Below are 57,671 nucleotides of genomic sequence, written 5' to 3'. Positions count from 1 at the left end.
GAATTCGGCCGGGCCACTGCAGGGATTGCGCTTGCAGTAAAATCGAGGTTACAGTTATACGCCGCTAGTCCTGAATTCAATGGTAATGCAGATTTTGCGAACTTTAAAAATAAAGATGGAAAGGTATTGATAAACCAGACTTACGATGTTCAGAAATGGAAAAAAGCAGCTGATGCCGCTAAAGCCGTAATCGACCTGGGTCGTTACAACTTGTATAAAGCCTCCAACGGTGATCCGCTACAGTCGTATATGGGTATATTTACAGAACAATGGAATTCCGAGCAGATATTCTCCCGGAAAACGAACGATCTGCCGGCCTACGATACCAATAGCATGCCACGTCAAGCTGGTGGATGGAACGGTGTAGGCGTTACGCAGGAACAGGTCGACGCTTATTTCATGAACGATGGAAAAACGATCAATGAGTCACCGATCTACTCTGAAACGGGTTTCACGACCCAGAATAATGTCAAGGTTTATAACATGTATATAAACCGTGAACCACGTTTTTATGCTTCTGTAACCTATAATAATGCAATATTCCAGGGTGGTAATATGCCGGCCGCTGCGCCGATCTCATTTCTCTTTTTGGGAGGAAGCGGTAAAAACGGGCATGCCACCGATTTCACAAAGACCGGTTATCTGGTTAGAAAAAATGTTAATCCTGCAACCAATAATGGATCAGGGGGCAATGGAGCAAGGGCAACACGTACTTTGCCATTGTTCAGATTGGGCGAAATCTATTTAAACTATGCTGAGGCATTAAACGAATATTCCCCTGGCAATGCCGATGTTTTGAAATACGTTAACATGATCAGGGAACGTGCAGGCATTCCACAGTATGGAAGTGCAAATTTAGCAGCTCCGGTTAGTCAGGCTGATGTACGTGCGAGGATATGGCAGGAGAGAAGAATTGAACTGGCTTTCGAATCGCACCGCTGGTTTGATATAAGGCGCTGGAAAATAGCAGCCCAGGTAATGGGAGATATGCACGGTATGGACGTGAACAAAAATGATGATACTTTTTACAAAAGGGTAGTGGCAAGCCAGCACCTGTTCAGATTCCCTGCATCCTATTTCTTCCCGATCAGCCAATATGAAATGGACCGGTCCAAGCTTGTAGTTCAGAACCCGGGGTGGTAATCTTCCCCTTTTAATGAAAAATTTCTAATGATGATAATTCAGAGAAAATATAAAGCATTACTTTTCCTGTTGGGATTAGTAAGCTCAGCCGCATGGTTCGGTTGCAAGGATAATGTTGATCTTCCCGATCAGCCCTTGGAAAGTTATATCAATGTATATATGCCCCAAGGCATAAACGGGCCGGTGACTACCAACTTAAAAGTTAAGGAAAACCTAATACAGACTGTTGTTTTTGGAGCAGACTATGGTGGTTATGGATATCCGGACACAGATGTGCCAGTTTCATTTGCTGTAGATAATTCTTTGGTAGCGACCTATAATGCTGCCAATAAAACTAGTTATCAGGTCTTGCCGGCTGCTTCTTACAGTATGTCATCTACAAACTCGGTAATCCCACAGGGAAAATTGGGGACCGAACCCCTGAAGATAAGTTTTAAAACAACGGGCAGCGGCGCAATGACAGCTTTTACAACCTATCTGTTACCGGTGACACTATCCAGTCCAACTGTGAAAGTACGTGAATCGCTAAAAACAGTTTACTATGTTGTCAGAGCTTTGCCTGATCTTGCCGACTACCAGAACTTTGACCGCTCAAAATTTAGTATTGTGGATTTCTCCTCTCAGGAGGCAAATGGTGAAGGTCCGAACAATGGACGCGCGGTGTTTGTGCTGGATGGGGCAAACACAACTTTTTGGCATTCCCAGTGGCAGAACGGGACAGCTTCACCCCCACATTATCTGACAATCGACATGGGTGAGCTTAAAACATTTCACGGACTGTCGTTTTTGGCAAGGCAGAGCGGTGACGATGGCAAGCCCAATGAGGTGAACCTGAAATTAAGTACCGATAATGTTACATGGACAGATTATGGAACATTGAACCTAGCGAATAGCCAGGCTTTACAATCCGTTTTTTTTCCGTCAGCCTATAGTAAACAGGCCAGGTATTTTAAGATTACCATTAATTCATCCTACGGCTCTGGCGTAACCCATTTGGCAGAACTTTACGCTTTCTAAAAGTGTGGCCTTGCCGGCATTTGTACCTGGCCCCAGCCGGTAAGGCCCCCTTTTATTATTAATATTACCATGACCAAGATTAAATTAATTATTCAATACATGCAAACTCCAATTACAACATCACTTACCTGCGGATTACTTTTGTTTCTACAATTTAGCGCTTATAGCCAAAGCAATAGGGAGCATATTAAAACTGTGGAGAACCGGTATTCTGCTGACTTAGGTAACGGCACTTATCTGAATCCCGTACTGAAGGGCAATTACGCTGACCCCTCTGTTGTTAGGGACGGAGAAGATTACTACTTAACACATTCCTCATTTGATAACATTCCGGGATTGACCGTCTGGCACTCAAAAGATCTGGTAAACTGGGCACCGATCGCCAATGCACTAACAGAATTTGTAGGGGGCGTGTGGGCACCGGACATCATTAAATTCAAAGACAGATTTTATATTTATTTCCCCGCAGGTGGCAAAAATTGGGTAGTTACTGCTATAAATCCGGCAGGGCCATGGAGCAAGCCGGTTGATTTAAAGATTGGCGGAATAGATCCCGGACACCTGGCAACCCCGGACGGTAAGCGTTATCTATATCTTAACGACGGACGAATGGCCCCCTTATCTGACGACGGAATGAGCGTTACCGGACCTGAAAAGAGGATTTATGAGGGCTGGCAATATCCCAAAGACTGGATTACCGAATGTTTTTGCCTGGAATCACCAAAACTGACATACCGGAACGGATATTATTACATGACCGCTGCGCAAGGTGGGACAGCTGGGCCGCCTACGAGCCATATGGTGGTTTCAGCGCGTTCCAAAACACCCTTTGGCCCCTGGGAAAACAGCCCCTACAATCCTATTGTCAGAAATGCTGAGAGGAGTAATAAATGGGCATCTACTGGGCACGGTACCCTCGTTGATTCGCCTGACGGAAAATGGTGGATGATCTTCCATGGCTTCGAAGCTGCTGACAGGACCCTGGGCAGGCAGATATTGCTTTCACCGATTGAATGGACGAATGACGGTTGGTTCAAAGTACCAAAAGGCGCCGATCCCGCAAAGCCCTTAAAAAAGCCGGTGGGGAAAGCGGTTTCAGGCAATGATCGTTTATCCGACGATTTTGCGGGAACCCGGTTAAAAGGCCAGTGGAACATTCTTAAAAACCGGAATACGGCAAGTTTCAACGTGGGGAACAATTCACTGTCCATTAAAGGAACAGGAAGTTCTATAGAAAATACACAACCACTCACCCTAATGCCTGCAAATAACTCTTATGAGGTAACCGTTAATATTTCTAAGGGTACTTTGGGTGCCAAAGGAGGCCTGGTTTTGTATTACAATTCCAAATATTATGTTGGCCTTGAATTTACCGATGATGCTATTTATCGGCTTTATAATGGTGGCAGGGGCAGGATGGTTTCTGGGATAAGCCAGGATAGCGTCTTTCTGCGGTTGGTGAACGATCATCATGATTTTTTATGCTATTATAGCCTGGACGGAAAAGAATGGACAAGAATGGATTTTGTCACCGAGATATCAGGCTACCACCATAACATACTTGGTGACTGGGGGTATCTCCGCCCAGCTTTGTTTGCCACAGGTGAGGGAGAAGTCCAATTCAGGAACTTTCAATACCAGGGATTAAATTAAATCCAATCCCTGCCTGATTGCCTGTTTTGATGAACTAAAATCGTTTGATATCAATAAATTAAAATGAATATGAAATATGTCTACACTTTCTTGGTTTTGAGTTTTTGTTCCGTATTTATGCCCGTCTCGGCAAGGGCTGGTGAACCGTTGAGCGTGACGGCTTTATTTTCCGATCACATGGTCTTACAGCAAAAGAGCTCAGTCAATATATGGGGGAAATGTGGGCCAGGGGAAAGACTTACGGTGTTGGCAGACTGGGGCAAACGGGTGTCAACCATAGCGGATGCAAAAGGGAGCTGGCGTTTGAAGTTGAAGACACCCGTTGCGGGTGGTCCTTACACTATAACCATTAAAAACCCTGACACTGAACTTTTGATAAAGGATATACTCATCGGAGAGGTTTGGCTCGCGTCAGGTCAATCCAATATGGATATACCTTTGAAAGGCTGGCCGCCCGGTGATACGATCCTCAATTCCAAAAAGGAAATCGAAATGGCTGATTATCCTCACATCAGGTTCTTTAAAGTTCCTTTTAAAATAGCCTCCACACCGTTAAATACTGTTGAGGCTATTTGGACATCAATGTCTCCTGAGACAGCAGGCAATTTCAGTGCAACCGCATATTTCTATGCCCGTAGACTTCACAAAACGCTGCATGTTCCCATCGGCATTGTTCAATCCTCCATAGGCGGAACACCGGCTGAAGCTTGGACCAGCAGACCGATGCTGGAAAAATTTGGAGATTTTAATAAGACCGTCAATTCCCTGGATCGTGTTAAATTAGACAGTAATACACCGACTGCACTTTTTAACGGGATGATCAATCCGCTTGTTCCATATACTTTTAAGGGCATAATCTGGTATCAGGGAGAGTCGAACGTTGGCCGGGCCGAACAGTACAAACGGCTTTTTCCCGCTCTCATCAAGGACTGGCGAAATAGCTGGGATGAGGAGCTGCCATTTTACTATGTGCAGTTAGCCCCTTATCTTTATAAAGCTGATGACCAGAAAGAACAGTCCCAAAAGCTCAGGGATGCGCAGCGTTATGGACTCAACCTGCCTAAATCGGGGATGGTAACTACTCTTGATATCGGTTATCTGAAAACCGCCCACCCCCCTTATAAGCAAGAAGTCGGGGATCGGCTGGCGAGGTTTGCTCTAAACAATGATTATCATCTAAAACAGGTGCCGTCAGGTCCACTTTATAAAAGCGCTAAGCATATCGGTAACCGCTTAATCGTTAAGTTCACATCGGTGGGATCCGGCCTCGTGCTGTCCAGAAATAATCCAGATAATTTCGAGATTGCGGGTAAGGATAAGGTTTTCATGAAAGCTGATATAAAAATATTGGAGAGAAAAGTCATTTTAAGTAACCATAATATAACTGATCCCGTGTACGCCAGGTATGCATGGAGCGATGGCAGTACTGCCACATTGTTCAATAGGGAGGGGCTGCCTGCAGCAACCTTTACATCAGAGAAATGACCCTAACGTTTTAGTGAGAAGTGCTGCCTATTAATAAAACGCTGGATGTTCTGCAATCTATCATAACCTCAATATTCGAGATGGTGATTATCCAAAACTGAGACCACTTGAAGAACAGATGTTTATTATTGATATTGATGCTGATATTTTGCTTAGCAACCAAAGGTTAGATTACCGGAAAACGAACCAGTGCGATTGGAAATCAGAATACCTTAACAAATAACGTGAAACCTATATTCGATCCGGCATCGGAAAAAGCTAACTGGCCAAAAACCATGGGACCGGTTTGAATTATCCATAATTAATTTGTGGTTTTCAATATTTACCACAGCCTATCAGCTTCAAGGTCCCTATAAGTTAACCATGGTTAATCCCATCGCTGGCGGGCCGGGAAAAGGGGAGGACTGGATTATTCCCGGAGCAGTACGGATGCGGCAACTTTTCGTGATAGTAAGCTAGATGTTATTGCCACAATGATTTATTGGCCATCCGCGACCAAAATATGGAATAATATTGATCAGGTTTATAAAGCGAGTGATACCTACAGTTATCCCACACAGACTCCGATTTTGATGAGCACCGAAATTTAGATTGGAAGGCTAAATACTTTGCCATTATAACCAGGAATTCATGATCAATTTTCTTGAACGGGGTCCGCAGGGATCTGCGGGTTTATACTTACGTTATATGGCTGACGCAAAGGGAGCCATAATCCCTAACGAGGAATCCTATTAGAAAGTTATGGCTATGGTGAAGGCAGACAAGGACATTATCTGGTCTGGTTTGCCGGGCACAGTAGATCATATTTTGTTAACTGCAGTTAATGGGGGCGCAAGAATCAGCTATTGCATCAAGGCAACTTCGCCACTCTAGGTATCCTTCATTTTCCCGATGCGCTGGATAAAACCAAAGAGAGCAATACGATCTGCCACTTGAAATAATGTTCAAAAAAAAATGTCGGTATGTGATAGTCGTTTGCAGGGACGATGCGTTAATAACATCAGGGAAAAAATCTAACATCCTTTAAGGGTTATCCGTTATCTGTCAACATTTCAAATAAAGCAACTGCATTTGTCAAAACAAAATGGCTTTAGAGATTAGATGGATGCTCCCGGCACTTTTAGGCATACAGATAAGTGGAGCTTGGCTTATTAAAGGACTTTCTATCAACAAAACATTCCATGGTTACACTGCAACTTATTTCAGCTCATGTTGTGCTGATTCGTACCAGATTACTTGTCAATGAGCTGGGCGGAGAAAGCCAGACCAACTATTTCACAAATATAGTACTAGGAACTATGGCTCAATATATTTGTTGTAATATCGGTTTTATTGAGCTCACAAATCATGACTGATAACTGGCTACCACATTTTTGAAGGCGCCGCCCAAGGTGCATATGGAACCGTAGCAAGACCTAGCCAATTGCTATGTATGCATGGACAAATATCTTAATGTCAGGTAATTGATAATTCTTATTAAGCACTTGTCGGGATTTCTAGTGGAACCTGCGTGTAAATCCATTGTACAGGAAACTGTCATACTCCTGAGCTAAATGTGAATTTTTGTTAAATTTTGCTGTTTTAAAAACATTAGGAGGTAGTTTGTGGTTGTATTTTTTTTGGGAACATACATGATCAGAAGAGGTAGGATTAAGAGCATCAACATAAAAACAGGTATTGGATTTATCGTGGATGACAATGATCAAAATATTGATTTTACGCATGAGGGTTTTGTTGATAAACCGGAATTGGGGGAGAAAGTGAATTTTAAGATCGTCCTAACGACAGAAGGCTTACGGGCAGTTGAAATTATACAGGTCCTTAAGAAAGCCAACTAATAGAATTTTATAAAAACCGAAGATTGCTGCTTATTGACTTGTTGAATTATTTTATTCATGAGAAGAAACCTCATGGTGAGTTGCTTGATGGCATAAGACCTATAGAATTGTTTGGCTGAACCCTTTGAGAGACATCCTATGTATACATTTTAAACAAATCCCTCGCGGATTTTTAAGTATACAAATAATGAATAATTGTTTTATGAATAGTAAACTGCGCCCTGAAAATCAGAATTTGATACATAACATAAAAAACCTGCGGCTATACCGTGGCTTTAGCCAGAATTATGTTGCATCCAAAATCGAGGTCAGCCAGAATGGCTATAGTAAAATTGAAATGGGACATGCACAGCTCACCTTAGTGCGTCTTTTTCAGATTGCAGAAGTGCTGCAAGCTGGTGCGGTGGAATTGCTGGTGCTTACGCCAAATGAGCTACTCATCTCCGTTGTGGAAAGGGATCACCCTGAGCGTATCAAATTCTCCGATTTCCAGTGATTTTGATTTTCTAGCTTCTCCTGCTCATATGTTTTATGCCACACATCTAAATAGTTTATATTTGGTACCTTTGAGCCTTAATCATTTCTGCCATCATGAAATCCCCATTAAAAAGAAATAACGTAAATGTTATCGGGCATGGCCAAAAGGTAATAGTTTTTGCCCACGGTTTTGGCTGTGATCAGAACTCCTGGAAGTTTATTATCGATGCCTTTACCGATGAGTATAAACTTGTCCTGTTTGATTATGTCGGCTCTGGGCAATCTGATCTTAGCCAATATGACCAAGTGAGATATGCTACACTTAACGGATATGCACAGGATATTTTGGAAGTCTGCGCTGAGCTCGGCATTCTGGGCTCTGTTTTTATAGGTCATTCCGTTAGTGCCATGATCGGCCTCCTGGCGGCAAAGATTAATCCTGCACTTTTTGAAAAACTTATTTTTATCAGTCCTTCTCCCCATTACCTCAATGAGGAGGGGTATAGGGGCGGATTTGAACGGCGTGACCTTGAAGCACTTTTCGAGTTTATGGACCATAACTATCTTGGCTGGTCCAGCGCACTGGCCCCGGCAATCATGGGGAATGTAGATAGACCGGAACTCGGAGAATTTCTGACGAGCAGTTTCTGTTCTACCGATCCGGACATAGCCCGGCAATTTGCAAAGGTTACCTTCTTTTCCGATAACCGTAGGGATCTCAACGACGTAAATGTCGAAAGCCTTACCTTACAATGCTCAGATGATATAATTGCCCCCCTCGAGGTTGGCGATTACATCCACGCAAACCTTAAGGGCAATCAGCTTGTTGTAATGAAAGCCACAGGACATTGCCCACATATCAGCGAACCTGAAGAAACGATTGCGGCGATAAAGGCATATCTGAATAATAATTAATAGACCGAAAATTGTCGACAGCATATAATAGGGAAAATATTGGATCACTGATTGATATAGAGGCACTCTATCAGTATGCGCCATGTGGTTATGTATCGTTCTTCCCAGATGGGACGATAATTAAGGTCAATCAGACATTATTGGAATGGCTAGGGGAGCAGGAAGAGGATCTCCTATTCAAAAAAAAGTTTTCCGATCTTATTTCAAAAGGCGGCAATATGCATTTTGAAATGTTCTTCCGTCCTATGATCAATGTTTATGGAAAGGTAAAGGAACTTAGTTATGAGCTGATTGGAAAAGAAGGTAAAATCTTTCCTATTCTGCTGAGCGCAACAACTATTAGGGACAATGAAAATAGAATTGCGGCGATCAATGCGGCACTTTATGAAATTACGGACCGTAAGCAATTCGAAAAAGAACTGGTTACCGCGAAAAAACAGGCAGACTTGGAGAGAAGAAGGTTTGCTTTTCTGGCAGACCTCATTCCAGAGATTATCTGGAAAGCTGATGCCGATGGTCGCATAGATTACCTCAACGAACGCTTTTTTCAGTACTTTAACATTGAACGCCGGATTGTCCATCCCCCGCGCCTACTGCTCAGGATTCACCCTGAAGAACGAAGATTGTTTATTGACCAATGGCACAATAGCTTTAACAAGGGAACGGAGCTGAATGTTACCTTGAGGCTAGAGGGGGAGCCGGGCTCGCATAAGTGGCACCTGATCAAGGGTGCACCACACAAAGACGAATATGGCAAGCTTAACAAATGGTTTGGGTCTTGCTTTAATATCGATGAACACGTGAAGGCCCTTCAGAAAAAGGATGATTTTATAAGTATTGCCAGCCATGAGCTAAAGACGCCGGTGACCAGCTTAAAGGCTTCGCTACAGTTACTGGATAGGCTTAAGCCTGAAATACAGTCCAAGAAAGTAATCAGTCTTATTGACCAGGCTTCCAGAACCGCAGGCAAGGTTACCACACTTATCTCTGATCTTTTAGATGCAAGCCAGATGTCAAATGGACAGCTCCATTTGAACAAAACGGATTTTTACATTTTCGAAACTATAGAGGACAGCTGCAGCCTCCTCAATGAAGACCTGCACAAGATCGTATTTGAAGGTGATGTGTCGCTTAAAACATATGCCGACCAGGACCGGATATCGCAGGTGATCACAAATTTTGTCAATAACGCTGTCAAGTACGCCCCCAAATCAAAAAACATAAGAATCCTTGTTGAACAGTTGGAGAAATGCATTAAAGTTACGGTGATTGATAATGGGCTGGGCATATCCAAAGAAAAACAGCGACATTTGTTCGACCGCTACTACCGTGTGGACAATAGTGGAGCGCAGGTATCAGGTTTAGGCCTTGGGCTCTATATTTCGGCAGAGATAATCAAGAAGCATAATGGAACCATTGGTGTAGACAGTTCACCAGGCAAAGGCGCCAGTTTTTGGTTTATGCTTCCTCGTTTAGAAGAATAGTTAAGCAACATTCTTATGTTCCCTTTGAAAATCTCTATTTGTTCTTTTAACCTCAGATCTAGCAAGTAATGGTTCTGATTTCGGCGGACGCTGCGGCCAACCAAGTTTCTAAGCAGTTGTAGCCCAATTGCTCAGGGGCATTGTCCATTTCTGGCTGATTTTCTTCTGCGCCAGGTATATCAGTTTCATCATGGCCATATCTGATGTAAATGCACCCGTATTTTTGGATACCTTTCTTACCTGTCGATGAAATCTTTCAATTGTGTTTGTCACCAATTATATCATACTATTCCTTTACCGGTATTTGTGATATAAATATCGTTGACCGCTTCTGGTGCTTGTCTTCAATTATATTAAGTAATGTAACCCTTGACCTATAGTCAGAGGGTTAGTGGTTGCTTGTATAGAGTAACCTATTGATAATTAAAATATTAATCAAACATTGTTCTTTCGGTATTTACCATTTGCACATTCTTGGCATTTACATTATTAACAATTTATATAAGCTTAAATTTAATTAATCAAAAATTAGATATTTGAAGACTACTTTTGAGGACCTACCCGCCCAAGTTGGCATTATAAATGAAAAATTAGACATATTGCTTCAACTTCTATCAAAACCAAAAGAAGATGCTATCTGATTCGAAGATACAATGTTAAACATACAACAAGCTTCACACCTATTGACACTTTCGGTAAATACGATCTATAGTAAAGTAAGTAAAAAACAAATTCCTTATTACAAACAGGGTAAGCGCCCTTATTTTTCTAAGCCAATATTAATCAAATGGATTGAAACTGGGCATCAATTAACTGAAATGGAGATCCAGACTGATACAGAAATTCAATTTATTGAAAAGCAAAAAAGAAAAGCCAAGCGTTCTTTTTAAAAGACAGATTTTGCTTTTGTAATTTCTTCACTAAATAATTAACTATAACTGAATTCGAAAATGCCAAGTTTTTTGGTTCAAAGTTTCCCGGTGAAGGTCTTAGCTGAGGTAATTTCTAAAATTTTGCTCGAAATTATAAAAATCCTTTCAACTTTAAATCATCCACGATCGGTTCTATAAGCAATAGAAAGGCTTTCAAATATTGAAAGTAGTCCCGTTGATCGGTACACTTTTCTTAGGGCTCCCGTTCGGGAGCCCTATCGATTTTACATGCAGATGACATGTTGATTTTTAAATAATAAATCTTATTGCTGCCTATTTATTGAGCTAAATGCGCCTTACTTATATAATTAAATGTAGAGGTTTGAACTATTCTAACTGTTAATCAGAGTGTTGCTGGTTCGAGCCCAGCATTTATAGGTGATAATCAATCAGTTAGCCCCGCTCCTTCCGAGTGGGGCTTTTTATTTGCACAAAGTTTGCACTGTTAAATTTTCTTTGTTGCAAAGAGCTATTAAATAAAAAGTCACAGAATTAGTTAGATTTTTCCGACTTCCGTTGCTTTAAAGGAAATTGATATGGTACGTTTAAGAATTTTGGTAGTGCTAATTCTGATTTGCACGGATTTTGTTGCCGGTTGCATAGAGTCAATCCGCGAAAGTTCGACCCTTTTTGAGCATTGTGAGGACGTGATAAATTTTGAAAATTCGTTAAAGAATAAAGTTGAAAAACATTAAAGAAAAAAGAAGAAATAAGGGTGCGATAATCCGATTGTAATACTTAAATAATACATTAGAAAGCATTGAGAATGTTAGTTTAAATTTGTCTTCACCTCAATTCTTTAGGTGTTATTCCGAAGAGCTTTTTGAAGGCAACAGAAAAATGGGATAAACTTTCAAAACCCAGATCAAGATAGATGTCGGATGGCTTTTGTTTTTTTTTGGAAATGAGCAGGTGGGCTTCCTCTAATCTTTTTTTCACCAACCATCGATTCGGCGTTTCATTAAAAATGGTTTTAAAATCTCTTTTAAATGCAGACAAACTCCTTCCTGTTAAAATCGAAAATCGCTCTAAATTCACATTGAAAGTGTAATTTTTGTTCATATAAGCTTCGAGATTTATTTTCTGTTGCGGGGCAAAATCAAATAATAAATCAATAAGTTCAGGTTGTTGTTTGAGTAGAATGATTACGAGCTCTTCATATTTCAAATCTTCAAAATCGGCATCCAATTCCATAACATCTTTATAATACGGCTTAACGGATTTTATAAAACTGGTTAGGAATACACTCTTCTCAATGTTGATTAAAGCCTTATTGGTTTTAGAGCCTGATTTTTTATAAGGATGTTTTGCTTGGAACTCTTTCAGGAATGGTTCGTCGAAACAAAATAGAATGGGTTCGAAAGGATCTTTGTCTTCCAACAACTCATATTTCGCCAACCTGTTTTTTCTTGCCAAAAATGCATCGCCAGATTTGAAAATATAGTTGGTATCGCCATCAAAAATCCGTAAAGCACCCTTAGCCACATATATAAATACATGATCTGGAATAAACTGTTCCTTTAGGATATTGGTGGTGGTATTTTCTGCAATCGATCTCAATAATTTCTGTTTTAAAAGTTAAATGTGGTGTTTTTTAAAGGATGACCAAAATAAATTAGGATCAATGGCATCATTACAAATGGTATTTCAATTAGTGCAAATTTATAATTTCCTGCCTTTAAGGCCAAAGCCATCATTAACACTAGCAGTACAGCCCTTGCTGCGTTTCCTATGAAAAAAGTATTTGGAATAAGAATGAGTAATGCCGAACCTATGGATAAAATACTGAATGCGATGCGCATAGGGTTTGAAATTCCTAGCGCATTCATCATTTCTAAATACTGTTGTGTTGGCTTTTGAAATACTCTTGAACCGTGGCTTACGCCAAAATAAACTGTTGCCAAAAGCAAAATTCCGCTAATTATTCTTGAAATCATTTTTTGATTAGATTATATTTTATCATGGTGTCTACAGCTTCCAAAATGGCAGCTTCCTGTGTGGCTATGGGTTTCCAGCCCAAAGTTTCTTTAGCTTTTTGATTGCTAATATTCCGGTTCATTTTAGTGAACAAAAGACCTTCTTTTGCTTGGTGACTAAAAATTGAGGAAACGGCTAAAACCCAATTGGGTAGTTTTTTTAAGGATACTTTTTCTGAAATTTCCTTACGCTTGTTTTTTAAGAGTACTGCAATTTCTGGTAAAGAAATCTGCCCTTCTGCGGTAGCGATAAATCGATGTCCGTTGGCTTCTGGTGTTTCCATCGCACGAATGTGCAGATCGGCGACATCCCGAACATCTACAATGTTTAACGGAATATTCGGCACCACCTTAAATTTCCCTGTCAGTAAATTTTGAAGCAAAAAAAAGCTTCCCGAGACGTGTGCATCCAATGACGGACCTAGAATTGCCACAGGATTTATGGTGGTGAATTCAAGGTTTCCACCAGCTGTTTTTATAAAGTCCCACGCGGCCTTTTCTGCCAATGTTTTAGATTTTTCGTAAACGGAAACACTTTTATTGTTGGTATCCGTCCAATCCTTTTCAGTTGTTATCCTCTTATTATCCGTTTGAGTAAAGCCAACCGCACCAAAATTGGATGTCATTACCACTCTTTTAACGCCAGCTTTTTTTGCGAATCTCAAAATACGTAAGATTCCATCTCTTGCAGGAAGAATGGCTTCTTCCTCATTTTTAGGTTTATCGAAAAATACCGGTGATGCAACACTTAATACATATTTACATCCCTCCATTGCCAGCGCCCAATTTTCGTCCCTGGTGAGTTCTGCCTCTGCATATGAAAGGTTTTCAAACGATGTGATTCCGTTGTTTTTTAGGGCTTCCTTTACTTTGTCGGCACTTTTCAGATTTCGAACAGTTGTTCTAACAGAATATCCTTTTTTTAGCAACTGGTAAACAATCTGCATTCCCACAAATCCGTTTCCGCCAGTCACTAAAACCATTACCTTATTTTCCATCTTTTTCTTTTTAGGAATAAATCTGATACAAATCTCAAGAATTAACTTCTACGGTAGGTTTATTCAAAAGTCCAAATACACTTTATTGAAAAGTTCAATTCCAATGTGATAAATTAAGAATCAGAAATGATAAGGTTGGCAAAACAATTTCCCATGACTTATCAATCATATGATTTCCGATATTCCATCGGAGGTTTATCAGTTTCATTTAAATAACTTTTATGCCTGCTAACTGTTTTAACCTGAGGGTAAAGGCCTGTGGAGCAAGGACATTAACTCCAGACAGTAAATTTGTTTACCGTAAAACATGAATTATAGATTTTCACGCAATTTGGTGTTAGTTGAAAGTCCGCCTAAATTCTTGAGGCGAAAGAGCGGTTTTTGCTTTGAAAAATTTGCTAAATGACTGAGGGTATTCAAATCCTAGTAGATAAGCAACTTCACTAACTGACAAATTCGTGGTCGAGAGTTTTTCCTTTGCTTTTTCTATCATTCTATAATGAATGTGCTGTTGAGTGTTTTGTCCGGTCAGAGATCGAAGCATATCACTCAAATAACTTGCTGAAACATTCATTCTTTCTGCCAACGCTTGGACAGTTGGAATATGCTTACCTAATATTTTCTCATCACTAAAATGTTCATTTAAAATTGACTCGAGTTTTTGTATTATACCGTTGTTGGTTCCTCTACGGGTAATAAATTGTCGCTTGTAAAATCGGTTGCTATAATTCAGTAGCAGTTCTATTTGTGAAATAATAACCTCCTGGCTAAAGTCATCAATGCGGCTATTCAGTTCCTCCTCTATAATTTTGAAGACGGAAAGAATAGTGGTCTTTTCAAGTGCTGAAAGATGCAGCGCCTCATTTGCTGAATAGGAAAAAAAGCCGTACTGAGTTATTTTTTGTGCCAGCGGAAAACCCAAGAAGAAATCAGGATGAATTAGTAATGTATATAATGATTTATCAATCGTTTCTGAGCTACTCCCTATAACCTGGTTGGGCGCAGCAAACATCAATCCGCCATCATCAAAATCGTAATGGCCCTGTCCATATTTCAATTTTCCACCTAATTCTGATTTAAATGATATTTTGAAATATTTAAGTACGTGAGATTTAGGCATATATTCGGCAATTTTAAACTGGGCATCGCTGTTAAGGAGACTGATCAGCGGATGCAAGGGTTTTGGTAATCCGAGCGCACGGTGCAAATCAGATAATGATTCAAAATTCAGTGCACTGTTCTCGTGTTTCCTCATGTGTTTGCATTAGTGAATAATGGCCAGCACTTTATTTCAGCCAGCCATTATTCTAATATAACAAATTATTTCATTTCCCCTTGCGCTGAACTCGAAACATCATTCCATTCTTCCAATTCGGCAATCCGTGCAGCATATACTGCTTTCACGGCTGGTAGATTATTGCTGCCAAGGTTAAACCTTAGCGGCGGGTTGTCAGCGTCGACCATCTGGAAAAGTGCTTGAGGAGTGGCTTCAGGATCTCCTCTTTGATCATTTTTAAGGCTGTCAAATAACTGGGCCTTAAAGTCTGAGTAGATGTCCATTCCGGATGCAAATTTAAGCGACTCAGGGGTTCCGAATTCTGTGGCATAAGCTCCAGGTTCAATAATGGTCAAATTTATGCCGAAAGGTTTGATTTCCTTTGAAAGACTTTCGTGGATTGCTTCGAACGCCCATTTTGAGGAGCAGTAGTAGCCAATCACGGGCATTGCTACAAGACCAAGATTGCTTGATGTTCCCAAAATGTGCCCGTATCCCTGATTTCGCAATATTGGTAATGCGGCCTGGATTACGGCAAGCGGGCCATATACATTTGTTTCATACATTGCTTTTACATCCTCTACTGGGGTTTCTTCGATGGTGCCTACCAAAGAATATCCTGCGTTGTTCAACACAATATCAAGTCTTCCAAAGTGTTCGAAAGCTTGTTCCACTGCTTGTTTGGCTTGATTTGGATTGGTAACGTCAAGTTCAAGGATCAACACATTCTCCCCATATTTTTGCTGGAGGTCTTTTATACTTGATAAATTGCGTGCTGTCGCTGCTACAAGATCACCTCGTTTAAGGGCAGCATTTGCCCAAATTCTGCCGAAACCACGAGATGCCCCGGTTATAAACCACACTTTGTTTCTTCCCTTAGCAATGTTCTCTTTATTGATTTCTGATATTTGATTTTCCATTTGATATTTCTTTTTTTTTGTTAAACCAAATATCGCCACTAGACAAGCCCGATTTCTAACCAAATTCAGGACATTTGTATCCAAAATGAATAGTCCATGTTCTACCTGATCAGAGAATTTAATTATATTTAATTTGTAGCTCCTCCGTTGACAAGTAAATGTTGTCCATTTACAAATGAAGAAAGATTGATCGCAAAAAAAAAATCTGCCCTGTTGGAATCATCTTCTACATCCGCCAGTCGCGGCAGTTGGCCACTCTCAAACAGTTGCTTACTGAGGTTCATATGATTAAGGAATCATATTTTTAACTTTTTTTTCGATATGAAGGTTCAACAGAAAATGGAACGCTATCTGCATTTTTGTTGCCAGACTCTTTTCTTTCCAATTATAAGCAATATTGTTTGAAGTTATAAAAATTGAGTCATAGCAGATTGCCTCATAGCTAATTGGGATCATCTGTATTGACAATGACAATGGCTTTCAATTCGTCCTCACTTGGTGTTTCAAATTCATTCTCCATATAATGAAACATGGTAGGGGTGACCTGAAAAGAATAAGTTTTATCTTTATCTAAATTTCTTTGCATAACCCGATTATAACGGGTAGATAATTCAGCGGTGATGAAATGCAATTCTATTTGAATCCCATTTTCTTTCGCTAACGCGATGTATAAACTTCGATTTTCAATTTTCATAAAACCAAGATCCAAGATTACACTTCCACCAGATTGGACAATCTGTAAAGCCGTCGACCAAATTTTTTTTTCACATCTTTTTACTCTTGCCATTATCCATCCAATATTCTTGGGAGTGGGCAAATCTTGGCTAAATAAGTCTTGCATCCAGTCATCAATTGATAGATGGACCCCATTAACTTTATTTGCAAGTTTTATCGCATATGTAGACTTTCCAGCACCTTGAGTGCCAAATATTAGATGTATCATAACTTCAATTTTTGCAGGCGAAGTTGGGTCTTATTGTATCATTAAAGGAATCTTAATTCCTAAAAATTTGGCGTTTATTAATGTTGGCTAGACATTAGCTGTTCCCGTCCGCCGTTTTTGTATCATCAGATACATAATTGACGTAACCTGATATGATCTTTCAGTTAAACAACGAATAGGCAATGCTTTCACGCTTTATGCCATGCATTTTGTTCGGAGTTACCAATATTTAAAGTCTTTCACGCTGCGCCTTAACAAATCGTCTCGTGCGGATTGATTCTGTTATATATTTTTCCATTTAGCTTAATTGCTTTGAAATATAGACTTTTGAGTTTTACTCCTGGCGTTCAACATAATCGCTTTCCACTTGGAGACTCCGATAGACTATTTTAGAACTGCTTCACATTATTTATAAAATAAATTTGCATCTCTGGTATTAATCCTTAGTTTTGTACTGTAACTAAAATCAATACAGTTGAACAACATAGAATTTGCTACCGCCCTTCATATATTAACATTACTGGCTATTTTCAATGAGAATTTATCATCTGCATATATTGCTGGTAGTATAAACATAAATCCCGCGATGGTTCGAAAATCATTGGGGGTGCTTCGCCTGCATGGCTTAATAGAAACCAAGGAAGGAAATGGCGGTGGATCCTTACTGGCAAAACCAGCAGATAACGTGCTGCTTTCGGATGTTTATCGGGCGGTTAACGAGGCTCTCCTTCTTGGCAAACTGAATAAACCTAATCCTGATTGCAAAGTGGGTAAACAGATCAATCAACACCTGACCAAACTATATAATCGGGCAGACCATGCGTTGATCAAAGAATTGAGTTCGATCACACTGGCTGATTTTTGTAAGAGATTCGATTAAATTTTTTTTAACCCGTACTGTAATAGATGTTCTTACAGTAAAACATATATAATTAAATATTTCAAACATGAAAGTAGCACTAATTGGAGCGTCTGGCTTCGTAGGAAAAGCAGTTTTAAATGAATTACTGCAAAAAGGACATCAAGTAACGGCTATTGTCCGTAATGTCGAAAATTTGGCATCGAAAAATGGTTTAAACATTGTTAAGGCAGACGCTACAGATATCGGGGTACTCACTACCTTAGTCAAGGACAGCGACGCTGTGATCAGTGCTTTTAATGCTGGTTGGGGAAATCCAGGTATTTACAAAGACTTTCTCATCGGCTCAAAAGCGATACAGGAAGGTGTAAAACGTTCTGGGGTCAAACGTTTCATGGTGATCGGTGGGGCGGGCAGTTTATTTATTGACGGGAAGCAGTTGGTAGATTCACCTGAATTTCCTGCAGAATATAAGGACGGTGCGATGGCGGCACGTGACTATTTAAATTACTTAAAGAGCAAGACAGAATTGGATTGGGTCTTCTTAAGCCCTGCAATTGAAATGCACCCCGGCACCTCCGGAATCCGAAAAGGCAGTTACCGGTACAGACACTCCGGTATTTGATACTAACGGAAGAAGTATTATTTCAGTTGAAGATATTGCCTTAGCAGTTGTTGATGAAATTGAAAATTCTCACCATAGCCGTCAGCGTTTTACAGTCGCCTATTAATGCAACAAAAAATGTTCACTAAAGCGCTTTATCAACAAATGGCGTAAACAGTATCAAGTTATAAAATATGAAAAAGGACATAATAAGATTCAGGCGATTAGGCTGGGCAGGAGTAGAATTACAATACAACAATCAAACGCTTCTGATCGACTACATTCTTGACACCTCACCCCTAAAACCACTCAGGGGCCCGGATCAACCGTTTCCGCCATCTTCCCAGCCCCGCTCAGCAGTGGGCGCCTTGTTAACACATCTTCATGCAGACCATGCGGATCCTGGAGCGATGGCCGAGGCTATCCGTGATGGCTCGCCGGTGTACAGGCCAGCAAAAGCAGTAGGCGTTCAGGCGGATCTGGAGTTGACGCTGCATGCAGAAAAAGAATTTGAAAAATATAAACTCGCAACGGAGATTGTTGGCGAATGGGAAGAACGCAGTGTTGGACCGTTTCGGTTATTTTCGGCACCAGCGGTTGACGGATTTGGCGATCGGCAGATCAGTTGGATTGTAGAATTTGGTAATCGCCGGATCATTCATGCGGGAGACACGATGTTTCATGGTTATTGGTGGCGGATCGCAAACAAATACGGGCCATTTGACATAGCGTTCCTGCCAATTAACGGTCCGATTGTAGAATTTCCGTTCCTGCAGCCACCAAGTTCTCTTGCAGCAGTTATGACTCCGGAACAGGCGGCAGTCGCCGCTAACCTACTCAATGCCAAAGCGGTTGTGCCGATTCATTACCAGGCTTTGCATAAACCACCGATGTACACGGAGACACCTAATCCTACAATGCGTTTAACCGAAAAACTTACAGGCTTTAATATTCAAGCAATTGTGATTGATCCGGTCCTGTGGGTTGATTTAATATAGAGCAACCACATTTTTTTTTGCCAATCAAATGTATGTTGAGGAACAATATGGAATCCAGCATATTAATAAATGTTTTTTAATAATACAATCAGATCATCCATATATTGAGAGGCCCGCTATTCATACTGCCTTGAAATCCTGCTGGACATCAGCTTTGTGAAGTAGAAGAATAATTTAATAGCGTATCGATAATGTAAATCGGGGCGATGGCAGTAGGCTGCTTCCCTTGAATAGCGAGAAAAACTTTCGAACCGGAAAAAATTTAGAAATAGGCGGGTGCTTATCCGCCTACTTCTAATATGCTTGGGATAATAATTATTCGATTAATTTTTTTCGGTTGATAATGAATACGGGTAGCTTTCCGCACCTATTCCACGCTCTTTATTAGGTTTTTGCGACATTTTGAAGCTTATGACCCCTCCTTTTAGTAAGTCCTGATGGGTAAAAAAATTCTTGTTATAATTTTGTCCATTAAGGGATATTGAATTGATATACCTGCTCTCCTTATTGTTGTTGCTCGCTTTTAATTCCATCTGCTTGCCGTTAGCAAATTTAATCTTCACTGATTTAAACAATGGAGAGCCTATAACATACTGATTTGCCCCGGGGCAAACAGAATAAAAGCCGAGTGCGGAAAATACATACCACGCTGATGTCTGTCCATTGTCCTCGTCGCCGCAATAGCCGTCAGGTGTAGCATGATATAAACGGTCCATCGCTTCACGAACCCAATATTGGGTTTTCCATGGCGCACCAGCATAATCATATAAGTAAATCATGTGCTGTATGGGCTGATTGCCATGGGCGTATTGACCCATGCCGACAGCCTGCATTTCTCTCATTTCATGAACTAAATCTCCAGGTTTCTCCGCACTTCCGAAAGTAGGAGGAAGGACGAATACAGAATCCAGCATACTCACGAATGTTTTTTGCCCTCCCATCAGACCGATCAGTCCGTTCACATCGTGGAAGACAGACCAGGTATAGTGCCAGCTATTTCCCTCTGTAAAGGCATCCCACCAGCTGATGGGTTTAAAATTTGCAGGGAATGATCCATCCTCATTCCTTCCGCTCATCATATTGAACTTTGTATTAAATGTTTTTTTATAGTTCAGGCTACGGTTTCGGTATATTTCAATTTCGGAAGCGGGACGGTTTAACTTTTTCCCCATCTGATAGATGCACCAGTCATCATAGGCATACTCCAAGGTTCGTGACGCGTTATCCCTGATTTTTACGTTATAGGGTACATAACCTAACCTGTTATAATATTCCAAGCCAAGTCTTCCGGAGGAGGGTACGGTTGGATGCACATTATTTGCCCCATGCAGCATTCCCTCATACATTTCGAGCGCATCTGTTTTAATGAGCCCTTTCATAAAAGCATCATTCACCACAGACGCAGATGCATTACCTACCATGCTTTCGCGGTGGCCAGGACTTGCCCACTCAGGGAAAAAACCGCTTTCCCTATAAGAATTCAAAAGTCCCGCCTGTATCTTTTCGCCCATTTCCGGATAGATGAGATTTACGTAGGGGATAAGTGCCCGGAATGTATCCCAAAATCCCATGTCTGTAAACAGATAACCTGGAAGTACCTTGCCGTTGAAAGGACTGTAATGCACAATCTTGCCTTGCGCATTCACCTCGTAAAATTTACGTGGAAAGAGTAAGGTCCGGTACTGGCAGGAATAAAATGTTCTCAGGTTATCCAGATCATCATCCTGAACCTCGATTCTTCCCAGGGTTTCATTCCATATCTTTTTGGCCGCCAACTTGTTTTCCTCAAATGTTGGCTTTAGTTCTTTTAGATTGATCTCCGCTTGGTCTGCACTGATAAAAGAAGAGGCTATTCTCGCATGTACCTGTTCGCCCTTTTTTGTAGAGAAACCGATTATTGCGCCGGAGTGATTTGACTTTGATTCCAGCTGATCCGTTTTGATAACTTTATTATCTACAGCTGCGGTGTATGTAAATGGTTTATCAAAGACGATAACAAAGTAGTTTTTAAAGTTTTCAGGCACCCCGCCGCTATTTTTGGTCGTGTAACCGATGATCTTGTTTTCACCTGGAACAACCCTAACATAGGATCCCTTGTCAAAGGCATCTACTACAATAAAGGCATTTTTCTCTTCCCCAAAGGTAAACTGGAACATTGCTGCTCTATCGGTAGAAGTAATTTCGGTATAGACATTATAATCGGAAAGATACACCTTATAAAAATAAGGCTTGGCCACCTCTGTTTTATGGCTTAACCAGCTAGACCTTTTCTCCTCATCAAATTCCGGTTTCCCGGTAATGGGCAAGACGGAGAACTGTCCATAATCATTTATCCAGGGACTTGGCTGGTGTGTCTGTTTGAATCCTCTTATTCTATCGGCACTGTAGGTATAGGCCCATCCGTCGCCCATCTTGCCGGTCTGGGGCATCCAGAAATTCATCCCCCAGGGCATTGCGACAGCAGGGTAAGTGTTGCCATTGGATAACAGATGTTTGGAATCAGTGCCCATGAGGGTATTTACATAATCAACATAACTCGTTTGGGACCAGAGGCATGTTGTACTTAATAAACAGTATATACAGATCAGGAATAATTTTTTCATAATGTGCTGTAATTGATGATAATGTTGTTAGCAAATGTGCAAAGGAAGCAGTTAAGCCCTAGCTGAGCAAATCTAGCAAATAACAATAAGCTTGAAATAGCAACCTTGCCTATAGGCATTCTTTGTTCTTTATTTATGATTTTGAAGCCATTCCAGACGGCGCTGATCGGGTAGGTGCTTAACGGAGAAATTTTCAAATCTAGCCTCAAAGCCCTCTCCATCCGGTGATGCCGCCATAAGCCCAACGAGGACAGGTGCATTGTCCTGTAAGGGTGCGTTACGTGTCATAATATATGTTTTATCATCCAGGGAATAAAATATTTCAACCGCATCTAGTCTACGGACAATTTTTATCCAGATAAATGAAGGCGTTTTATCAAGTGTGGTTACGCTCCAATCACTTTTCTCATGGGTAACAACTGTACTGACATTGAATTTGCCATCCACATACTCCACGCCCGTTTTGATATAATTTTTGTGATCGGTGCGGATCATCAGTCCCATCTGGTCAAACCTGGCTTTATAAGCGCCCGTCAATTTTACCTTTGCCTCAAATTCCCCGCCATAGGTGGAATAATAGAATGGTGCATCATCAACGGTAAAGCCATAATGGGAAATTCGCCAGTAATCACTCTTGGGCGTTACCTGCATAATAAGGCTTTTGTTTTTTATTTCCCATTTTTCGGGTTCGTTGAACCATTGCATTTTTTCCAGGCTCTGTGCATGCGTATTGCCGACAATTAATATTAGGAGGATTGTTCTAAGGATCTTTCTCATTTGTGTTAATTTTTTACTGGGGTACAATGCCCTTTTTTTAGTTCGCAAATTAACAAGTATATAATTCCACGCCAATGGTTATATTTAACCACTTAAAAATAAATATGGCAGATACCCGCAATCTACTTAACCTCAAGTTATTCAACCAGAAGTTTAACGAACCTGAAAATAAGGAGCTGGAACTGGACGAAGGCAAGACAATCGCTCAGGTATATGCCCGTTTGGAAAACTGTATCAGTGTGCTAAGTGATCTGAAGAAACGAAAGAGCTATATCTACTACGGTGGTATAGCGGGTCAGCTGGGCTTACAACAAACTGATCTGGAACTTAATTCTATCTGGGAAGATGATCTGCTGCAGCACATCCATCCGGATGACATGGAAAAAAAGATGAGGCTGGAACTGCAGTTCTTTCGATTGCTCAATGCGGTATCGCCACAGGAACGTACATCTTACGAAGCAGTGACTCGGCTTCGGTTTGTTAGGCCTGATGGAAAAACCGTACTGTTGAAACACCGGTTGATGTATATCAGCAGTACCGTACAGGGAAGTATACGCCTGGCGCTCTGTTTGTACCACGGCATCATTGACCATCCGGATCTCAGAAGCCCTGATGCGCTGATCCTGAACAGCCAAACCGGAATAGTGATCGATCTCAACAGGGAAAAATTCCGGGATGTCTTATCGGGTAGAGAGAAAGAACTGCTGCAATTAATCGGCTATGGCCTAAAGAGTAAAGAAATCTCCCAAAAAATGAACATCAGCATCAATACCGTAAACAGGCACCGGCAGAATATTTTTCAGAAGTTGGATGCGAAGAATGCAATAGAGGCTTGTCGAATTGCCGAAGTTTCCGGTCTGCTAAAATGAGACGCAAAGTTCTTACTATCTTTGAATCGGTACCCAGAAAGTTATTCCCTGCAAAATGTATAAAATGCTGATAGAAAAAATAAAGGCCATTGATCATTTTTCCGAAGAGGAAATAGAATTTTTTACCGGTCTACTGACCACTCAGCTGATTGTTAAGGGAGATCATTTCTTGAGGGAAGGGCAGATTTGCCGGTATCTGGGGTATGTGCAGTCGGGCCTGCTCATGTATTACCGTATGCACAATGGAACTGAAATTCCCACTGATTTTGCCATCGAGGGCGAATGGGCAAGCTATCTTGACAGTTTTACGAACAGAACCGATTCGGACCTGGGTATTAGGGCGCTTGAAGATACCATGATAACCATGCTTTCTGCGTCTGACTTTGAGCAGATCTGCAGAGTCCATCCGAAATTTATAAAACTGAAGGATTATTACACCCAGCTTGCATTTGTCAGTTCTTCCCGGCATGCTGCGGATCTTGCGATGCTGGATGCAGGGGAACGTTATCACAAATTTGTATCCGAGAAACCCGAGCTTAATAGGCGGATCCCACAGTATTATATTGCGGCATACCTGGGAATCAAGCCCCAATCCTTGAGCAGACTCAGAAAAACGGTAACCTTTCGATCTTAACAAATGTGAACGAAACTCCGCTGGTCTCCGGTTAAATTTGCGTCAAACAAATCTATTTTATATGACACAGATTCGATTACAAGTGGCCAGAACGGCATTGACAATCATTTTAACAGTTTATGGCCTATGTGCTTCCGCACAGGACTGGAAATCAGAAAAGAAGGTAAATGTGCTGTTTGGCCTTACCCAGCCATTGTTGGCAAAGGGATTCAATATAGAGGGTAATTATATCCACGACCGTTTGATTTTTGATTATTCGCATGGAGTCTCACTCGACTTTGCCGGCACATCAGCAACAGCGGACTTGAGGAGGCAACACTTAGCGGTCCATATACCATGGACTACCGGCTTGGGAATAGGATACAGGATTAGGGAATGGCTTAACCTCCGGGTTGAACCAAAATGGCACAAATTTGAACTGTACTATGATGGCGAACCGCAAAACGCCGCTAACAAGATTACTTCCTACAATACCTTTAGCCTGGGGCTTGGTTTATACGGTGCTTACAGCCCATTTAAACACAAGGCCAATTTTCTAAGTGGTCTGCTCATTTCCCCAAGTGTTAGATTTTGGCCGACTATAACATCCACTCTTAAAGATGATGAATTTAGCTACTTCAACAAGCACACAAATACTATGGAATCTCATCAAAGCCTGGATCCTGGGATCGGATTTACACCGCTGGTGGTAAACATCAGTATCGGTTACTCTTTTTCAGTTAAAAATAAAAGCAATATGAAATGATCCTATAATGGGTTTTAAATAATTCTAAAACGATTTACTTTTCAAAATCCGGGGAAAATTTTACCTTTGGAATACCATGAAACCAGATATCAGATTAGTGCCGGCACTACTTTTAGCTATGCTGTCATTCCAGTTGTCCTTTGGGCAGAGTCCCAAACTTCCAGTTTATAGCTTTAACAGATTGCCGTTAAAACAGGATGTGTATGTACAGCTCCCCTTGGGCAGTATTAAGGCCAAGGGCTGGCTGTTAAAACAGTTGGAATTGCAAAAAGAGGGCTTTACCGGTCATGCCGAGGAACTATATCCGGGAAAGGATGAACTCGGTAAAGATGCCGACTGGCTGGGAGGTAGCGGCAACAGCTGGGAAAAGGCACCCTACTATGTGAAAGGACTAGTAGCTCTGGCCTATACGCTGGATGATCCGGAATTAAAGAAAAAAGCCCGGAAATGGATCGATTATACATTGAGCCATCAGCAGGAAAGCGGGCTGTTCGGACCCCAAAAGATGAAGGACTGGTGGCCGCGAATGCCTTTTATGTATGCCCTGCAAAGCTACTACGAAGCAACGAATGACACCAGGGTAATACCTTTTTTATCAAGATACCTGAAATATGAACTCGCCAATCTGGATACCGATCCGCTTAGGGAATGGGGAAAGTCCAGGGCAGGGGATAATATAGAGATTGCACTATGGGTTTACAATAAGACCGGAGAAGAATTCCTGCTTGACCTGGCGAATAAATTAAAGGCTCAGACTTACCCTTGGGCAGATATCTTCAACAACAACCAATTTGATTATTTCGGTAACGACTACCAGCCAAAACATACGGTCAATGTTGCACAGGCACTGAAATTTCCAGCCATCTATTCTCAGGTAGATCCATCGGATAAATATAGGACTGCTTTGAAAAATGGTATAGATAACCTGTTGCGAGATCATGGTCAACCGATCGGGATCGCTTCTGGAACTGAACGGCTTTCGGGAAAAAGTTCGGTACAGGGCGTGGAAACCTGTACCGTTGTCGAGTGGATGCAGAGTCTGGAAACGGCTTCCAGAATTATCCATGATGCAGAAATAGGAGACCGGCTCGAGATGGTTGCCTTTAATGCACTTCCGGCACAGTTTAGCAAGGACATGAAAAACCATACCTATTATACCTTGCCCAATCAGGTGCAGAGTGTTTCGGGCCCACATGGCTTTAACCAGGATTATCATAATGGAATCGTTCCCAGTCCGTATTCAGGATTTCCATGTTGCCGGTATAACATGCACATGGGTTGGCCATACTTTGTTAAGAATAGCTGGGCTGCAACCCCGGAAGGTGGGTTGGCAGCAATGACTTATGGCCCCATGGAGGTAAATGCCATCGTAGCGGGCAAAACTGCCATAAAGATCATAGAGGATACCAACTACCCTTTTGAGGAGCAAATTCGCCTCAGTTTATCCCTGGACAATCCGGCAACGTTTCCACTGGTTCTCAGAATCCCATCCTGGTGCCTCCGGCCCCAGGTCAGGGTAAACGGGAAAATCATATCTGGCGTTACAGCAGGAAAGTTAGTCACAATAGACCGTGTTTGGAGCAATGGCGATAAGGTCGTGCTGGATTTTCCGATGCACCTTAATGCGCCGCTACAGGTTAACAACGCCGTGAGTATTGAACGCGGCCCCTTGTTGTATTCGCTTAAGATAGATCAGCTTGAAAAAAATATTAAGGAATTTGCTGTTAAGGGATTTGTAGAGACAGAGATCACGCCAGCTTCTCCCTGGAATTATGGCCTGTTGTTAGGAAAGAATCCCATTGGTAAAGAAATAACGGTAACCAAGCGCGTAATGCCTGCCAATCCCTTTATACAGGAAACCACGCCGATCGAGCTGAAAGTTAAGGCTAGACAGATACCGGCCTGGACAATGGACTATTACAAAACCGCTGCGCTGGACGTGCCCTTGAGCCCTGTTGCTTCCAGCCAACCGACCGAGGAAGTTACGTTGGTCCCCTATGGATCAGGCAATCTTCGGGTAAGCATTTTTCCGATTATCGGAAAACCTCAGTTCGTGGCCAAAAACTATCAGCAGTCTTTCGACAGAAACTCGGCCAGTGGCCTTGTAGTGCACGGAGGTGCATGGTTTTATAAAGATAACGCTATTCACAGCGCTGCAAATGAAGATGGTCGCTCCGGCAACGGAACCAAGATCATTGCAACCTCGACCAAATTTTCAAACTTTACCTACTCAGCGGATGTATCTGTAAATACAGCAGGTGATGCCGGAATGCTATTTCGGGTAAGTGATCCCGCTGTAGGCTCAGAATCCTATAAAGGATATTATCTTGGAATGAATGCTAAAACCGGCCTGATCGAACTTGGCAAGTCCAGCAAGAACAAATGGATTGTAATTGCCTCAGCTAAATATGCCCTTGATCTAGGGGTGTTTTACAGGGTAAAGATCAAGGCTGATGGTGATACGATCGAAATATTCATAAACGATGCACAGACCGCATTACTGACGGCACAAGACGATGAATACAAAGAGGGAAGTATAGGCCTGAGAGCCTATAATGCTTTGACCACCGTGGATAATATAAGGGTTGCCAGCTTATAGCCCAGGATAATACACGCTTGATTCAATTTTATTGCCGGGCTCTTCAGCATGACCCTGTCCTATGTGCCGCTTTGGCTTTACAAATTTTCCTGTTATGAAGAAAACTACCTTATACATCAGGATTGATTTTTTTCAGGAGCTTTAACATATGGCCGCTATATAGCCATAGTGGAAATTAAACTTAAAATAAAACCAAGCCAAAGTGACCACCAAACCACGCTGTATAATTCCGGTTTTTTAAAAATCCTCTATGATTATTTTGTATTAAACCAAAGCTTCCGATGGATTCATTTTGCTTACGGCCATGACGTTATGAATAAGCCCCGATAGTTATTTGGGCTTTCAATATACTGTAAATCTACAAGGTTTTAATTTTTTCTTATATATGGTGCCGAACTTGCATTGGGAGTATATATCAGGTAATATACTTCTCATAAAATCTCTCTAACGAAAAAAACGTTCACTGTTTGTCTATAGCTGAAACAGCAGCAAAAAGAACATTCCTGGAACGTATATTTGTACTATCAATTGAATCTACACTTTGACAGGATTATCGAAAGAGCCATAAAGGATGTTATATTTGTTAAAAGAAATCAATGATAAGAAGTCGACACATGCAGTTTATGCGTTCGATCAAATTAGTGCGGAAATCAAAATTTAGCGAATGAGTAAGCCGATTATTGTTAAAAACAAAATCCAGGAGAATAAGATGCTGAAGGTGTCGCCTTTTAGAAAAGGGGTAAGGGCCACGGGACCGCATAAGCACAATAGCTATTTCGAAATTATCTATCTTTCCAGTGGAAGCGGTTTTCATTATATAGATTCGCAGGGTTTTGAGATCTTTCCAAACAGTATTTTTTTTGTACGCAAAGAACAGATGCATTACTGGGAACTTAGCTCAGAACCGGAGGGTTACGTCGCTATTATTAAAAAGGGCTTCATTGATCAGAGTATTGACAAAGAGATCAGTACACTATTGTTGCAGTTGAGCAGGAATTCCTTTCTACAGTTAAAAAATGCTACATCCGTTAATACGATCTTTCAATTGCTTGTTGCTGAGATCGATGTAGCGGGTAATTCATCAAATACAGTTGTCGAAGGATTATTAAAGGCATTGTTGGGGAAGATCCAATCGGAGGGAGCAGTAATGTCCACAGGCAGAAAACAGGATGGCAATGGCCTGTGCTATCAGTTCCGAGAAATTTTGAGCCAGGAAAAACAGTTAAAAAATAGTGTTGCCCATTATGCCGGCAAACTAAATACCTCCCCGCAGAACCTGAATCTGGCATGTAAGAAGGAAATGAACATCCCTGCTTCGGTGGTACTCTCAGAATTTATTATCAATGAAGCTAAACGCCTGTTGATCTACACGGATAACACGGTTGCGGAAATAACCTTTGAACTTAGTTTCAATGATACATCGCATTTTGTAAAGTATTTTAAGCGTTTCACAGGTTACACGCCCCAAAATTATCGGGCGAGTCTTGTTTAATACCATACTATTTTCAAATGTACCGTGAGAAATGGAATATTACCTGCTTCTTTGCGGTACTTAATATCCATTTGATAATAGAAGATCATTAATCATTTTAGCAGACCTTTCATGCAATTCTCCAGATCCATCGTACTTCTTTTGCTTGTTTTTTTTAGCCAGACCGTCAAGGCTCAAAACGTTACCCTTAAGGGCATTCTTATTGATCAGCAGACCAAGCAACCGCTCGAATATGCCAGTATGGCTCTCTTAAAAAAGGTAGATTCAATAGTCGTTGGGGGTGTATTGACCAGGCCTAACGGATCATTTGAGCTCAGCAAGCTTCAGGTTGGCCAATACATTCTGAAGGTAGCTTACACCGGATATAAGAACAGATTTATTGATGTAAAAATCAGTGATACAAGAATGGTTAATCTGGGCACGGTTAGCCTCACACCAACCAGCGGATCGTTAAGTCAGGTCAATATTACCAGTGGAAAGGTCAATGCCTCCAATAAGATTGATAAACAATCTTATCGCGCAGATCAATTTGAAAGCGCAAAAGGTGGAACCGCGGTTGACGTGTTAAAGAACCTACCTTCTGTCTCTGTTAACGGAGAGGGGCAGATCAGCGTTAGAGGATCGACCGGATTTCTTGTTCTGGTAAATGGCAAGCCAGTACTTGCTGATGCGCAGACTGTTTTAAGTCAGTTACCTGCAAATAGTCTGGAGAATATAGAACTGATTACCTCTCCCTCTGCAAAATATGATCCTGATGGAAAGTCCGGTATTATCAATATCATAACCAAGAAAGGTGCCAACGACGGATTTACATTGACGGCAAATGTCCAGGCTGGACTTCCAAGTTCAACTGACTATGACAATAAGGAAAAGCCCAAGCGCTTTGGGGGAGATGTTACGCTGAACTTCAAAAAGGATAAATGGGATATCTCTGTAGGTGGAAATTATCTTAGAAATGATAATGCAGGCTACCGTGAAGGAGATGTGTTCACAAAAAATTTCACCAATAATACCATTACACGGTTTCCCTCGAACGGTGAACGTAGTTTTGATAAATATAATTACGCAGGCAGATTATCCGCAATCTATTCCCTAGGTAAAAACAACTCCTTTTCTGTTGGTTTTTTTAGGGGAAAACGCCATCAGGCACGTCTGGCAGACCTGGTTTACACCAATAGCACTTCAGATCTTTCAACAGGGCTGCCGATCAGCTCAACAACCTATTACAATTCTAATCTACAGACGAAAGAAGGTACATTCACCCTTGGCAATCTGGATTATACACATACTTTCACAGATAAATCTTCGCTGACAGCATCGCTTTTATATGAGAATGCAAATCTATATGGCAATACCAGGAACAGGAATCTTGGATATCCCAATACCTCCGACACAATACAGTATGTTTTTAATCCCTATAAGAACCCGATCAATGGATATAGGTTTAAGCTGGATTACGCTATTAATGTAGGTAAAGGAAAACTGGAGAGCGGTTATCAGTTCAGATATGACACCCAGGATGGACAGTTCGATTATTTTGTTATCCCTGCAACCTCACAGCAAGATTCCAACCGGTTTAGGGGAAGCGCCAGAGCAAAGAACCAGATTCATTCGCTTTATTCACAGTATTCGGGCAAACTGGATAAACTGGAATACATTGCTGGACTACGTTATGAATACGCCACCAGAACGTTGGAGCTTTCTTATGATCATGCACCTCACGAGCTGGACCTTTCCAACCTTTTCCCCTCTTTAAACCTGCTTTACAGTGTCAACAATGGACTTAAATTAAAGGCTGGATATTCCAAGAGGATCCAGCGTACCAATAATTTCGAGCTTAACCCCATACCCGAAAGAGAACACTCAGAAACCTTGGAACAGGGCGATCCTGACCTAAAACCATCTTTTATCGATCTTGTAGAACTCGGACTGACCAGAACGTTCAAAAAGGGCTCTTTTTTTTTAACCCTTTATTACCAGAACATCAAAAACCCTATACAGCGTGTAAATAGTGTTTATGCAGATACGATTTTGAACAGGGTATTTACGAATGCAGAAAAGGCACGTTCATTTGGCCTTGAGTTAGGCGCAAACCTTCAGCCTGTTAAGTGGTGGAGCCTATATCTGGGCGGTAACGTTTATAATTATAAGGTGTCTGGGGATTTAAGCGTGCTGGGCAGTAATTCAGTAGTGGATAACGCGAATTGGGTATTCTCTGTAAATGCAAATTCCAACTTTAAACTGAATAAAGCCTGGAGTGTACAGGGAAATGTGAATTATCTATCAAAACGGCCAACTGCTCAGGGTGAGGATTCCAAGTTTCTGGTTCCCAATACTTCTATTAAGAAAACATTTATGGACGGGCGTCTCTCCGCAACCCTTCAGTGGCAGAATATTGACCTCGGTATGGAACAATCAAACAGGCAAGGGATAACGACATTTGGAAGAGACTTTTATACCACTACCAACTATATTTATGAAACCGATGTTTTCATGTTAAATTTCAGCTTTAACCTGAATAAGCTTATCGGTAAATCCAAACTTCCTACCAGCGAATTCGGAGATAAGGAGTTTTAACAGGTTTGGCGTTAACAGACAGGACATATCACTGTTTAGGTTCACACTTTAAATATCTTAAAGTAAGAATTCAAAATTTCATAATTTTATTTTTCCAAATATTTCTCATTTTTCGTAATAATATTTTTTATATATCAAAATGGGAGTTTTCCGCTGAAAATGAGGTTTTTACGCATTTTTTTCAAAATTGAGAAAGCGGAAAAAAAAGGGGAAAAAGTGGCTTTAAAGTGTGTTTCTTTGATTGTTTTTGAATGTTAAAAATTGCCTTTTAGGGTATTTAAAGGAGGTTTTTGGTGATATCTATAAAACTGTTCAAAGGATGTTTAGTTGAGATTTCTCAAAATTTACATCACTTTTTCTACCGTTCGGACTGGTAATTCTTTAAGTATTTTTTAAGCATTTCCCGTGCCATATGGATTCTGGTTTTGACTGTTCCTATCGGTATACCAAATTCGTCGGCTATTTCCTGATATTTATGACCCTCGAAATACCGGGTAAAGGGCGTGGAGTAAACCGATGGGATTGATGCCAGCGCTTTTTGTATATCACCCATAATGAACGTTCCTGTCGCTTTATTGTCAGAGGCACTGACTACCAAGTCCTGGGAACTGATCTCATCGGTCTGCGTAATGAGTGCTTTTTTTCTGGTATTCTTTCTATGGTCATTGATGAATGTATTGCGCATAATCACAAACAGCCATCCCTTTATGTTCGTTCCCTCTTGAAAGTTTTTGTAGAACCGTATCGCTTTTATCATCGTATCCTGCACAAGATCATCCGCGTCATCCTCATTTTTAGTATAGCGAATCGCATGGCTACGAAGTGATGGAGAGTGCTCTTTGATCATTGCACTGAATTGCAGTTCATTCATTTGATGAGATTAAGATGCCGATTAAATTTATATTGGGTTGAACCCTCATCTAACAGAGTGACGGAGATTTTGTTTTTGTACGCCGAAAGAATGCGATCAAATTCATAATGTTCTTCAAATGCTCGACTTGGTCAGCACCGAGGAGGATTTCACAAAACTTCCTTGTTACACAGGTCACATCAGCTGTTCAAGTTGAAATTCCAGAGGCGATTAGAAAAATTTAAGTTAATGATATCTGTATTGAACCTTATCTAACAGGGCGATCTATACTACACTTATATCTTACAACTATCTAATGGTTTCCTCAATACATGCATGTCTTTTTTTGTGTATCTTGGCTATTATAATTACCTTTTAATGATCGAATATGGGCTCTGGATTGATGCAGAATGATTTTTTGAACACCAACATTGTTTCTGCCTTGTTGAGCACACGGGGTGTACCTGCCTGCATATCAAAAGTTGAGGGAAATTTGATTACGTGGATAAACCATTGTCAGTTGACCCTCATCGCCGAAAACAATTCTCTCACAATAAACTGATTATCAATGCATTTTCAAATAAATAAAAATTGGTACAATGGGGGTCAAGCAAATTGGTTTGTCCACCTTATTTCCAATTGCAGACTCACAACTACGCTTAGCGGCGGTCGATCCTTACGTTTAACAAGTTAAGAAGCTTTAACTGTACAATCCGGGCATAGCGTGAAAATTACAGTATAGCCTTTGTTATGACATCTATGATGAACTTACATCTCTAGGCTGCTTAACCATTGCCGGGCGGTTTCAGCTTCGGTAAAAAAATGGACTATTGTATTTCCGACCTTGACGTCCACCGCTTTTTCTGCTGAGAGCCTGCTGAAGGCACTGGGAGAATATACCCAGGCAAAATACTTTAGCCCGGCCTTTTCCATCATTGGGAACCACTCTTGTCCCGCCCAGTCGGACGCTTCAGACCAGGAGCCAATTACGTTGGTATTGTCATTCATAACGTTTTTGAAGCCGCTTGCTTTTAGCATCTGGATCATTTTCGAGCCTCCTTCTTTAACTGTATCGATGGTCTGGAAGCCTGTCCAATCTACTTCCAAACATTTGTTGTCATTATCCTGCTTAATGGTGATGTGTTCATTTTGGTAGAACTGGTTTTCTTCGGTGAGCGGGGGGGCTGGCTGAGGCTCAGTTAGCGGCAGGCGGAAATAAAAAGTCGAACCTTTACCCAGCTCGCTTTCTATCCAGAAGGTTCCCATATGTCTTTTGACAATTTCCGAAGAGATGTACAGTCCAAGTCCTAGTCCCTCAAACCGCGTGGAACTGTTGTCGATCCTATAATAGCGGTCAAACAGGCGCTGGATATGTTCCTGTTGGATGCCAATCCCAAAGTCCTGAACAGAAACAATTAATGCTTCACCTGAAAGCTGGCTTTTCACGTTAACCTGTATTCCGTCAGGAGAATACTTGATGGCATTGCTCAAAAAGTTGTTGATCACCTGCTCCAGTCTGAAACGGTCTCCGGTGATGATCAGGTCTTCAGTTTGCTCCAGATTAATCCGGTGGTGGGTGATCAACTGGGCGCTTTCGACACTGTCCTTCAGCATCTGGGAGAAATTGAACGCCTTAAGGTCGTAGCTGAGTTTTCCTGCATTGATCTTGGTGACATCAAGCAGGTCATTGATCAGTTTTTCAAGCCTGTGGATATTATCGGTCGATTTTTCGATATAGGATGCAGTACGGCCGGGGTCGGTACTTCTCTGCATCAACTGCGTGAAGGCCTTTATCCCGGTAAGCGGGGTTTTAAGCTCATGACTGGCAATGGACAGAAATTCGTCTTTTTTTTGCTCCGTTCTTTTTTGCTGCTCAATATTGGTGTTGGTGCCCAGCCATAAACTGATCTCGCCATTTTCAATTAACGGGATTGCCCTGGCCAGGTGCCAGTTATATGCCCCGTTTGCAAATTTTAGCCGAAATTCGGTCAGGTATTCCTCACCGCTCGTCAATGCCTGATGCCAGGCTAGCAGACATGAAGGCAGATCATCGGGATGGATAAAGGCCTGCCACCCTTGCCCTACTATTTCAGGCCCGGGATAGCCGAAATCATCTGAAACGACCTGATTGACATAATTCAACTGTCCCTGGGGATCGGCGGTCCAGACCTGTTGGGGAATAGCGTTAAGCATGAACTGAGAACGGCGTTCCGTAGCTTCTGCCTGAAGCCTGGCTGCCACCTGATCAGAAACATCCTGGCACAAAATCATCACCCCTGTAACCTTTCCATCAGTTTCCCGGTAGGGCTGATAAATCAGGTTAAGAAAACCCGAGATGGGTAGCCCGTCTTTGTAAACCAAGTAAGCCTGCTCATATAGGTGGGTCGGTTCCCCGCTCTGAAGTACTGGACCAATAATTTTCCTGAAATCTGCTTCCGCCTCGGGAATGATCTCAAACAGCGGCCTTTTCAGCAACTCCTGGGCACTCCGCCCAATGAGTTTACCATAGGCTTCATTGACGACCTCGACAACGAGCTCCGTCCCGGTTAGGAGGACGATCCCTACAGATGCCTCCCTGATCAGGTTTTGGAAACGTTGCTCGCTTTGCCCGAGTCCCTTCAAGGTTTCCTGTAAAAGGGCTTGTGTCTCGTTCAGCTCCTCATTAGTCGTGGCCAATTCTCTGTTGGCCGCTCCCAGCTGCTCGTTAGATGCATAAAGTTCTTCGTTCAATGCAGAAAGATCTTCGTTGGCGGCGGTGACTTCTTCTGTTAGTGCCTGCTGCTCTTCCTGAAGCTCTGCATTTAAAAGGAGTTCATTTTGGTAAGCAACCGCAAGCTCGGCAGCCGCTGCATTATTGAGAATCATTCCTGCGTTTGCAGCAATAGCCAAGAGAAACTGGCGATAATCCTCATCAATACGCTTTCGCGCAGAAGCTGCCAACACCAGATTTCCTTTCACAACACCTTCTGCGCTGAGTACCGGGATGACTAGCGCTTCGGTTACCGGTTCCGGCCAGTGGCATGTTGCGGGTTCGCTCATATGGTTATCAAGATCGGTCAGGTGGATAATCTGCTGCCCGATGATTCCTTCGGTCATTTGCGAGATATCGTAGAGCTGACCTGCATTCAGGCAACTGCTAAAGATAACCTCATTTTCGATGGATTTAGGGTCATTACTATAATAAATGTAAAACGGGATATCCAGGAAGGCTGTTTTCAATAGTACCTCAATATTATTGTACGCAGCGTTGATGCTGGTAGCTGCATGCCCCTGGGAAAGAAATTCACTCCTTATCGCAGCCCGGCGCTCGTTAATTACACGGTAAGAGGTTTCTATAACTGCATTAAATACGCCGCCCACTTTACCTCCCGCATCCAAAACCGGAGATAGCGTATAATCAAAATAACATTCCTCAGTATATCCATAACGGTGCATATATAGTGGAGCATCCGGCCTGCGGTAAGACTTACCCTGATAGAGCACACTCTCAAATTCTTCTTTTAAACCTCCCCAGATTTCAGGCCAGACCACTGCTCCAGGTTTGCCCAGCGCCCAGGGATGCTTTTGCCCTGGAATACTACTCCAGGCGTCATTGTAGAGCAGGGTAAAGTCCTCTCCCCAATAGATGGCTATCGGAAACCCGGAACTTAAAGAGATCGCGATTGCAGACCTCAGGCTTTCAGGCCAGGCCTCGGGGGAATTCAGGGTAGTGGATGACCAGTCTTTGTTTCGGATCAATTCTCCGAGCTGACCGCCACCCAGCAAAAAAGGTAGATGTTCGTGCATAACTCAAATATAGCACTTAGATGGTCTTAAAATAACGATACCATGCAAGATTTTTTCTTGCCTGGTTGAATATATATTCATGGACAAGTTGCTTAATCGGTTTATACCAGTTTGTTTAATTATTTGCTTTTTGTTTACGCTACAAATTTGGGGTGTTTCAAAATGCAGCGAATTGATCTAGTCCAAGAAGTGATTTATTTTTTAACCATTTTGAGTTGAGAATCATCGAGAAAAATTAAACAGTTATCAGGGTGCAATTGCTTCAACTGTTAACTCAGGTCTCTTTTAGTTCCTAAATATTTCTATCCCGTAAGTACTGGCATTCGTCACGAGAATACAGCTATACATTCAACTTATGAACAAATGCGTTTCTTAGACTTGCATTGAAACTAGCTATTTCTTAAGTTAGCTAAAAAATGAATTCTATATCTGCCTTATAGAAATACAGTAACCTGTTTTCCCTGTTTGAAACTATCTATCCCATAAGTAAGAGCTTAAGACAGAAATTGTTGAAAATAGTGCTGTTTTAGAAATTGCGAAAAAGACTAAACTTTTAAGCGCCGGAGAAAAAAGCCACACAATATATTTTATAATCAGTGGTACTGTCCGGCAATATTATCTCGATAAACAGCTTCCAGACTGTTTTCGGAGGTTTGGATTTCAAAAAGGGCTATTGGACCGTCGGCCATTGCGAAACTTCCAAAGAGGGCCTAGCATATATCCGTGTCCGGTGCGGAGAGGTTGACCCCGGCATCATCAGTTCATGGTTATGACCTTAACGATATTAATCTATTCAGTCAATCTGCCCTGGCCTATAATCTTCATGTGTTGGGTTATACAATTGTACGAGTTATTCGCTTTTGATCTGTCTAGAAGAATTGACGTAATCGGAAGGTGTCATTTTAAATTGTTTGGCAAAACTTCTTGAAAACTGTGTTTGCGAACTGAAGCCGGTTACTGAGGCAATTTTTAGAATTTTAAACTGTCCTTCATTCAGTAGCGATGCCGCATGTTTTAAACGGGTAATGTTGATCAGTTCGTGAGGCGAAAGATTTGAAATGGCTTTTGTTTTACGGTAAAGTGTGGGTCTCGACATATTCATTGCATCAGCCAGAAAGTCAACATCCAACGTGGTATCAGACATGTTTTTCACAATGGTATCGTTGAGTTTGTCCAAAAAAGCTTCATCGGCCTTATTATAGGCCATGCTTTTCAAATGTACCAATGGCGACTGGGCAAAATGTGTTTTGATTTTTTCCCTTACGTTTAACAAATTTGATATTTGGGTCAATAGGTGATTGGGTGAAAATGGTTTCTCGATATAAGCATCTGCACCAGCTTCGAGCCCTTCAATTTTTGTCTGTAAATTACTTTTTGCTGTTAATAGAATAACAGGAATATGTGCATAATCAATATTGTCCTTTAATGTTTTACACAATTCCAGTCCATCCATTAATGGCATAATAATATCACTTACAATCAATTGGACACTCGTTTGCTTCAGGATATCCATTGCCCGCGATCCATTTTCAACTGCGATTACAGTAAAATCCTCTTTTAAGATATTGGTGATAAACCTTCGCAGATCCGAATTATCCTCAACAACCAATACGTTGGGCGCATCCGGATCTAATTTTTTGAATGCTGTTGACCCCGTTTCCTGGTCGCTTCCGCCGTTATAAGCCAATGTATATTCCTGGTTATGGCGCTTGGGCAATTTGAGTTCGAAATGGGTATAAGCGTCGTTTTGCAGAACAAGTGATAAATTGCCTTCATGTAATTCAGCAAGTGATCTTGCCAGTGAGAGCCCAATCCCCGAACCCCGGATACCTTTAACATCTTCCAGACGGTAAAAAGGCTCAAATATTTTTTCCCTGTATTTTTCGGGGATAGGAGTGCCATCATTGATGAATTGTATGTTGAATACGTCCTGATCAGATGAGATTTTGACCCAAACATTTTTTGATGCATATTTTAATGCGTTATCGAGCAAATTGCTGATGATTTTATTTAACGCTTCCGCGTCAGCATAAACCACCAGTCCGTCTTTATCCAGCTCAAGACTTAACGATATCTTTTTCTCATCGATAATGGGTTGGAACCTGGTGCAGGTCTGTCTCACCAGCTCATTCACATCAAGGCTCACAAAGCTCAGATTAAAGCCCTCCTGTTCTGTTCTTCTAAAATCGAGCAGCTGGTTACAAAGCTCAATAAGACGGTGGGTATTCTGTTTCATGATCTGAAGATCGGGGCTAATTGCGGCAGAATGCCCCGTTATTCTGATCACCTCTTCCAAAGGACCATGAATAAGGCTCAGAGGAGTTCTTATTTCGTGGGTAACCTGTGTGAAAAAATTAATCTTCGCATAATACAGCTCCTTATCATTTTCCACTTCCCAACGCTCAATCTTTCGCTGGTAGCGCAGCAATAGCCTTCCGTGATTGGCCTTAACGAGTGCGATCACAATGGAGGTAATCATTAATCCATAGATAACCAGTGCAATGGTAGAGGCCCAAAAAGGTGGGGCGATGATTATTTTTAAAGACTTTACCTGATTGTTCCAGGTTCTGCCGTTATTGGAGGCTTTAACTAAAAACTCATATTTCCCGGGTGAAAGACTTGTAAAATACACCTTTCTATTGCTCTTCAGATAAGTCCACTCATCATCAAGCCCTTTCATCATAAATGCATATTCTGTCATTGCAGGTGAGGTGAAGCCCAGCGCAGCAAAATCTATGCTGAAATTCGACTGATCATGATGCAGTTTGACCTCGTCAGTGAAATCGATAGGACTGAGCAGGCGGGAATTTTTTGCGCCAACCGAGAGTTCTACATTGTCTACCTGAAAACCTGTAATAAATATTTTCGAAACAAACCTGTTTTCCCGAAAAAGCTCAGGTCTGAAGGCAATCATTCCTTTAACACTTCCGAAGTACATCTGACCAGTTCCATCTTTAAAGGCCGAACTATAATTGAACTGGTCTCCCAATAAGCCACTGGACCTGGTATAGGTAATGATCTTTCCATTTTTTTGATTAAACAATACCAAGCCCCTGGATGTACTGATCCAAAGATTTTTGTTTTTATCCTCTAAAATTTTATAGAAGATATTGGAGGGAAACCCGTTGGCTGTGGTATAGCGTTTAAAAGTTCTCGCCCCCTTTTTCAACATACAGAGCCCATCTTCGGTCATGATCCAGAGATTGTGCCTCGAATCCTCGAAAAGTCCGTTAATTTCGTTGCTGCTTAAACTGTTTTCATCCTGGCTGTTGAAGGAGAAATTTCCTGATTGATTGTTTTTCTTATTATAGAACCAAAGACCGTCGCGTAATGTACCCGCCCATAATATGCCTTCTTTGCTTTCCAGCAGTGCAGCGTAATGCCTGTTGCCGGGGAATTCGTTTAATAGAATAAAATCATCACTGCCTTCACGATATCTGTATAAGCCTGTTGCTGTTCCAACCAGGAGTTCTCCATTGCTGTCAACAAGCAGGCTTTCGATAAAGTTGCTTTTTAACTGATTGGGCGCAGGCCCAGCCTTATATTTTTTAATTATTCGGCTTGTATTGATATCCATAACATCGAGCCCCTGTTCAAAAGTGCCTATCCAGAGTTTGTTGCCTTTAACTGCAAGGCCATGTATATTGGAATGTGAAATACCCTGGCCATCATCCTGTGGGACAAAATTTTTAAATTCCCCGGTTTTAGGGTCAAACCTGTTCAGTCCGGCATCCTCTGTACCTATCCAGAGTTTTTCGTTTTTATCCCGCTGGATTTCGCGGACAGCATGGCCTTTAAGGCGGTTGTCGGCAACTCCGGGATAGAATTTATCGAATGAGGTATATTGCTGGGGATAATAACTTAGTCCGCCAAAATAGGTTCCACACCATATTCCCCCTTCCTGATCACGGGTAATGGTATATACTGCATTATCTGAAATGGTATAAAAGTCATTTATTTTATTGCGCAGTTGAATGTATTTCTGCGTACGCATGTTATAAATAAATATTCCCGACTCGGTTGCGATCCAGTACTCTTCCGCAGTTCTTTTCAGAAAATCCCTTGCAAAAACATTAGTTCCATCGGTATTCCGCATCGGTAACTGTTCGGTTGTATGATCACTTGTGCTAAACAGTTTTACCCCATCATTAGATGTTCCTATAATCAAATGCCCGTCTCCAGTGTCCTTAATCTTTTCGATCCATTTCGATAAGGGGGAAGAAGTCTCATCAAATGTGCCGTAAACTGTATGCTTATCAGTGTTTATTCCATATTGTTGAAGGTATCCCTGGGCTGTGGATACCCATATATCGCCTACTCTGGTAATGGCTAATGAGGTTGCTCCTCCATATTGCGGACCGGGAAAGTCATTTATTTTTTTTGTCCGGATATCATATCGCAATACAGTGTTGTTTGCAATAAACCAGATCCTGCCCTTAACATCAGCTGATACCGTACTGATGTCTTTGTCCCTGGTCTCGTTGATCAAGGTAAAAGTATCCCTTATTGGGTTATATCGGTACAATCCTTTGCGGGTGCCCACCCATAAAATTCCCTGATTGTCTTCAAATAAGGAATGAATGAAATTATGTCCAAGGCTTTCAGGTTTTGTTGGGTCATTACGGTAAATCTTAAACCTATATCCATCAAATCGGTTTAAGCCGTTTTTCGTGCCGAACCACATAAATCCGTTGGTGTCCTGCAGGCTGCAGATTACCGAGTTATAGGAAAGACCCGATTCTACCTGATAATGCCTAAAGGTATATGCCTGTGCAAAAAGTTGTTGATGGATACATAAGAATGTAAAACAGAAAAATATTCTTTTCAGTTGCTCATAAAAAAACATCATTAAATATAATCCAAAAATCTTGGATTGAATCGATCTCACTCAAAATTGCCCTTTAATGGGTGATAATTGAGACATAATGAACAGAAATTGAACTAAAGCATCTAAATGTATCCCCTTATTTAGCAGTACCAAATATAAACTTATAGCGTATGAACAAAAAGCTTCCACAAGGCAGGGATACGAATATCCCTCTCAAATCGATCGTGAAGATCAAGGATCGAATTTTTAAAATCGCCCTAACCATGTTATTGATCAATTTAACAATCAGTGTACAGGCGCAGCAAAAAATTACAGGGATTGTCAAAGATGCCAGCGGCCCTCTGGCAGGAGTGGGGGTGCAGATAAAAGGTACAAAAACTTCCACCCTTACCGATGGTAACGGTAAGTTTATGATTGCGGGCTCAGGAACGACGAAAGCAGTGCTCGTTTTTTCATTTATTGGATACCAGACCCAGGAATTTTCAGTTGCTGGCGACCAGACACTAAGTGTGACCATGATAGAATCGACTTCAGACCTGAATGAAGTTGTGGTGGTTGGCTATAGTACGCAACGAAAACAGGATCTTACCGGAGCGGTATCAATAGTGAAGGCAGAAGATGTAAAGAAAAGACAGGCTACCACAGTTGCCGAATCCCTTCAGGGACTGGCAACCGGAATTCGCGTGAGAGGTGGCGGGCAGCCAGGTTCTGAAGCGCAGATCCAGATCCGCGGGCTGAAGAATTTTTCAGGTACAGATCCATTGTATGTAATTGATGGATTGGTAACCAGTGCAAACCGCGACTTCAATCCCGCAGACATCGAATCTATCCAGATTCTTAAAGATGCATCAGCCGCCGCAATCTACGGCACACGTGCTGCAAATGGCGTAATCATTATTACCACTAAAAAAGGATCGGAGGGGCCAACGAAAATCGACGTTTCGGCAAAAACTACATTTCAGACTATTCCCAGATATTTACTTGCCGAGACCAGCGAATTCGCAGCGCTTAACAATATGGCCTATGATAATGCCAATGTTAAAAGGCAGAATCTTGATTTATCCGTGAATACAGACTGGCAGGATGAAACCTATCGGACAGGTATGGTGCAGGATTATTCAATTAGTTTTTCAGGAGGTGGAAAAGACAACAGTTATTTCATATCCGGGGGCTATTTTACAAACAAAGGTGCGGTAATCAGTACCGGATTCGACCGTGTAAACTTCAGGGTCAATACCAAAACCAAAAAAGGAATATTCACTATCGGAGAAAATCTGGCGATCAGTAATGCCAAAGCGGATGAAATGTCTGGAAACCCTATTGTGAGTGTAGTACGCCTGCTTCCAACAATTCCTGTTTACAATCCGGCAAATCCAGGTGGTTATGGCTACGGTGACGAGGCGCGTGCAAGGACTTTTGGTACCAATCCTGTCGCCATTGCTGACCTCGAGGATAGGACAAATGAAAATTTGCGCATCCGTGGTAATCTCTTTTCAGAACTTCAGATCTTGCCCTCACTGAAATATAAAATCAATGTTGGGTATGAAACCAGCCGAGACCACTATTCCTATTTAAGAAAGCCGGGGAACTGGACACTCAACCAGGCGTTTGACCCTGCGATTATTAATGAAAACAGGGGCGAGTCTTCGACCATACTGATTGAAAATACGTTGTCCTTTGATAAAGACTTTGGTAAACATAAACTAAATGTTTTAGCGGGTCAATCCTATCAAAGAGATAAATACGCCCAGATATGGGGTACCAAAAGGAATATTCTGGCAAATCCCTCAGAAGGGTACTATGATGTACTCGATCAGGGAGATGAACCACAGACCGGTGGTTTCAAAAACCGCACGGATCTGATTTCCTATTTTGGAAGATTTGAATATAACTATGCCGATAAATATCTTTTGAATGGGGTAGTCAGGACAGACGGGGTTTCAAGATTTGGAAAGGACCACAAGTTTGGTGTCTTTCCGTCAATATCCGGTGCATGGAGGATCAGTAGGGAGGATTTTTTTAAAGCTTCATGGATAGACGATCTTAAGTTACGTGCCAACTATGGAACACTTGGAAGCAGCAATATCGGACCGTACGATTATATCGCTTTTATAAATACTTTCCCAACGATCGTATTGGGACCTGGACAAACCGTTCTTCCAGGAGCTACACAGGTAAAACTGGCCAATCCTGATCTGCGCTGGGAAGAGGTTACCCAACAGAACTACGGCCTTGATGCTGCCTTCCTTAAAAATAAGCTGACCATCAGCGCAGAATATTTTATTTCAAAAACCAAAGATGTCCTCCTGCAGTACCCTTTGCTGCTCTCCACAGGAAATGATGGCGGTAATCCTTATGTGAACGGTGCGACCCTGGGAAATAAAGGCTTTGAATTTACCGCTTCTTATCAGGAAAATAAAAATGCCTTTAAGTATGGGGCAACCGCAAATCTGACCACTTTACGTAATAAGGTACTTGATCTTGGCTATGGCAAAAACAGAACTTTTGTAGGTAACACAGTAACCGAAGTGGGGCAGCCCATAGGCATGTGGTATGTTTTGCAAACCGATGGTTTATTCCAAACTGCCCAGGAAGTGGCCGGTTACAAAAACGCTGCTGGCAAAGTTATCCAGCCTACCGCGCAGCCTGGAGACATCCGTTTCAAGGACAATAATGCCGATGGCGAGATCAATAATTCTGATAAGGTGGTTGTTGGCAGTCCCTGGGCGGATTACGAAATAGGACTGAATTTGAACGCTTCATATAAGAACTTTTCTTTTAACATGGACTGGTTCGGTTCTTTTGGCTCAACCGTATTTAATGGGCCAAGGAGTGTAACTGATGCCTTTTCCGATAACAGCAATTACCGCGCTGGTATACAGCCATGGACACCACAAAACACGAACACTGATGTGCCAAGGGCCTATTATGGAAGCACGATCAATTCAAGGGGAGATACAGACCGTTGGCTGGAAAACGGCAGTTTTGCCCGTTTAAAATATATTGGCATATCCTATAACGTTCCTGAAAAAATGATGAAAAAGATCGGTTTCCGGAATACACAGATCAGTGTATCGGGCCAGAACCTGATCACGATCACCAAATACACAGGACTTGACCCGGAATTCAGCAATAACAGCATTTTTGAAAAAGGTTTTGACTTTGGCGCATTCCCAAATCTTAGAATGGTTTCAGTTGGCTTACAGTTTGGATTTTAAAATAACGAACATGAAAAAAATATTATTAACTCTACTGATAACAGGAACCTTTGTAATATCGTCCTGTAAAAAAAGCCTGCTCGATCAGGACAATCCCAATACGCTTACCCAGGAGCAGTTCTGGAAAACAGAATCAGATGCCCAAAAAGGTGTAAATGCCATTTATCATATGTTCTATCAGCCCGGTGGTTGGTCAAGGTGGATTTATTTTCGTCTGGATTTGACCTCCGACGAAGGTTTTAGCAAAAGCCCCTGGATCGAACTGGCTGATTGGACACGCTTTCAGTATATCAACTATAATTTTTTTGAAGGCAACCAGGTAAGTTACCGCGATACCTATAAGGCCATTTTTAGGTGCAACCAGGTACTCACTTATGTGCCTGAAATACCCTTTGCGGATCAGAGCAAAAAAGCGCAGATGTTGGCTGAAGCTAAGTTTTTGCGTGGTTTATATTATTATTACGCCGCAATATTGTGGGAAAATTTTCCGATTGTAACTACTATCCAAAGTCCTACCGATATGCCCCAGCAAAGTAGCCTTGCGCAGGTTTGGGCACAGGTAGAAAGAGACCTTTCAGAAGCAGCGGCAGCTCTGCCAGTCCAGTGGAATGGAAATGATATTGGGCGGCCTACAAAAGGTGCTGCATTTGCCCTGCTTGGTAAAACCTATATGCAGCAGCGCAAATGGGCTCAGGCAAAAACAGCCTTTGATTATCTGATAACAGGTGCTGGTGCAGGTTTTTATGATCTGGTTGATTACAAGGATAACTTCCGCGTGGAAAATGAAAATAACAAGGAATCTGTTTTTGAAATCCAGTTTTCTGATGCGAATAAAACGGCTGAGGGAGATGGCCCAAGCTCAAATATGGGCAATAACAGGGCACAGTTTTTTGCACCGAGGTCTATCGGATGGTCCGACGGTCAGGCGCGGAACTGGATGGTTGCTGAATTTAAAAAAGAAAAGACTTTAGATGGTAAAATTGATCCCCGTTTAAGGTATAGCCTTTTTTATCCAGGCCTTGAAGCCGATTTCGGTGATAAAACCTATGGAAGAAGCTGGCAATGGGATGCTGATGAAGCCTGGTTCAGGAAATACTCGCGGGATTATATGCGAACAAATGAGGATTATTTCAGCCAGGTGAACACCAGGATGATCCGTTTTGCAGATATCCTTTTAATGTATGCAGAGGCGAGCAATGAACTTGGACAGACTGCGGAAGCCTATCAATATGTAAACAGGGTAAGGCAAAGAGTTAATCTAGCACCGCTGGCAACAGCTTATCCGGCCATCGGAAATGATCAGTCACTTTTTAGGGAACGCCTAAAAATGGAAAGAGCACTGGAACTTTGCGGGGAAAGTGTACGTTGGGCCGACTTAAAACGCTGGGGGGATTTGGAGACGCAGGCCGGAGTTGCAAAGGTAGCTCAGCGCGATCCGGACTTCAATAATTTTGTTCCCGGTAAACACATCCGTCTTCCCTTACCACAGATAGAAGTGGAGAACAATAAAGACCTTAAGCAGAATCCAAATTATTAATATATACTTCAATGATACATCACACCTTTATTAAGTTGCTGTTGGTTAATATATTAGCCATCACATATTGCTCAGGCTGTTCAAAAGACGAAAAATCCGTCCCTGAGGTTCCCGTGCCCAAACAGGACGGGATATCAATCAGCTGGGACCAAAACAGCAGAAGGAGGGTTTCCTCGCCAACCTTGAATGCCCGCTATTCGGGATACGCAAGAATAATACAGTTGGCTGATGCATCATTGCTTGCAGTATATGAAGCTGATGGTAATATTGTATCGGTTAAAAGCACTGATGGGGGCAATACGTGGTCTTCGGCAACGGTTATCGCCCCACCTGCCAATGGCTCGAACATGAGCGTTCCAGATCTGTTATTGTTGAAAGGCAACAAAATCCTGGTCTTTTACAATGCCAGGCCTTACGATATTGCCTCATCCAGAAAATTCGGGATCCTGGTAAAACAGAGCAGTAACGGTGGGGAGAGCTGGGAGAATGAAAAGAATTTGTACGAGGCAGGTTATCAATTTGAAAATGGCTGTTGGGAGCCTTCTGCCATTCAATTGCCAAACGGAGAAATACAGCTGTACTTTGCCAACGAAGGGCCCTATACAAATTCTGATGAGCAGAATATTTCCATGCTCAGATCTAAGGATAATGCCGGAAGCTGGACTACAGTTCCCGAAATTGTGAGCTTCCGCCCTGGTAAAAGAGATGGGATGCCGGTGCCACTTCTTTTAAGAGATGGCAAAGATATCCTCGTTTCTATAGAGGATAACGCAGTGAATACCTTTAAGCCCTATGTGTTGAGAAATAGCCTGCAGGAAAACTGGGCATTAACGATCGGTGCAGAAAGTGCAAACAGAAGTTATGCATTGGCGGATAGAATAGGGGATGGGCTGTACGCAGGCGCCCCCTTTATCAGGCAATTGAAAACCGGCGAAACCATACTGTCCTATCAGGGTACGGAGGACCGTACAAATGATCTAAACTTTGCTGATATGAAAGTTGTGATCGGTGATGAGCAGGGACGGAATTTCAAGAGTAAATCTGTACCCTTCCTGATCCCCAGCAATAAATCATGTTTATGGAACAGCTTAACGGTGCTAAGTGATGGCAGCGTGATTGCCGTTACCAGTACCAATGCCTATGCCAATGCTACAGAAGTATGGATGATCAAAGGGACCGTTATCAAGAACAAAAACTAATTATATTAATACTTAAAGATTATGCAGAAAAAAATATTTTCCTACGCCTTAATATTGTGTCTTGGCGTATTTTTAGCCTGTTCGGGAGAAAAGAAAAAGGCTGAAACACCCCGAGAAATATGGACTGAGCAACAGGCTAACGATTGGTATAAAAAACAGCCATGGCTGATCGGGGCCAATTTTATCCCCAGTAATGCCATCAATCAACTGGAAATGTGGCAGGCTGAAACATTTGATACCGTTACCATCAACAGGGAACTGGGCTGGGCAGGCGGTTTGGGCATGAATACCGTGCGGGTATATCTTCACGATGCACTTTATGAGCAGGATTCGGTAGGCTTTCTTAACCGGATTGATACATTTTTGAGCATTGCCCAGAAACATAAAATAAAACCCTTCCTTGTTATTTTTGACTCCTGCTGGGATCCTTTTTACAAACTGGGCAAACAAAGGGAACCCATTCCTTTCAAACATAACTCCGGATGGGTTCAAAGTCCCGGACAGCTTGCACTAAAGGATTCCCTACAGTACCCCAGGCTGGAAAGCTATGTAAAGGGAGTGATCGGAAAATTTGCCAACGATGAACGGATCAATGGTTGGGATCTGTGGAACGAACCAGATAATATGACCGGTCCATCCTATGAGAAAATTGAGCTTCCGAACAAAGTGGCCCTCGTGTTGCCGCTGCTTAAAGAAGTTTTTACATGGGCACGTTCCGTTCGTCCTTCACAGCCTCTTACCTCAGGGATTTGGGTTGGAGACTGGTCCGACGCAGCTAAAATGAAGCCGATCGAAACCCTTCAGCTTGAACAGAGTGATATTATTACCTTCCATAATTATGACAGCCCGGCCGAATTTGAAAAACGGATAAAATGGCTTTCAAGATATGGAAAACCGCTTATCTGTACGGAATATATGGCAAGGCCGAACGGGAGTACTTTCGCCGGTTTTCTTCCCATTGCGAAAAAATATAACGTGGGTATGATTAACTGGGGTTTTGTTGATGGTAAGACACAGACTAAATACCCCTGGGATTCGTGGACCAAAACCTATACCGCCCCGCCACCTGTGTGGTTCCATGAAATCCTGCAAAAAGATGGGAAGCCATATAAGCAAGATGAAAAGGAGTTAATATTATCAATGACACAGAAGAAAGATTGAAATTAGATGGGTTTACTAAAGTATTAGGTTAATATGGTTTAATCTAAGATGTGCAGAGAGTAAAAGTGCTGATAAATTTCTTTTCAGCACTTTTATTCTACATGGACGCTTGCAAATATTAAATTTGCGGACAATAAAAATTGTTTTTACTGCTAATTGATGATCTGCGAGAGATCTGCAGTCACTTTATCAGGTTGGTTAACATTGGGCAATGACCTGAATCAATAATACATACATTTTTGAATCCTGCAGCGGCTACCATTTTCTTTTCTAGATCAATTGTGATCGCATGGTCCTGACGGGTGTAGATATTGTATTTTGGAATCAGCGCAAAGGCAGGGCTTTTTAGCAATACCTTATCTGCCTGTGGTGAAATAGGTTCTGGCCTGTTATTATCGATCAACAATTTTTTTACCTTTTCATTTCCATCCTGTGCAAAAGCCTGCATGATCTTGTCACAAGCGATGCTGGCTAAAACACCATCGGCAGAGAAAGTTAGGGCTGGACCAAATTGTGAATTAGGATCCATAACAGCCTTCCAAACCAGGATCGCTGAGGCTGGGATAAATACTACCAGCAATATGTACGGCGCTATTTCAATTGCTTTCATATCTTTGCAAAGTTGAAAGCACATATTTAAATGAACTTACAGCTAACCGCCGAGCCATATACCATAAAGCATCAATCCAGAACCGAAAAACCAGATTAGCGTAGCAACACGCTTTAGCATGGTTTGATTATCAACAAAAAACTTTATGGGTTGGCTGGCTAGGTTTGCTGCATTATTCCTTTGATGAAATTTTACAACCAGATCTACTATGTAAGAAAAGAACTGGTTTACAAAATTGATCAATGATATAACAATCAAAGACATCATAGCTGATATTAAGGCCTCGCTGGTAACAAAGTTCATCTGAATGTGCAATAATTTCAGTGCAAAACCGAACCCGAAAAACAATATGATAACAACTGGTATCAAGGCCGGAAATAATTTTAGGAGGAATTGCCGTTCAAATTTTTTAGAAAAGGAGAATAACAGATAAAAATTCAGGCATATTAATAGGATAAATAGTAAATATCGCATTCTGTATAGCCAGTTTAGTTTGTAATTGTTGTTTCCTGCAGGGTCCGTTCGAACTTCATATTTAATTCTGCTGTTTAAAGACTACCACTTTTTGTACTTTACCATCCCGGTAAACTGCTTTGATCTGTGAAGGATATTCCGCATCGTTTAACTTTTTAAGCGTTAGCCAGGATCCAGAGTTGCCCATGTGCTTCCGGGTGGATTTCGCGCGTTCGAACCTTAACTCACCGTGTAGGTCCGGCTCATTTGCCAAGGGCGTAAATACCTGCTCTCCGACTTTTGTGCGGATGGTTATTTTACTCGCCAGCAGATAGCCATATGCCAATTTTAGAGTTGCTTGGCTGCCATCAATAATTGACTTATAACTGATCAAATCGTAGGATTTTTTTGCCCGTGCAGGATTTTTGCAGACAAGAGTAACGAGCAGGATTAGAATTAATAATGGGTTTTTCATGCGCGATTAATATAATAACCGAATTTTGATAGCAACAATTGGAACCCCCAAATGTTGTTAAAATAGATTAATTAAAACATTACAAGTATTTAACAAGATCATTAGTCATGAAAGCAACCTACCTCGTATTTTCAGCACACCCCTTTATAAAAGCAATTGCTTGGTTTATTCCTACAATGGTGGTATCGATGCCCGGATAGGGCTTGTCACTTTTTAAAATACGATTTAAGCTGTATTACCACTTATATTATCTGTAAATATCCCTACTCGATTATTCCGCTGGTATTGGTATTTGCAGCGTTTAGGGAAGAATTAAGTAAAGATTATTGCTACATCAGCGCCGTGCATAAGATGCCAATTGAAGTCGCCCGTTACGTGGTGATCACTATGCTGATTTTATTCGCTATGTTAAGTTCCAGCAGAAAATCACAACTTCCATCAAACGACCAATTTGGCCGCCAGGGCGTTGTGCACACCATTGTCATCTATCCAATGACCGTTAAAACTGGTGATCTCCATGCTTTGATATATCGTCGATCATTTCTTTGATGGATTCATCTGTATAACCATATAAGCGCTCAAAAAACTGCCCATCCTTTTCGATAGTTACCCCGTCCTGCAGATCCAGGTGATGCGATGAAAAAGATATTAGGTACTGGTCATTTCCTTTAATGAGTTTATCCTGAACAATGAAAGAGATTCTGATTGCTCAGGCAGCATATCAAAAGAAAAGCCGTTCTGGTGAAGCGTTTCATTTCCTATCCGGTTAAATGCTGTCCAATAGTTGCGGTGTATTTTGTTCATCATATCAACAACAAAAGTCGCTTTCCATTGTTTATAATCGGTATGGTACATACCAGAGAACAAGCGCTTAAAGCTGCCCGGGAAATCCTTGAAAGGCGTAAGATTAAGTATATGGAAATCGAGGCACCCGAACCAGATGCGGGCTATCAACATCAGCCCGGCGCCCCAGAAAAGGATGTTTGGGTGGTTAGTTATACCTATATGGTTTTTCAGGATGAACGGGCTTTCATTCATTTGGATGACCGGGAAGAACTTAAATTAATTTATATAATGACCGGTCACGGATATATAACCTAAAGGACTACTATAAATTATAATACTTAATTACCTTAATATTACCTGATGATGATACTAACCCTATGGATAAACTGCTATTTAATCAAAGTTTTATGATGTGGTGCGTGATTTAGCACTGTGGGGTAAGCCGAATATGAAAATAACTTACCGGTCTTGTTATTCATTTGGGTTGTAGTTCAACAGCTGGTCAACGCGCAGGATACCCGTGCCAGATCGAAAGTCTTAATGATTTCCGAGGCCTTTTTGAATTGCAAACTATCTATTAGTCTGACGACTTTTACAAAACAAAAGTCAACAACCAACTTAATACTTTTGAACGCACCCAGACCAGCCTGTTCATTTATGGGTATACTGATATTTCCAACACAAAGGGAAGAATATTTTGTTCTATTATTATATGCACCATCCGAATGAGCCCCTAAAAGGGAATAATGAACCAAAATTATTAGATAGGTTAATATCCAGTTTTTCATTCGACAGCAGTCTCAATTCAAGTTATGGACTGTTATTGCTTACATCGGTCATTGCGCTTTCACAGTTTTTGCTCCATTTAGGGGCAATGGGCTCATATGGCTTCCATCAGGATGAGCTTCTCTATATTACCCTTGGTGACCATCTATCCTGGGGCTACCGGGAAACGCCTCCATTCATTGCTTTGATGAGCGTTATTGGAGAGTGGCTTTTCGGGGATTCCCTTATCGGTGTGCGGCTTATTCCTGCCTTTTTTGCCGGGGGAATAGTTCACCTGACTGGTCTGATCGTAATCAGGCTGGGAGGGAGGTATTTTGCGGCATTGATCGGTTGCATTACTGTAGCTTTTTCCTCAGCTTTTTTAGCTACCGGCGCTTTGTTTATCCCACAGGTATTCGATGAGTTTTTTTGGCTGCTGTGTACTTATCTTGTGCTCTGCTATTTGCAGGGCCCCAAGAATTATCTTTTATATCTTTTGGGTGTTGCGATCGGTGTAGGGATCTTGGTCAAATATACTTTAGCTGTTTATCTGGTGGGGGTTGTTTTAGGCGTCCTGCTGAACAGGGAAAGCAGGAGATACTTTAGTAGCAAAACCTTCCTTATTCCACTTTTTATTGCGATATTGATCCTATCTCCACATATGATCTGGCAGGTGCAGAATGGATTCCCCGCGTTTCTCCATCTCGATGAGCTCCAGCATACCCAACTTGTACATGTGGGCCGTATGGATTTTGTGCTCCAGCAGATTGTCTCTAACGGCACAGGGCTTTTTGTCTGGTTGGGAGGTTTAGTTTATATACTCTTTTCAAAAAAGCTCAGGCCTTATCTTTATTTTGCGACTGGGTTTATGTTGGTGATGCTGGTGTTGCTTGTCTTCAGAGGGAAGGCCTATTATGCTTTCGGTGCATTCCCGCCGTTGTTTGCTGTCGGAGGTATATTTTTTGAGGATATCCTCCGCCGGTCTGGTAGGGCGGTGAAAGTCTCCTTTGTTGTTTATTTACTTCTCCCCAACCTGGTTTTATCTCTGGTGGTACTTCCTTACCTGCCTATCGGTTATACTTCAAGAGTTTTCAAATGGACCTATGATAATTGGGGACTTGATTTTCCCTTGCGTTGGGAAGATCAAAAAGTTCACATTGTCAACCAGAATTATGCTGATATGATCGGCTGGGAAGAACTCGCTGTCAAAACATCCCGCTTTTATAAACGGATGAGTACTTCTGATCAGCGGCAGACTATTATTTTAGCTGAAGGGTACGGTGCCGCTGCCGCATTTACTTACTACGCCCGCAAACATCCCCTGCCAAAGGTAGTTTCGCTGAGCAGCAGTTTTGCAATGTGGGCACCTGAAAAAATTACAGCAAAGAACCTCATTTTCTTTTCTTCGGAAGCTACCCCGGTGATGCCTTCTCAAGGCTATACCAAGTTTGCATCTATAGATAACCCTTATTCCAGGGTTTTCGGAAGGGGAATCTATTTTGTGTCTAATGTGAAGAAGGTTACCTTAAACTGGTATGCCAGCGAGTGGTCGGAAAAGCGTCTGCAAAACTTTGATTTTAGGGTAGAGTAAGTAGCTTTATTCCTGCATATTAAATATTTTTGAGAATAATAAAGACCCTATAGCTTAGAGTCATTAAACGCTTTTTTGGGTGTGATTATTTCTCAACATATCAATGTATGTCATAAGTGCAGGAATGGAATCCTAAATAAAAAATGCAATTGTGGATAGCCTGGATTCATTGATTTTTCTTTCCACTTTGCACTCTTGGGGGGGAGTAGCGATGTATTGTATTTAAATGCAATTAATGTGAGTGGTTTTCGATCTCTCCCGCGATCTGGTTGATTTCGGCAGTACCCAATGTTATCTTGATGGCCGAGCTTTCACTGGAGTGGTCATAATAGGAAAGTGCCCCATTATTAATCTCTTCTTTTTTTAGTAGCATCCAGTCTGTATCCCGGTTGCGGATTGCTCCCAATATCCCGCCAAAATAGACAATCAGGTAATAATCATCTTTTGGGATGATGGTCAGGGTTACTTTTTTGCCCTCGTGCTCAAATTTTATGTTAAATGCTGTCATGAAAATGAAACCAGCATTCTGGTTTGTGTTTTGAACTAACCTCATTTAAATGCATTCTTTGCGCTACCGGTCATCTGATGGACGGGTGGTAGAAAGACTATGGATACGTGCTTTAAATCCTTTTAGAAATTTGACCGCCTTATTATGTAGTTAAGCCCGTTCAGGGAACCTTAAAGGCATAACGCCATCCCTGTTGGGATGGCGTGTGGATTATTTTTTATTTTATTCTTCGCTAAGGCCTGCAAAGGACCTGAAATCAGCTGCTTCGGCGTAGGGGCTGAAAGTTGTTGATGTCTTCTCTTATCGACTTTTCAAACAGCCCTGTAAACAGGGTCGCAATTCCACGGCCTATGCTGCCTGCAGGCGGGAAATAGCTGATCTCGATCTGAAGATCTGTACCGGTCCCGTTCAGGATGTCCTGGAATTCTACTTTACCCCCGTTATCGATCATCGATCCCTCAACTGATTGTCAGACTATATATTTCCCTTCCTCTTCGTGCGTAATTTCAGCATTCCATTTTAGTTCTAGCAGGTTACCGGGTGTACTAGCTTTCCAACTTGAATGCTCGGGGCTGGTTTCTAGAATCGAGGAAATGTGGGACATGAATTTTGGAAGATTGGAGAGGTCCCTCCAGAAAGCATAAACTTTTTCTCTCGGTGCCTGTACGGTGATCCTTTCACTGATATTAATCGCCTGGAGGTCTGAGTGGAGATTTCGATGCCACTGACCAAGCGATTCCGTAGCGAATTGACCAGTTCAGGAAATTTGACTCTACAATTCGACTATCTTGGCTATCAATATTTTGTAATGGTCAATTTAGACCGAAACGAGCTGGGTCTAGATTCCGAAATGATATGATAGCGAGAAGCGAAATTTTCGCTCCAAGGCGGAAACGTTTTGTAAAATAACAAAAACGAATTGATCATTTTCAACATTAATGTGTTAAATTGTGTGATCAAATAAACTATATCACCATGATCTGGAAAAAGTTAGCAGCATGCTACATTGCATTGCTTTCAATTCAAATTTCAGCAGCATCTGCCCAGCAAAAGAAGCCAAACATTATTCTCATTATGGCCGATGATATGGGCTACTCGGACATTGGTTGCTATGGCGGAGAAGTAAAAACACCAAACCTAGACCAATTGGCTCAAAAGGGTATCCGCTTCAAACAATTTTATAACGCCGCGCGCTGCTGCCCTACCAGAGCATCCTTGATGACTGGATTATATCCACACCAGGCAGGCATGGGCTGGATGGCTGCAGCAGACATGGGTAGTGCTGCTTACAGTGGCAATTTAAACAACACCAGCGTTACCATCGCCGAGGTCTTGCGAACAGCAGGATACGATACCTACATGACCGGGAAATGGCACCTAACCAACGAGCGAAAAATTAATGGCAGTCGTAAAGATAGCTGGCCAGTGCAACGAGGGTTTAATCATTATTTTGGCATTATACCAGGTGGAGCAAATTATTATACCCCAGAATTGTATAGCGACAACAACCGTTACCCGGCACCTAAAGATTTCTATTTAACTAACGCGATTAGCGATACCAGTGTCAAATTTATTGGAGAGCATTTCAAAAAACAGCCTGATGCACCTATTTTTTTGTACGTAGCCTATACCGCACCTCATTGGCCTTTGCATGCGCTGCAACAAGATATTGACAAGTATACCGGCGTTTATAAAAAAGGTTGGGATGCAATGCGCAAGCTGCGTTTTGCACAACAACAAAAAATAGGCCTTTTTGACGCAAAGACAATCCTTTCTCCGTCCGACGAAACTGTACCCACTTGGAATAGTCTTACAGATACCAAAAAGAATGATATGRCAAGTAGGATGGCAGTTTATGCTGCGCAGATTGACATTATGGATCAGGGAATCGGCAGAATTATCAAAAAGCTYAAAGATGAAAATCAATTGGAAAACACTCTGATTTTTTTCCTTAGTGATAACGGCGCCTGCGCMGAATTCATAAGTAGCGGCGACTCTAAGGAGGTAAACGGAAAAAAAGATWCTTTTGAAAGTTATCGTATCAACTGGGCCAACGTAAGCAGTACRCCCTTTAAAGAATACAAGCATTATACCTATGAGGGCGGTATTGCAACTCCATTAATTGTATGCTGGCCGGCTGGSATAAAAAAAAMCATCAATAATTCCTTTGTAAACGGCTACGGTAACCTCAYGGATATTATGGCTACATGTGTGGATGTTGCAAACGCCAATTATCCTRCTGTTTTCAATACACACAAGATAACCCCCATGGAAGGGAAATCAATCGTACCCGCATTTACYGGACAAGCCTTAAACAGAGGCAAGATTTTCTGGGAACATGAAGCCAATATTGCTTACAGAAATGGTAATTGGAAATTGGTAGCAAGTACACCCGAGAACGCAACATTCAACACTCAAACGTTGAGATTATACGATTTGAGCCGTGATCCAACTGAAATGAACGACATGTCAAAAACAGAACCTGCGCGGCTGAAAAGTATGTACAGCGAGTGGCAGCAATGGGGAAATCGTGTAAACGTGTTCCCTTTGGACACCAGGGGCTATGGCGAACGTATACAGGAATACAGAAGAAGTGTTAATGGAGATTTTGATGATCTTCTTGGAGGCTGGAGAATAAACCGGCAGCCTGCTGTAGTGGCAAATATTGAAATTGACAAAAAGGGAAAAATAAACGGAAACAACTCCTTAATGGTTAAGATGGTCAAACCCAGTGCTAAGCCGGATGGTTTGCTCGCAGCATGGCCATTTCAGGCCAAAAAAGGAGAAAAATTTTTACTCAAACTTTTGGGAAAAGGCAACCAGAAAAGCACAGTATTGGTTAGGCTGGAAAAAGTAGGAGGCCAGTTTAACAAAGTAATTGATCAATCATTCCTAATTGGAACAGATACCCGCGCGGCAAGTTATTCCTCGATTGAAATACCATCGGATGGGACCTATAGAATTGGCTTGTACTTTGGTATCCTTCCTGCAGGTGCCGAAGTCTGGATTGACGATGTTCATTTAAATGCTTTGTAGCCTGACTTTCAGTTACTTGACACACTGAATACGCATTATGAAATAGATATTGTTCCGTTTTTGAGACAAATTGATCTAGTTGCTGACACAACAAACTGTCCTTTACTGATTATTTGAAACACAGGTTTATATTTTATAAGTAGAAGTTTCTAAATAGTCCAATAGATTTAGAGGAAAGTACAATATAAGGGAAAGGAGTATGCAGACATTTGCATATCATTCTTCATTTAAGATTATTTAGTATGTCAGCCAGTTTGCAACTTCAAGTTGATCTTTCTTCCGATGGCCATTCTCATGGGGATAAAAACCAACCTTTTATCACTAAATATATATTTAGCCAGGATCATAAAATGATAGCCAGGCAATTCTTAATTACGGGTATCATTATGGCTGTAATCGCAATGGGGTTATCTATCCTGTTCCGGATTCAGCTTGCCTGGCCAGATAAGAGTTTTCCCTTATTAGAAACACTGTTAGGTAAATGGGCAGAGGGCGGAAGAATCAAGCCGGATTTTTATTTAGCACTAGTCACCATTCATGGTACCATTATGGTATTCTTCGTGCTGACAGCCGGGTTGAGTGGTACCTTTAGTAATTTACTGATTCCACTTCAACTTGGTGCAAGAGACATGGCTTCACCATTTTTGAATATGCTCTCCTATTGGTTTTTCTTTACGGCATGTGTGATCATGATGGCCTCTTTCTTTATACAGACTGGCCCTGCCAGTGCCGGATGGACGGTTTACCCTCCTCTATCAGCGCTACCAACTGCAATTCCTGGTTCGGGGTTAGGGATGACCTTATGGCTAATCAGTATGGTCTGTTTTGTTACTTCTCAATTAATGGGTGGAATAAATTACGTTGCGACAATTTTGAATATGAGGACTAAAGGTATGGATTTTTGGAAAATGCCATTAACCATCTGGTCCCTTTTTCTTACTGCTATACTGGGAATACTTTCTTTTCCTGTATTGGTTGCAGGTGTGGTATTGTTGGTGTTTGACAGAAGTTTTGGAACTAGTTTTTACTTGTCTGATATCGTAATGGGCACCCA

At 41.7% G+C, this 57,671-nt stretch carries 44 protein-coding genes and 1 pseudogene (1 of these 45 running past the window's edge); 27 read left to right on the top strand and 18 right to left on the bottom strand.

Translation table 11 applies throughout. From position 1 onward, the window contains the following. The 9 genes from EZ449_RS05955 to EZ449_RS05920 form a co-directional block, all read left to right on the top strand. Positions 1-1,143: the 3' portion of a RagB/SusD family nutrient uptake outer membrane protein gene (locus EZ449_RS05955; protein ID WP_131557062.1), read on the top strand. It extends 648 nt beyond the left edge of the window; only the last 1,143 of its 1,791 coding nucleotides appear in the window; its start codon lies beyond the left edge, outside the window; the stop codon is at positions 1,141-1,143. Positions 1,144-1,170: 27 nt separating this feature from the next. Continuing rightward, the gene (locus tag EZ449_RS05950) at positions 1,171-2,160 is read left to right on the top strand and encodes a BT_3987 domain-containing protein (RefSeq protein ID WP_131557061.1); all 990 of its coding nucleotides are present in this window, start codon (positions 1,171-1,173) and stop codon (positions 2,158-2,160) included. Between the two features lie 69 nt (positions 2,161-2,229). Next, positions 2,230-3,813 carry a family 43 glycosylhydrolase gene (locus EZ449_RS05945; RefSeq protein ID WP_131557060.1) on the top strand — a complete coding sequence of 528 codons (1,584 nt, stop codon included), beginning with the start codon at positions 2,230-2,232 and terminating at the stop codon, positions 3,811-3,813. Between the two features lie 63 nt (positions 3,814-3,876). After that, a complete protein-coding gene (locus EZ449_RS05940; protein WP_131557059.1) occupies positions 3,877-5,298 on the top strand; it encodes a sialate O-acetylesterase in 1,422 nt (473 codons plus the stop codon). Positions 5,299-6,045: 747 nt separating this feature from the next. Beyond that, positions 6,046-6,171 carry a hypothetical protein gene (locus tag EZ449_RS23265; RefSeq protein WP_262711108.1) on the top strand — a complete coding sequence of 42 codons (126 nt, stop codon included), beginning with the start codon at positions 6,046-6,048 and terminating at the stop codon, positions 6,169-6,171. A 758-nt stretch (positions 6,172-6,929) separates the two neighbouring features. After that, positions 6,930-7,136: a cold-shock protein gene (locus EZ449_RS05935; protein ID WP_131557058.1), complete on the top strand. Its 207-nt coding sequence runs from the start codon at positions 6,930-6,932 to the stop codon at positions 7,134-7,136. Positions 7,137-7,338: 202 nt separating this feature from the next. Then, positions 7,339-7,632, top strand: a complete 294-nt coding sequence (locus tag EZ449_RS05930; protein ID WP_165499710.1) for a helix-turn-helix domain-containing protein — start codon at positions 7,339-7,341, stop codon at positions 7,630-7,632. 95 nt (positions 7,633-7,727) lie between these two features. Then, positions 7,728-8,528: an alpha/beta fold hydrolase gene (locus EZ449_RS05925; protein ID WP_131557056.1), complete on the top strand. Its 801-nt coding sequence runs from the start codon at positions 7,728-7,730 to the stop codon at positions 8,526-8,528. Positions 8,529-8,539: 11 nt separating this feature from the next. Continuing rightward, positions 8,540-10,012, top strand: coding sequence for a sensor histidine kinase (locus tag EZ449_RS05920; protein WP_131557055.1), 1,473 nt, complete (start codon positions 8,540-8,542; stop codon positions 10,010-10,012). A 108-nt stretch (positions 10,013-10,120) separates the two neighbouring features. On the opposite strand, the pseudogene EZ449_RS23605 reads toward EZ449_RS05920, so the two are convergent. Further along, positions 10,121-10,282, bottom strand: a pseudogene (locus EZ449_RS23605) (IS256 family transposase); the annotation flags it as partial. A 383-nt stretch (positions 10,283-10,665) separates the two neighbouring features. Between EZ449_RS23605 and EZ449_RS05910 the strand changes: the two are divergent. Then, entirely contained in the window at positions 10,666-10,902 is a 237-nt protein-coding gene (locus EZ449_RS05910; protein WP_131557054.1) for a helix-turn-helix domain-containing protein, read from the top strand. Positions 10,903-11,730: 828 nt separating this feature from the next. Here the strand turns inward: EZ449_RS05910 and EZ449_RS05905 are convergent. From EZ449_RS05905 to EZ449_RS05880, 6 genes are all read right to left on the bottom strand, one after another. Further along, positions 11,731-12,504, bottom strand: a complete 774-nt coding sequence (locus EZ449_RS05905; RefSeq protein ID WP_131557053.1) for a helix-turn-helix domain-containing protein — start codon at positions 12,502-12,504, stop codon at positions 11,731-11,733. A gap of 11 nt (positions 12,505-12,515) precedes the next feature. After that, on the bottom strand, positions 12,516-12,881 hold the full coding sequence (locus EZ449_RS05900; RefSeq protein WP_131557052.1) for a hypothetical protein: 366 nt from the start codon (positions 12,879-12,881) through the stop codon (positions 12,516-12,518). Further along, entirely contained in the window at positions 12,878-13,918 is a 1,041-nt protein-coding gene (locus EZ449_RS05895) for an SDR family oxidoreductase (RefSeq protein ID WP_131557051.1), read from the bottom strand. Before EZ449_RS05895 ends, EZ449_RS05900 begins: the two co-directional genes overlap by 4 nt. 337 nt (positions 13,919-14,255) lie before the next feature. Continuing rightward, positions 14,256-15,173, bottom strand: coding sequence for a helix-turn-helix domain-containing protein (locus EZ449_RS05890; RefSeq protein ID WP_131557050.1), 918 nt, complete (start codon positions 15,171-15,173; stop codon positions 14,256-14,258). Between the two features lie 65 nt (positions 15,174-15,238). Then, positions 15,239-16,114, bottom strand: a complete 876-nt coding sequence (locus tag EZ449_RS05885; protein ID WP_131557049.1) for an SDR family NAD(P)-dependent oxidoreductase — start codon at positions 16,112-16,114, stop codon at positions 15,239-15,241. A gap of 442 nt (positions 16,115-16,556) precedes the next feature. Next, complete coding sequence (locus EZ449_RS05880) at positions 16,557-17,057, bottom strand: AAA family ATPase (protein WP_131557048.1); 501 nt, start codon at positions 17,055-17,057, stop codon at positions 16,557-16,559. Between the two features lie 475 nt (positions 17,058-17,532). Here EZ449_RS05880 and EZ449_RS05875 point away from each other — a divergent pair, with 475 nt between their 5' ends. From EZ449_RS05875 to EZ449_RS05865, 3 genes are all read left to right on the top strand, one after another. After that, positions 17,533-17,937 (top strand): Rrf2 family transcriptional regulator, encoded by a 405-nt coding sequence (locus EZ449_RS05875; RefSeq protein WP_131557047.1) that lies wholly within the window; start codon positions 17,533-17,535, stop codon positions 17,935-17,937. 67 nt (positions 17,938-18,004) lie between these two features. Then, positions 18,005-18,541, top strand: coding sequence for an NAD(P)-dependent oxidoreductase (locus tag EZ449_RS05870; RefSeq protein ID WP_225872242.1), 537 nt, complete (start codon positions 18,005-18,007; stop codon positions 18,539-18,541). A 173-nt stretch (positions 18,542-18,714) separates the two neighbouring features. After that, entirely contained in the window at positions 18,715-19,518 is an 804-nt protein-coding gene (locus tag EZ449_RS05865; RefSeq protein WP_131557046.1) for an MBL fold metallo-hydrolase, read from the top strand. A 323-nt stretch (positions 19,519-19,841) separates the two neighbouring features. On the opposite strand, the gene EZ449_RS05860 is transcribed toward EZ449_RS05865, so the two are convergent. Both EZ449_RS05860 and EZ449_RS05855 read right to left on the bottom strand, forming a co-directional pair. Further along, a complete protein-coding gene (locus EZ449_RS05860; protein WP_131557045.1) occupies positions 19,842-22,121 on the bottom strand; it encodes a GH92 family glycosyl hydrolase in 2,280 nt (759 codons plus the stop codon). Between the two features lie 129 nt (positions 22,122-22,250). Beyond that, the gene (locus EZ449_RS05855) at positions 22,251-22,898 is read right to left on the bottom strand and encodes a DUF1349 domain-containing protein (RefSeq protein ID WP_131557044.1); all 648 of its coding nucleotides are present in this window, start codon (positions 22,896-22,898) and stop codon (positions 22,251-22,253) included. A 104-nt stretch (positions 22,899-23,002) separates the two neighbouring features. Here EZ449_RS05855 and EZ449_RS05850 point away from each other — a divergent pair, with 104 nt between their 5' ends. The 6 genes from EZ449_RS05850 (at position 23,003) to EZ449_RS05825 (ending at position 31,814) form a co-directional block, all read left to right on the top strand. After that, positions 23,003-23,767 carry a helix-turn-helix transcriptional regulator gene (locus tag EZ449_RS05850; RefSeq protein ID WP_165499709.1) on the top strand — a complete coding sequence of 255 codons (765 nt, stop codon included), beginning with the start codon at positions 23,003-23,005 and terminating at the stop codon, positions 23,765-23,767. A 64-nt stretch (positions 23,768-23,831) separates the two neighbouring features. Beyond that, positions 23,832-24,401, top strand: coding sequence for a Crp/Fnr family transcriptional regulator (locus EZ449_RS05845; protein WP_165499708.1), 570 nt, complete (start codon positions 23,832-23,834; stop codon positions 24,399-24,401). Positions 24,402-24,462: 61 nt separating this feature from the next. Then, positions 24,463-25,146 carry a porin family protein gene (locus EZ449_RS05840; RefSeq protein WP_131557041.1) on the top strand — a complete coding sequence of 228 codons (684 nt, stop codon included), beginning with the start codon at positions 24,463-24,465 and terminating at the stop codon, positions 25,144-25,146. A 76-nt stretch (positions 25,147-25,222) separates the two neighbouring features. Further along, positions 25,223-27,745 (top strand): beta-L-arabinofuranosidase domain-containing protein, encoded by a 2,523-nt coding sequence (locus tag EZ449_RS05835; RefSeq protein WP_131557040.1) that lies wholly within the window; start codon positions 25,223-25,225, stop codon positions 27,743-27,745. A 664-nt stretch (positions 27,746-28,409) separates the two neighbouring features. Then, entirely contained in the window at positions 28,410-29,237 is an 828-nt protein-coding gene (locus tag EZ449_RS05830; protein WP_131557039.1) for an AraC family transcriptional regulator, read from the top strand. Between the two features lie 111 nt (positions 29,238-29,348). Further along, complete coding sequence (locus EZ449_RS05825) at positions 29,349-31,814, top strand: TonB-dependent receptor domain-containing protein (RefSeq protein WP_131557038.1); 2,466 nt, start codon at positions 29,349-29,351, stop codon at positions 31,812-31,814. A gap of 358 nt (positions 31,815-32,172) precedes the next feature. On the opposite strand, the gene EZ449_RS05820 is transcribed toward EZ449_RS05825, so the two are convergent. The 3 genes from EZ449_RS05820 to EZ449_RS05810 all read right to left on the bottom strand — a co-directional run bounded on the left by EZ449_RS05820 (position 32,173) and on the right by EZ449_RS05810 (position 41,299). Next, on the bottom strand, positions 32,173-32,685 hold the full coding sequence (locus tag EZ449_RS05820; RefSeq protein WP_131557037.1) for an RNA polymerase sigma factor: 513 nt from the start codon (positions 32,683-32,685) through the stop codon (positions 32,173-32,175). Between the two features lie 747 nt (positions 32,686-33,432). Next, positions 33,433-36,450 carry an ATP-binding protein gene (locus EZ449_RS05815; RefSeq protein WP_131557036.1) on the bottom strand — a complete coding sequence of 1,006 codons (3,018 nt, stop codon included), beginning with the start codon at positions 36,448-36,450 and terminating at the stop codon, positions 33,433-33,435. 850 nt (positions 36,451-37,300) lie between these two features. Then, positions 37,301-41,299 carry a hybrid sensor histidine kinase/response regulator transcription factor gene (locus EZ449_RS05810; protein WP_131557035.1) on the bottom strand — a complete coding sequence of 1,333 codons (3,999 nt, stop codon included), beginning with the start codon at positions 41,297-41,299 and terminating at the stop codon, positions 37,301-37,303. A 149-nt stretch (positions 41,300-41,448) separates the two neighbouring features. On the opposite strand from EZ449_RS05810, the gene EZ449_RS05805 reads away from it, so the two are divergent. The 4 genes from EZ449_RS05805 to EZ449_RS05790 are packed head-to-tail and all read left to right on the top strand — an operon-like array spanning position 41,449 to position 48,393. Continuing rightward, positions 41,449-44,496, top strand: a complete 3,048-nt coding sequence (locus tag EZ449_RS05805; protein WP_131557034.1) for a SusC/RagA family TonB-linked outer membrane protein — start codon at positions 41,449-41,451, stop codon at positions 44,494-44,496. 10 nt (positions 44,497-44,506) lie between these two features. After that, positions 44,507-46,033 (top strand): RagB/SusD family nutrient uptake outer membrane protein, encoded by a 1,527-nt coding sequence (locus EZ449_RS05800; RefSeq protein ID WP_131557033.1) that lies wholly within the window; start codon positions 44,507-44,509, stop codon positions 46,031-46,033. 11 nt (positions 46,034-46,044) lie between these two features. Then, positions 46,045-47,232 (top strand): sialidase family protein, encoded by a 1,188-nt coding sequence (locus EZ449_RS05795; RefSeq protein ID WP_131557032.1) that lies wholly within the window; start codon positions 46,045-46,047, stop codon positions 47,230-47,232. Between the two features lie 21 nt (positions 47,233-47,253). Next, positions 47,254-48,393, top strand: a complete 1,140-nt coding sequence (locus EZ449_RS05790; RefSeq protein WP_131557031.1) for a cellulase family glycosylhydrolase — start codon at positions 47,254-47,256, stop codon at positions 48,391-48,393. A gap of 181 nt (positions 48,394-48,574) precedes the next feature. Here the strand turns inward: EZ449_RS05790 and EZ449_RS05785 are convergent, their stop codons facing one another. The 4 genes from EZ449_RS05785 to EZ449_RS05770 all read right to left on the bottom strand — a co-directional run bounded on the left by EZ449_RS05785 (position 48,575) and on the right by EZ449_RS05770 (position 50,786). Continuing rightward, complete coding sequence (locus EZ449_RS05785) at positions 48,575-49,003, bottom strand: hypothetical protein (RefSeq protein ID WP_131557030.1); 429 nt, start codon at positions 49,001-49,003, stop codon at positions 48,575-48,577. Between the two features lie 42 nt (positions 49,004-49,045). Next, positions 49,046-49,306, bottom strand: a complete 261-nt coding sequence (locus EZ449_RS05780) for a hypothetical protein (RefSeq protein WP_131557029.1) — start codon at positions 49,304-49,306, stop codon at positions 49,046-49,048. A gap of 232 nt (positions 49,307-49,538) precedes the next feature. After that, positions 49,539-49,931, bottom strand: coding sequence for a hypothetical protein (locus tag EZ449_RS05775; RefSeq protein ID WP_131557028.1), 393 nt, complete (start codon positions 49,929-49,931; stop codon positions 49,539-49,541). 648 nt (positions 49,932-50,579) lie between these two features. Continuing rightward, positions 50,580-50,786: a hypothetical protein gene (locus EZ449_RS05770; protein ID WP_131557027.1), complete on the bottom strand. Its 207-nt coding sequence runs from the start codon at positions 50,784-50,786 to the stop codon at positions 50,580-50,582. On the opposite strand from EZ449_RS05770, the gene EZ449_RS05765 reads away from it, so the two are divergent. Both EZ449_RS05765 and EZ449_RS05760 read left to right on the top strand, forming a co-directional pair. After that, complete coding sequence (locus EZ449_RS05765; protein ID WP_131557026.1) at positions 50,778-51,032, top strand: hypothetical protein; 255 nt, start codon at positions 50,778-50,780, stop codon at positions 51,030-51,032. The two genes, EZ449_RS05770 and EZ449_RS05765, sit on opposite strands and share 9 nt — an antisense overlap. A 397-nt stretch (positions 51,033-51,429) precedes the next feature. Next, positions 51,430-53,073 (top strand): ArnT family glycosyltransferase, encoded by a 1,644-nt coding sequence (locus EZ449_RS05760; RefSeq protein WP_131557025.1) that lies wholly within the window; start codon positions 51,430-51,432, stop codon positions 53,071-53,073. A 232-nt stretch (positions 53,074-53,305) separates the two neighbouring features. On the opposite strand, the gene EZ449_RS05755 is transcribed toward EZ449_RS05760, so the two are convergent. Both EZ449_RS05755 and EZ449_RS22995 read right to left on the bottom strand, forming a co-directional pair. Continuing rightward, positions 53,306-53,626: a hypothetical protein gene (locus EZ449_RS05755; protein ID WP_131557024.1), complete on the bottom strand. Its 321-nt coding sequence runs from the start codon at positions 53,624-53,626 to the stop codon at positions 53,306-53,308. A 424-nt stretch (positions 53,627-54,050) separates the two neighbouring features. Beyond that, complete coding sequence (locus tag EZ449_RS22995) at positions 54,051-54,254, bottom strand: SRPBCC family protein (RefSeq protein WP_225872249.1); 204 nt, start codon at positions 54,252-54,254, stop codon at positions 54,051-54,053. A 302-nt stretch (positions 54,255-54,556) separates the two neighbouring features. On the opposite strand from EZ449_RS22995, the gene EZ449_RS05745 reads away from it, so the two are divergent. Then, positions 54,557-56,617 (top strand): arylsulfatase, encoded by a 2,061-nt coding sequence (locus EZ449_RS05745; RefSeq protein ID WP_131557023.1) that lies wholly within the window; start codon positions 54,557-54,559, stop codon positions 56,615-56,617. A 350-nt stretch (positions 56,618-56,967) separates the two neighbouring features. Beyond that, positions 56,968-57,671: cbb3-type cytochrome c oxidase subunit I (locus EZ449_RS05740; RefSeq protein WP_205942956.1), on the top strand; the 704-nt coding region annotated here is incomplete at its 3' end.

It is taken from the genome of Pedobacter frigidisoli, assembly GCF_004331675.1.
Lineage (GTDB): Bacteria > Bacteroidota > Bacteroidia > Sphingobacteriales > Sphingobacteriaceae > Pedobacter > Pedobacter frigidisoli.
Note: the sequence above shows the minus strand (reverse complement) of the source record. Positions and strands in the feature narration are given on the sequence as shown.

What these genes read in the sequence shown, in the direction of transcription:
- EZ449_RS05950 (WP_131557061.1), top strand. Translation starts at nt 1,171, where the DNA reads ATGATGATAATTCAGAGAAAATATAAAGCATTACTTTTCCTGTTGGGA.
- EZ449_RS05945 (WP_131557060.1), top strand. Translation starts at nt 2,230, where the DNA reads ATGACCAAGATTAAATTAATTATTCAATACATGCAAACTCCAATTACA.
- EZ449_RS05940 (WP_131557059.1), top strand. Translation starts at nt 3,877, where the DNA reads ATGAATATGAAATATGTCTACACTTTCTTGGTTTTGAGTTTTTGTTCC.
- EZ449_RS23265 (WP_262711108.1), top strand. Translation starts at nt 6,046, where the DNA reads ATGGTGAAGGCAGACAAGGACATTATCTGGTCTGGTTTGCCGGGCACA.
- EZ449_RS05935 (WP_131557058.1), top strand. Translation starts at nt 6,930, where the DNA reads ATGATCAGAAGAGGTAGGATTAAGAGCATCAACATAAAAACAGGTATT.
- EZ449_RS05930 (WP_165499710.1), top strand. Translation starts at nt 7,339, where the DNA reads ATGAATAGTAAACTGCGCCCTGAAAATCAGAATTTGATACATAACATA.
- EZ449_RS05925 (WP_131557056.1), top strand. Translation starts at nt 7,728, where the DNA reads ATGAAATCCCCATTAAAAAGAAATAACGTAAATGTTATCGGGCATGGC.
- EZ449_RS05910 (WP_131557054.1), top strand. Translation starts at nt 10,666, where the DNA reads ATGTTAAACATACAACAAGCTTCACACCTATTGACACTTTCGGTAAAT.
- EZ449_RS05900 (WP_131557052.1), bottom strand. Translation starts at nt 12,881, where the DNA reads ATGATTTCAAGAATAATTAGCGGAATTTTGCTTTTGGCAACAGTTTAT.
- EZ449_RS05895 (WP_131557051.1), bottom strand. Translation starts at nt 13,918, where the DNA reads ATGGAAAATAAGGTAATGGTTTTAGTGACTGGCGGAAACGGATTTGTG.
- EZ449_RS05890 (WP_131557050.1), bottom strand. Translation starts at nt 15,173, where the DNA reads ATGAGGAAACACGAGAACAGTGCACTGAATTTTGAATCATTATCTGAT.
- EZ449_RS05885 (WP_131557049.1), bottom strand. Translation starts at nt 16,114, where the DNA reads ATGGAAAATCAAATATCAGAAATCAATAAAGAGAACATTGCTAAGGGA.
- EZ449_RS05880 (WP_131557048.1), bottom strand. Translation starts at nt 17,057, where the DNA reads ATGATACATCTAATATTTGGCACTCAAGGTGCTGGAAAGTCTACATAT.
- EZ449_RS05870 (WP_225872242.1), top strand. Translation starts at nt 18,005, where the DNA reads ATGAAAGTAGCACTAATTGGAGCGTCTGGCTTCGTAGGAAAAGCAGTT.
- EZ449_RS05865 (WP_131557046.1), top strand. Translation starts at nt 18,715, where the DNA reads ATGAAAAAGGACATAATAAGATTCAGGCGATTAGGCTGGGCAGGAGTA.
- EZ449_RS05860 (WP_131557045.1), bottom strand. Translation starts at nt 22,121, where the DNA reads ATGAAAAAATTATTCCTGATCTGTATATACTGTTTATTAAGTACAACA.
- EZ449_RS05855 (WP_131557044.1), bottom strand. Translation starts at nt 22,898, where the DNA reads ATGAGAAAGATCCTTAGAACAATCCTCCTAATATTAATTGTCGGCAAT.
- EZ449_RS05850 (WP_165499709.1), top strand. Translation starts at nt 23,003, where the DNA reads ATGGCAGATACCCGCAATCTACTTAACCTCAAGTTATTCAACCAGAAG.
- EZ449_RS05845 (WP_165499708.1), top strand. Translation starts at nt 23,832, where the DNA reads ATGCTGATAGAAAAAATAAAGGCCATTGATCATTTTTCCGAAGAGGAA.
- EZ449_RS05840 (WP_131557041.1), top strand. Translation starts at nt 24,463, where the DNA reads ATGACACAGATTCGATTACAAGTGGCCAGAACGGCATTGACAATCATT.
- EZ449_RS05835 (WP_131557040.1), top strand. Translation starts at nt 25,223, where the DNA reads ATGAAACCAGATATCAGATTAGTGCCGGCACTACTTTTAGCTATGCTG.
- EZ449_RS05830 (WP_131557039.1), top strand. Translation starts at nt 28,410, where the DNA reads ATGAGTAAGCCGATTATTGTTAAAAACAAAATCCAGGAGAATAAGATG.
- EZ449_RS05825 (WP_131557038.1), top strand. Translation starts at nt 29,349, where the DNA reads ATGCAATTCTCCAGATCCATCGTACTTCTTTTGCTTGTTTTTTTTAGC.
- EZ449_RS05820 (WP_131557037.1), bottom strand. Translation starts at nt 32,685, where the DNA reads ATGAATGAACTGCAATTCAGTGCAATGATCAAAGAGCACTCTCCATCA.
- EZ449_RS05815 (WP_131557036.1), bottom strand. Translation starts at nt 36,450, where the DNA reads ATGCACGAACATCTACCTTTTTTGCTGGGTGGCGGTCAGCTCGGAGAA.
- EZ449_RS05810 (WP_131557035.1), bottom strand. Translation starts at nt 41,299, where the DNA reads ATGATGTTTTTTTATGAGCAACTGAAAAGAATATTTTTCTGTTTTACA.
- EZ449_RS05805 (WP_131557034.1), top strand. Translation starts at nt 41,449, where the DNA reads ATGAACAAAAAGCTTCCACAAGGCAGGGATACGAATATCCCTCTCAAA.
- EZ449_RS05800 (WP_131557033.1), top strand. Translation starts at nt 44,507, where the DNA reads ATGAAAAAAATATTATTAACTCTACTGATAACAGGAACCTTTGTAATA.
- EZ449_RS05795 (WP_131557032.1), top strand. Translation starts at nt 46,045, where the DNA reads ATGATACATCACACCTTTATTAAGTTGCTGTTGGTTAATATATTAGCC.
- EZ449_RS05790 (WP_131557031.1), top strand. Translation starts at nt 47,254, where the DNA reads ATGCAGAAAAAAATATTTTCCTACGCCTTAATATTGTGTCTTGGCGTA.
- EZ449_RS05785 (WP_131557030.1), bottom strand. Translation starts at nt 49,003, where the DNA reads ATGAAAGCAATTGAAATAGCGCCGTACATATTGCTGGTAGTATTTATC.
- EZ449_RS05780 (WP_131557029.1), bottom strand. Translation starts at nt 49,306, where the DNA reads ATGAACTTTGTTACCAGCGAGGCCTTAATATCAGCTATGATGTCTTTG.
- EZ449_RS05775 (WP_131557028.1), bottom strand. Translation starts at nt 49,931, where the DNA reads ATGAAAAACCCATTATTAATTCTAATCCTGCTCGTTACTCTTGTCTGC.
- EZ449_RS05765 (WP_131557026.1), top strand. Translation starts at nt 50,778, where the DNA reads ATGGTACATACCAGAGAACAAGCGCTTAAAGCTGCCCGGGAAATCCTT.
- EZ449_RS05770 (WP_131557027.1), bottom strand. Translation starts at nt 50,786, where the DNA reads ATGTACCATACCGATTATAAACAATGGAAAGCGACTTTTGTTGTTGAT.
- EZ449_RS05760 (WP_131557025.1), top strand. Translation starts at nt 51,430, where the DNA reads ATGCACCATCCGAATGAGCCCCTAAAAGGGAATAATGAACCAAAATTA.
- EZ449_RS05755 (WP_131557024.1), bottom strand. Translation starts at nt 53,626, where the DNA reads ATGAGGTTAGTTCAAAACACAAACCAGAATGCTGGTTTCATTTTCATG.